This is a genomic window from Pseudomonas sp. 22490 (assembly GCF_052044465.1).
Taxonomy (GTDB): Bacteria; Pseudomonadota; Gammaproteobacteria; order Pseudomonadales; family Pseudomonadaceae; genus Pseudomonas; species Pseudomonas aeruginosa.
In genome coordinates this window covers 167,471-222,319 of record NZ_JBQENS010000003.1, presented here as the reverse complement: position 1 = coordinate 222,319, position 54,849 = coordinate 167,471, and the positions used below count along the sequence as shown (strand labels likewise).

Here is a 54,849-nt window from a genome sequence, read left to right as displayed (position 1 = left end):
CAGGCATACAGTCGCAAAACTGTACGGGTCGGTCGCAGAGACGGCGCGTTCGCGAGGAAAAGAAAACCCGGTCGGTCGCCACCGGCCGGGTGCGGGCGGGAAACAGTCCGCCAAGAGCCGCCTGGGGAGCGGCCATAGGGAAAGTCAGAAACGCAACGCGTCCGCCGCCGCGCTCTCGCCGGTCAACGCTTGCCAGGCGAAGGGGCTTGGCGCCAGGCCGAGATCGCCGAACAGGCGGTAGTCCGGGACGGCGGCGGGCTGGCGGGCGGCCGGGGAAAAATCATCGCGGCCGAGGCGGGTGACCAGAACCCGGGCCTGCACCTGCAACGCCACCAGGCTGAGGCTTTCCCGCGCCGTGCAGCCCACCTCGCCGCACGCCACCGGCGAGTCCTCCAGCAGGAGTTCCTGGCGGCGTGCTTCGGCAACCGCGCGGAGTTCGGCGGCGAAGGACGGCTGGCACAGGCTCAGCAACAACGGCAGGACGAAACGGGCAAAGCGGGGCTGGCGGATCATGCGGATTCCTCGGCTGCGGCGGGATGGCTCCCGGGGGCTGGCGAGGATTGTTCCGCAACTGGCGGTCGAGATGTTTCGAACCCGGTCAGGCGAGTTCGTGGAGCCAGTTCATCACGCCCAGGGCGATCAGTTCGGCGTCACTGTTGAGGCCTATCTTGACCATCGCGTTCTTCTTGTGGGTGCTGATGGTCGACACGCTGCGCATGGTCCGCTGGGCGATCTCGCTGACCGTGTCGCCACGCGCCAGGCGCCGGAGGATGTCCACCTCGGTGGGGCTCAGCGGCTTGCCGGTATGCCGCTGCGGGTGCAGGCCGGGGTCGAGGAAGGTCTGTCCGAGCGCCATGCACTCCAGCGCCGCCTTCAACGTCTCCAGCGGGCTGCGCTTGCTGATGTAGGCCGAGGCGCCGCTGCGCAGGACCGCCTTGGCCAGCAACGGCGCGCTGAACACCGAGTAGACCATCACCTTCATTTGCGGGCAGTGCCGGGTCAGCCATTCCACCAGGTGGATACCGTCGCGGCTGCGCTGGCCAGGCAAGCCCAGCTCGGTGATCAGGATGCTTTCCGGCGGCAGGTCGGCCAAGCGCTCCACCAGGCTGTCGCTATCGCCGACCACCGCCAGCACCTGGCGTCCGCACTCCTCGCTGAGGTAGCGCTGCAGCGCCCACTGCATGACCGGGAAGGAATCGGCGATCACCAGCCCCGGCAGGGTTTCGTTCGAACTCATTGCGCCTCTCTACTCGTTATAACGAAATACAAGGTGCTTATGCTGCACGGATTGCTGCTCGAACTAGTTCGATCCCGATGATAGCCCGCTCTTGCGCAAGTTCTGACAGAGAAATCCGGCGCCACCCAGTTCGCCAGGCGAAAAAAGCCCCGGACCCTTTGGGGTACCGGGGCTCCCTGCGGCGGCGCGGGGCTCAGCGCGGCGCGCTGAGCTGGCCCTTGTCGTTGGAGAAGACGATCTCCACCCGGCGGTTCTGCGCCCGCCCCCGGTTGGAGGCGTTGTCGGTGACCGGGAAGGCTTCGCCGTAGCCGACCACCTGCATGCGCGCGGGATCCACGCCGAGATCGGCGAGCACGTCGGCCACCGCCTGGGCGCGCTCGCGCGACAGGTCGAGGTTGGCCTGCCTGTCGCCGACGCTGTCGGTATAGCCTTCGATGCGGATCACCCGCCGCGGATTGAGCTGGAGGAACTGCACCAGCTTCAGCGCGGTGCGGTTGGCCGCCGGCTTGAGTTCGGCGCGGTTGAAGTCGAACAGCACGTCGCCAAGGGTGAGCACCAGGCCACGCTCGGTTTCCTCGGTGCTGAGACTGGCGATCTCCTCGCTCAGGCGCTGGCCCTGCTCCTGCACGCTGAGCAGCTTGGCTTCGCGCAGGGCCAGTTGCAGGCGCTCGCGCTCCAGTTGCAGGCGGGTCAGGCGCTCCTGGTTGAGGTTGAGCAAGGCGTGCTGGCGAGCGATCTCGCTGTAGCGCTGGCTCAGGTAGGCATACTGGATCACGTCGCTGCTGCTGCCCCAGTAGCTGGACAGGCGTTCGGCGCGGGCCAGCGATTCGCCGGCGCGGATCACATCCTTGGGCGCCGCGCGGAGCACGTCGGAATCTTCCTTGACCTGGTCGAACTCGCTCTGCGCCTTGGCCAGCGACTGTTCGCTGAGCTTGTGGTCGGCGCAGCCAGCCAGCGCGGCGCAGGCCAGCAGGGTGGCGAAGAGAGTCGCTTTGCCCGGCATCAGTCGGTCTCCCCCAGTTGCTTGCGCAGACGTTTCAGGCTCTTGTCCAGCTCGCCGAGCTGGTCCTTGCTCTTCTGCGTCAGCACCTTGGACTCGGCGAGGCGTGCGTCCAGCTCGGCCTGCTCGGCCAACAGGCGCGCCTTCTTGTAGGACTCCGCGGTCATCGCGATCTGCGCCGCGGCGTACTTGTCCTGGGCCAGTTTCAGCTCGGCCACGTCGTCGGTGGCACCCACCGCCTTGGCCTGCTCCAGCGCCTGTTCGGTCAGGCGCATCTGCTCCAGCGGAGCCGGGTCGTTGCTCGCACAACCGCTCAGGGTCAGCGCGGCGAGGCCTGCGGCCATCATCCATCGAATGCTCACAAGTCACTTTCCTGCGTAGTCGAACTGGCGCCGGAAGCCGGCAATTGCTGGGCTTTCCAGCGTTCGAGATTGTCCTGCAAGAGCGTTACGGGAACGCCGGCAGCCGACAATTCTGTCATCTTTTTCGCCAGTTGTCCGCGCAGCCACGGATCGTTGCAGGCGGAGTTGTGCGACAGCGTCAGGTACAGCCCCTCGCTACTCAGCACCGGTTCCAGCGCCTCCAGGTCGTCGGCCATGCCCAGCGCCTCGACCTGGGCCTGCCCGGGCAGCGCCTGGTAGAGGAGGAACTCGCTGCGCTTGAGCATCAGGTCCTGCAAGCCCTGGGTCAGGCTCGGCACCGGCTTCAGGTCGAGGCTGGCCTTGGCGAAGCGGTCGAACTCCTCGCCCAGGCTGCTGCCGGCCAGCACGCTGCCCTTGTGCCCGATCAGGTCGTCGCGGCCGATGAACGGGAACGCGGCGTCCTTGTTCACCCAGACCACCCCGCTGGTCATCAGGAACGGCGGATGCACGTAGTCCATGCTGCCGAGCCGTGCCAGGGTCAGGTAGGCCCCGGCGAGCAGGTCGGCGCGACCGCTGGTCACCTCTTCCTGGGCCTTCTCCCAGGAGCCGCTGTAGAGCACGTCGATGCGCACGCCGAGTTCCTTGCCCAGGCGCTGCAACAGGTCGGCATTGGCTCCGATCAGGCGCTTCGGATCCTGCGGGTCGCGCCACAGGTAGGGTGGGTACTCCGGGTTGCCGGTGGCCACCAGGCGCTCGCAGGAGCCGGCCGCCGCGGCCAGCCCCGGAACGAACAGCGCCGCCAGCAGGATGCCGGCCAGGCGGCGCGGGGAACAGCGAAAGGACATGGATTCAGGCTCCGCGGTACAGGGATGCGCGCAGCAGTCTGCCACATTTCCGCGCGCGCTCCCGCCCCGCTATTCCGATGGGTACCAGCGCGGCGTGTAGACCCAGGCTTCGCCGTCGGCACGCGGGAAGCTGCAGGTGGTGGACGAGCCGATGATCACCAGGGTGCGCATGTCCACCTGCTCCGCACGCAGCTCGCCCAGGGTGGTGCGCAGCAGGCGCTCGCCGGGCCGCCCGATGTCGCGACCGAGCACCACCAGGGTCTGCGGCGAACGATGGCGGGCGACGATCTCCAGCGCCCGTCCCAGTTGCCAGGGCCGCGCCCGCGAGATCGGATTGTAGAAAGCCATCGCCAGGTCGGCGGCGCCGGCCAGGTCGAGGCGCCGCTCGATCACCTCCCAGGGCTTGAGGTTGTCGGACAGCGACAGCAGGCAGAAATCGTGGCCCAGAGGCGCCCCCGCCCTGGCCGCGGTGGCCAGGGCCGCCGAGACGCCAGGGAAGATCCGCAGCTCGACCACGTCCCAGGCCGGCTCGCCAGCGCCATGCAGGGCTTCCAGCACCGCGGCGGCCATGGCGAACACGCCGGGGTCGCCGGACGATACCAGCACCACCGCCCTGCCCGTCGCCGCCAGTTCGAAGGCATGCCGGGCGCGCTGCAATTCCTCGCGGTTGTCGCTGCCATGCAGCACCTGTCCGGCGCGGAAGGGTCCGGCCATGTCGACGTAGGTCTGGTAGCCGAGGATGTCCTCGGCCTCGTCCAGTGCCCGCCGCGCCGCAGGCACCATCAGCTCGGCGCAGCCGGGCCCCAGGCCGATCACCGTGAGTCGGCCGCGACGCTGGCCGATGCGGTCCATCGCCAAGGGCGCGGCGGCCACCGCCAGCCGGTCGCCGACCTGCTCGGCGGCGGGCAAGGCCTGGCGCAGGCGCGCAGCGGGATCGGTCTGCGGCAGGAAGCGCAGCGGTACGCCGAGCGCATCGGCGGCGGCCTGCAGGCGCGGATCGGCCATCCGCGCGCTGTCGGCCAGCAAGCCGCCGAGCGCCGCCGCGGCCAGGCCGGCATCGACCAGCGCCTGGCGCACCGCGTCCGCCGCCGCGTCGGCAGGTTCGAGCGCCGCCAGCACGCAGCGCGGATGGATCAGCAGTTCCTCGGCCCGCGGCGCACGCGCCGAGGGCGTCACGTGAATCGCCAGCGCTGCCTCCGGGTCGCGCGGCAAACGGGCCGCGTCGAGCCAGTCGGCGGCACCCTCGACGCGCACCGGCTGGCCACCGAGCAAATCGGCAACGAAGCGCTTGCCCTGCTCCAGGTCGGCCAGGACATAACCGGCGGGCGGGTTGAGCACGCAGGTGCCGAAGCGCAGCTCGCCGCTGGTGGTGATCGCCGGCGCCACGGCCAGCACCTCGCCGATTTCCCGCGCCAGCCGGTTGACCCCGGCCAGCCCACCGAGCAGCGGCACCACCGCGCTGCCGTCCTCGGCCAGGGCCAGCACCGGCGGCTCCGCTCCCTTGCGTTGCAACAACGGCGCCAGGCTGCGAATGACGATGCCGGCGGCGCACAGGGCGACGATCGGGCGGTCGGCGCAATACAGTTCGCGCAGGGTGTCGCCGAAGTCCGTATAGGAACGGTCGGCCTCGACCCGCCCGGCGAGCCCGTGGACCAGCGCCCCGGGATAGCGCGCCTGGACCCGCCGCGCGGTATCCAGCGCGCCCTGGCCGAGGATGACGATGGCCGGAACCTGCTGGGCGTCACTCACCGCCGGCCCCTCCCTGCCACTTGTCGCCGGGAACGACGATCAGCGAGAAGTACGGCGAGGCCATCGGCTCGACCCGTTCCAACGGCACGATCCGCTGGTTGGCCATGGTCGCCCGCTCGACGTACAGCGCGCGGCGCTCGAGGCCAAGCTCGACCAGCACGCGGCGGACCTTGTCGAAATTGCGGCCGAGCTTCATCACCACCGCCGCGTCGGCATCCGCCAGGCGCCGGCGCAACTCCTCCTCGGGCAGCACTCCGGAGAGCACCGAGAGGCTCTGGTTGCGGTACACCAGCGGCGCACCGAGCACCGCCGCGCCGCCGAGCATCGAGCAGACGCCAGGCACCACTTCGCTTTCGTAGCGCGTCGCCAGGCGGTCGTGCAGGTACATGTAGGAACCGTAGAAGAACGGGTCGCCCTCGCAGATCACCGCCACGTCGCGGCCGGCGTCCAGGTGCGCGGCCAGCTGTTCGGCGGCGGTGTCGTAGAAATCGCTGATGATGGTCTCGTAGCACAGCGGCGGTTCCAGCTTCTCGGTGGTCACCGGGTAGACCAGCGGCAGGCGCACCTGGGCCTGGTCCAGGTGCGCCTCGATGATGCCGAAGGCGTTGCCCTTCTTGCCCTTGGCCACGAAATAGCCGACCACCGGCGCCGCGCGCAGCAGGCGCAGGGCCTTGAGGGTGATCAGTTCGGGATCGCCGGGCCCGACGCCCAGGCCCAGCAGGCGGCCCTTCACGACACTCATCATTCGCGCTCCGTGGCCAGGGCGTTCACCGCCGCGGCGGCCATGGCGCTGCCGCCACGGCGACCGCGGACGATCACGTAGGGCACCCCGCGGCTATCGGCGGCGAGCATCTCCTTGGATTCCGCGGCGCCGACGAAGCCGACCGGGAAGCCCAGGATCAGCGCCGGTTTCGGCGCGCCGGCGTCGAGCATTTCCAGCAGGTAGAACAGCGCGGTCGGCGCGTTGCCGATCACCACCACGCTGCCCTCCAGGTGCTCGCGCCAGTGCTCCAGGGCCACCGCCGAGCGGGTATTGCCGAGTTCCGCGGCGAGCGCCGGCACGTCCGCTTCGTTGAGGGTGCAGATCACCCGGTTGGCGGCGGGCAGCCGCGAGCGGGTCACGCCTTCGGCGACCATCCGCGCGTCGCAGAGGATCGCCGCGCCGGCGGCCAGCGCGGCGCGGCCGGCGGCGCCGGCGCCGGGCGAGAAGCGCAGGTCGTCGACCACGTCGACCATGCCGCAGGCGTGGATCACCCTGACCGCGAGCTTTTCAAGGTCGGCCGGGATGCCGGCGAGGTTCGCTTCGGCGCGGATGGTGGCGAACGACTGGCGATAGATCGCCTGGCCATCGCGGATGTAGTCAATCATGCGGGTTTTCCGGAAGTGGGCTGGGAAGGCAGGGCCGCCAGGTAGTCGGCGGCCGTGGCGAAAGTCAGGCGGCTGGCCAGCAACTGGCCGAATCCGGGGCGGCATGGGTCGTGCCGGTACAGGTCGTAGAACCCGCCGCTGCGCGCCAGCAGGGTGAGCGGCGCGCGGTGGGCGGCGGCGCAGGACCGTTCGCAGCCGCACAGGTGCAGTTGCGGCAGGTCGCTGCGCGGGCCGAGGCGTTCGGCCAGGCGCAAGGCGTCGCCCTTGGTGTCGGCCAGGCCCCTGGCGCAGGCGCTGGAACCGCTGCAGGCGATCAGCCGCGCCAACGGCGCATCGGGCTCGGTCAGCAGGCCGAGTCCGCGCAGGCCGAGCAGCGCCTGGTCGGCCTCGGCGTGCGCCAGGTTCGGCAGGAGCACGCCTTGCCAGGGGGTCAGGCGCAGGCTGCCGTCGCCATGGCGTTCGACCAGCTCGGCCAGGCCTTCCAGGCAAGCGCTGTCGAGCCGGCCGAGCGGCGCCGCCGCGCCGACCATCACCAGGCCCGGCTGGCGTTGCGGCTGGACGCCGAGATGACTCCACGGACGCCCCGGCGAACGCCGCCAGGCCGCCACCCGCTCGTCACGCCGCAGAGGGAAATCCAGGCGCGCCTGCAAGGCCTCCAGCAAGGGTTCTCCGTCCAGCTCCTGCAACAGGTGGCGCATCCGCGTCTGTTGCGGCTGGGCGCGCTCGAGGAACAGGTCGAGCAACGCCAGCACCAGGGACTCGCCCCGCTCCGCCGGCAACGCCGCCAGGGGGCGGTCGCGGGCCGGGCAGCCGGCGAGTCCGAAGACCAGCGTCGCGGTCGGCGCCGCGGGCATCGGTGAGAGCCAGATGTCATGGGGATGTTCGAGCATCGCCAGGTCTTCGCCGCCGTCCAGCTGGATGGCGAACTTGGCCGACAGCGCGTGGTAGCGGCTGTCCGCCTGGAGCCGCAGCAACAGCCGAGCGGCCAGCGGGCGCACGTCCAGCGACAGGTGCGGATCGAGCCCGGCGGCCGGGCTGAGCATCAGGTTGCGCACGTCGTCGGCGCCGGCCAGGGACCCATGCCGGGGACCGAGGCCGGCGTCCAGCAGGCGGCGGACAAGCCGCTCTTCCTCGCCGCGACGGACGCCGCGCAATTGCAGGTTGGAACGGTTGGTCGCCTCGATCACGCCGCTGGCGCAATCCCGCGCCGCGGCCGCCACGGCGCGTGCCTGGGCGGCGTCCAGGCGGCCGGCGTCGAGCTTGATGCGGCAGATGCCGCCGTCCAGCGCCTGGACGATACGCAGCAGGCCGGGACAGGGCGACGGACGTGGTACGGGCAGGGGCGCCGGGGTCTGGTCGTCGTTCAAAAACGCTACTCGAATCGGCGTCGCGGCGACCGCACCGCTGTCCCCCAGGGACAGACCACGGCATCGGTACACCCCGCCCGATGTTGGCACTCGCGACTGGTTTCGGCGGCAGGTCTCCTGGCTCGCAGCCCGGCGTTCCACCCGGGGGAGGAACCTCCGCTTCGCGCCGCCTTCCCGGTAATCCAGTGGCGAATGGCGCGAATACAGGCTGCATACAGTTGCGGGGGCAGCCACGGCTAGGCCCGGGCTTCGAAAAGACCGCGGCTCCGTGTTCCCTCTTCGGCCCTCGTTGGCCCCGCGCTAACGCGAAAGGGCCGGGCACCGACGAACGCGCTATTATGCCGCCCAGCCCGGGGCCGGGAAAACCCATTCCGTCCGGAAGCCGTCGCGGGCCCTTCACAGACGCATTTCAGGAGTATCGGAACCGTGTCATCGGCAGACTCGACGCCGCCCTGGCTGACCCTGGTGGGCATCGGCGAGGACGGTTATCCCGGCCTCGGCAAGCAGGCCCGGCGTGCCCTGCTGCAAGCCAGCCGGATCGTCGGCGCGGCGCGCCAGCTGGAACTGCTGCCGCCGTGCATCGGCGCCGCCCGCGAAACCTGGCCGACGCCGTTCTCCCTGGAACCATTGCTGGCCCGGCGCGGCCAGCCGACCTGCGTGCTGGCCAGCGGCGACCCGATGCTGTTCGGCGTCGGCGCCAGTCTCGCCCGGCAACTGCCGGCGACCGAACTGCGGGTCCTGCCGGCGCCCTCCTCCCTCTCGCTGGCCGCCGCCCGCCTCGGCTGGGCCCTGCAGGAGGTCGCCTGCCTGTCGCTGGTGGCGCGCCCGCTGGCGGCGCTGCAGGCACAGGTCCACGACGGCCGGCGCCTGCTGGTCCTCAGCAACGACGGCGACAGCCCGGCCGCCATCGCCCGCCTGTTGAACGCCCGTGGCTTCGGCGCCAGTCGCCTGAGCGTGCTGGAACACCTCGGCGGGCCGCTCGAGCGCCGTCTCGACGGCCTCGCCGGCGACTGGTCGCTGCCGCGCGCCGCCGATCTCAACCTGGTGGCGGTGGAATGCCGCGCCGGCGCCGGCGCCGTGCGCCTGCCGCTGACCCCGGGCCTGGCCGACGAAGCCTATCGCCACGACGGCCAGTTGACCAAGCGCGACGTCCGCGCCGTGACCCTGGCGCGCCTGGCGCCCTGCCCCGGCGAGCTGCTCTGGGACGTCGGCGCCGGTTGCGGCTCCATCGGCATCGAATGGATGCGCGCGCACCCCAGTTGCCGGGCGATCGCCATCGAAGCCAACGACGAGCGCCAGGAACATATCCGCCACAACCGCGACGCCCTCGGCGTACCGACCCTGCACCTGGTCGCCGGCAGCGCCCCGGAGGCGCTGCTTGAACTGCCCGAGCCGGACGCCATCTTCATCGGCGGCGGAGTCACCGCCGAGGGCGTGCTGGAAACCTGCTGGGAGCGCCTGCGGCCCGGCGGCCGCCTGCTCGCCAACGCGGTCACCCTGCAGAGCGAACGGGTGCTGCTCGACTGGCAGCAACGCCTGGGTGGCGACCTCACCCGCCTCGGCGTCGCCCACGCGCGACCGCTGGGCGGTTTCGACACCTGGCGCCAGGCCTTGCCGATCACCCTGCTGGAATTGCGCAAGCCCGCCGCCAGGAAGCCTCCCCGCGATGCGTGAGGAAACCCCCGAGCAGCCCGCGCCGTTGCGCAGCGGCTACACCACCGGCAGTTGCGCCACCGCCACCAGCCTGGCGGCGGCGCGCCTGCTGCTGGGCGGCACGATCAGCGACGCGGTGCAGATCGTCCTGCCCAAGGGCCAGCAGGTGCTGATGCGCCTGGAATTCTGCCGCGCCTGGGAAAACGGCGCGGAAGCCGGCACCCTCAAGGATGCCGGCGACGATCCCGACGTCACCCATGGCGCCCTGGTGTTCGCCCGGGTGCGCCTGAGCGCCGAGCCTGGCGTGCGCTTCCATGCCGGCCCCGGGGTCGGTACGGTGACCCGCCCGGGGCTGACCCTGGCGGTCGGCGAGCCGGCGATCAATCCGGTGCCGCGACAGATGATCGAACGCCACCTCGCCCAGCTCGCCGCCGAACGGGGCTACGCCGGCGGCTTCGAGGTCGCCATCGGCGTGGAGGGCGGCGCCGAGCTGGCGCTGAAGACCATGAACCCGCGCCTGGGCATCCTCGGCGGGCTGTCGATCCTCGGCACCAGCGGCATCGTCCGGCCGTTCTCCTGCTCGGCCTATATCGCCTCGATCCATCAGGGCATCGATGTCGCTCGCGCCAACGGCGTCCGTCACATCGCCGCCTGTACCGGCAACGCCAGCGAGGACGCCATGCGCCGGCGCTATGCACTGCCGGAGATCGCCCTGATCGAGATGGGCGACTTCGCCGGCGCGGTGCTCAAGCACCTGCGCAGGGCGCCGGTGGAAAAGCTCAGCCTGTGCGGCGGCTTCGGCAAGATCAGCAAGCTCGCCGGCGGCCACCTCGACCTGCACAGCCGCCATTCCAGCATCGACCTGCCGCAATTGGCCGGCTGGGCCGCCGCGCTCGGTGCCAGCACCGCGCTACAGGACAGCATGCGCGCCGCCAACACCAGCCAGCAGGCGCTGGCCCAGGCACACGCCGAAGGCGTGGCCCTGGGCGATGCGGTCTGCGCCCACGCCCTGCGCTTCGCCCGCGGCATCGTGCCCACCGAGGTGGCGCTGGAAGTCTTCGCCATCGACCGCCAGGGCAACCTGGTCGGCCAGGCCTGCGAGGAGCGCCGATGAAGCGCCTGTTGCTGCTCGGCGGGATCGGTGAGGCCCTGGCCCTCGCCCGCCGGCTCGGTCCGGCGCATCTCTACAGCCTCGCCGGGCTGGGCAAGGTGCCCGGCGACCTGGCCTGCCGGGTCCGGGTCGGCGGCTACGGCGGCGCCGAAGGGCTGGCGGCGTTCATCGACGAGCAGGGCTTCGACCTGCTGGTGGACGCCACCCACCCCTACGCCGCACGGATCAGCCGGAACGCCGTGCGCGCCGCGCGACTGGCCGGAGTGCCCTGCTGGGCGCTGCGCCGGCCCGGCTGGCAGGCCGGGCCCGGAGACGACTGGCGCGAGGTAGCCGACTGGCGCGAGCTGATCGCCGCCCTCGCACCCTTCCGCCGTCCGCTGTTCACCCTCGGCCGCGAACCGCTGGAGCATCTCGGCCAGGTCCCGCCGCACCAGCACTGGACCGTGCGCTGCCTGCAAGGCCAGCCGGCTGCGCCGCGCGCCGAGGTGATCGGCGCGCGCGGGCCGTTCAGCCTGGATGGCGAACGGGCGTTGTTCGAGCGCCTCGCCTGCGACGTGCTGGTGAGCAAGAACAGCGGTAGCCAGGCCACCGAGCCGAAGCTCCAGGTGGCGCGGGAAATGGGCCTGCCGGTGCTGGTCCTGGCACGTCCGGCGCTGCCGCCGGCGGACCGCGAGTTCGCCGACGGCGAGGCGCTGCTGGCGGCAATCCGCGATTGGGAAAGCGCCTGAAGCGAACGCCCACCCACTCGCCGCGACCTGTCCCGCCCCGTCTCCGATGCCGCTCACGCCGCGCTGAGATGCTCGTAGAGAATGGTCGCACCGACCAGGATCAGCACCACCCCGCCGACCATCTCCGCGCGCTTGCCGGTCACTGCGCCGAGCGCCCGGCCGAGCATGGTGCCGAGGGTGACCATGGTCATGGTGGCCAGGCCAATGGCACCGGCGGCGAGGAAGATGTTGACATCGACGAAGGCCAGGCCGACGCCCACCGCCAGCGCGTCGATGCTGGTGGCCAGCGCCGTCACCGCGAGAATCCAGAACGAATGCTGGCCGGGCTTTTCCTGTTCCGTCGCATGATCCGCGCGCAGGCCGTTGTGGATCATGTGCAGGCCGAGCAGCACCAGCAGGACGAAGGCGATCCAGTGGTCCCAGTCGGCGACGAACTGGCTGGCGGCCTGGCCAAGCAGCCAGCCGACCAGAGGGGTGATCGCCTCGATCACGCCGAAGATTATCCCGGTGCGCAGCGCCTCCGACAGGCGCGGCCGATCCAGGCTGGAGCCCTTGCCGATGGCCGCGGCGAAGGCATCGGTGGACATGGCGAAGGCGAGGAAGATCAGGGAAACGGGATTCACGCGGATACTCCAGCCGGGCATGAGTCAACGACATGACCCCGCGGCCCGGCTTTGGCGCAGGAATGTCGTTGGTCTCACCAATCCGGTTGGATGCGCTGGCCATGGCAGGTTGCCAAGAATGTTGACCAGCGCGCCGTCAACGGGTGACGGCAGGCTACTCCCCAAGGAAGGCCGGCAGCATAGCAGACCGGCGTGAAGAAAATGTGATGACCCGGGAAGCTGCGCCAGGGCGTGGGGTCCGGCGAAGAAAGACTGCACAAGCGAATTGTTATAGTATAACATTTTATTCAATCCAGATCGTTCAAGGCTTGACTGGAAACGGTGCGGATGTTCCCATCCGGCCCGTTCCAGGTGCCTCCTGCCGCCGCGCAGGAGGTGAAACGGGAAGCCGGTGCGTCACTTCAGTGATCAGTCCGGCGCTGCCCCCGCAACGGTAAGCGAGCGAAATCCTCTTCAGGCCACTGTGCTCCAGCATGGGAAGGCGAGGATTTCACGACCCTCGCAAGCCCGGAGACCGGCCTGCAACGCCCTGTTGGCACACCCGCGGTGGGCGGGAGCGAGCCGGTTGTTCGAGGCGCTGTCGCGCCTGCGATTTCCTGCGCGTTCCGTCCTGCCCGGTCATGAGATGGAACGCCCATGCCCCGCTTCAGCCGTTTGCGCACCGAGCCTTTCGCCCTCGGCCTCTCCACCAGCCTGCTGCTGGTACCGCCCGCCCTCGCCGAAACCGAGGAAGCCGCCCTCGCCCTGCCCAGCCAGTTGGTCAGCGTTCGCCAGGATCCCGCCGAACTCGACCACATCGACCTCGCCACTCCGGTCAGTGCCGGTTCGCGCCTGGGCCTCAGCGCCCTGGACACCCCGGCGAGCACCAGCAGCATCAGCGGCGAGGAAGTTCGCCGACGCAACAACCCCAGCGTCCAGGCCGCCGTTACCCGCAGTCCCGGCATCAGCTTCATCGGCACCCCCGGAGATGGCGGTACCGGCCTCTCGGCGCGCGGCTTCAGCGGCCATGCATCGGTGATGCAACTGTTCGACGGCACGCGCCTGTACACCGGCATGGGCACGGTGAACTTCCCCAGCGATCCGTGGATGGTCGAGCGCATCGACGTGATCCGCGGCCCGGCCTCGGTGCTGTACGGCGAAGGCGCCACCGGCGCGGTGATCAACGTGGTGCCGAAGAAGCCTTTCGCCGGCGAGATCCGCAACCACCTGCGCCTCGGCTACGGCTCCTACGACAACCGCCAGTTGGCCCTGGACAGCGGCGGCTCGCTGACCGACAGCCTCAGCTACCGGCTCAACCTGAACCAGCAGCAGAGCCACGGCTGGATCGACCGTGGCGACTCGCGCAACCTGGGCATCAGCGCGGCGTTGCGCTGGCAGGCCAGCGACGATCTGGCCTTCACCCTCGCCCACGACTATGGCGACCAGGAGCCGATGAACGACTTCGGCACCCCGCTGGTCGGCGGCAAGTACCACAAGCGCCTGCGCGAGAAGAACTACAACGTGCGCAACGACGTGCAGCGCTACAACGACCAGTGGACCCGCCTGACCAGCGACTGGAGCCTTTCCGACAGCGTCACCGCGAGCAACCAGTTGTACTACATCAAGGCCCGCCGCCACTGGCGCAACGCCGAAACCTACGAATGGGACGTCCCGCGCGAAGAGCTGTTGCGCAGGGACTACCTGCGCATCAGCCACGAGCAGGAGCAGATCGGAGACCGCCAGACCTTCGCCTTCCAGCACGCCCTGTTCGGCCTCGACAGCCGCACCCTGGTCGGCGCCGAGTACAACCGCATCCGCTTCCGCCTGAGCAACAACTCGCCCTATACCGATGTCGGCGGCGACTACATCGACCCCTGGCATCCCGCGCCCGGCTACTTCGAAAGCCGCTCGCCCTACCGGCCGCACTCGCGCAGCCAGACCCGCACCTTCGCCCTGTTCGCCGAGAACCGCCTGCAGCTCAACGAGCGCCTGTCGCTGGTGACCGGGGTGCGCCGCGACCAGAACCATATCGACCGCGACGACCTGCGCGCCGGCACCCGCAGCGACCGCAGCCTGCAGGGCGGCAACTGGCGCGCCGGGATGGTCTTCGCGCTGACCCCGGAACTGTCGCTGTACGGCCAGTACTCCACCAGCGAGGACGGTGTGAGCAACCTGATCACCCTCAACGCGGCCCAGCAGCAGATGGACCTGACCCACTCGAAGCAGACCGAGGTCGGCCTCAAGCAGCTGTTCCCGGACGGTCGCGGCGAATGGACCCTGGCCGCCTACCATATCGTCAAGAAGAAGCTGCTCAGCGCCAACCCGCTGCCGCCGCACGACGCGCAGCAGGTCGGCCAGCAGAGTTCGGACGGCCTGGAGGCCAGCCTGGAACTGAACCTGGCCCAGGACTGGCGGCTGTCGGCGAACGCCGCGCTGGTGCGTGCCGAATACGACGACTTCGACGAAACGATCGACGGGCAGACCTACTCGCGCAACGGCAACCGCCCCAGGAACGTGCCACGGCGCACCGCCAACCTCTGGCTGGACAAGTCCTTCGCCGAGACCCTGCGCGTCGGCGCCGGGCTGCGCTACGTCGACCGGCGCTACGCCGACGCCGCCAACCAGGCCAGCCTGCCCGGCTACACGGTGGTCGACGCCAACCTGGGCTGGCGGGTACGGCCGGACCTGACCCTCGGCCTTGAGCTGTACAACCTGTTCGACCGCCAGTACGCCCTGGCTGACAACAACAACGGCCAGCAATGGATCATGGGCCAGCCGCGCTCGTTCAACGTCACCGCCGACTTCAGTTTCTGAAGCCGGCGCCGCGGCAATCGTCTCTGCTGAACCACCGGACCTGCGAGTAGCCATGTCGTCCCTTCACCTCGATGCCCTGCACTGGTCGCCCGACGCCTCCACCGAGTTGCTGCGCGGCGTGCATCTGGAAGTCCCGGCCGGCAGTTTCGTCGGCCTGATCGGCCCCAACGGCAGCGGCAAGACCAGCCTGCTGCGCTGCGCCTTCCGCTATGCGCGACCGCAGCGCGGCCGGGTGGTGCTCGACGGCGACGACCTCTGGCGCCAGCCGCCGCGCTGGGCCGCCCGGCGTATCGCGGTGGTGTTGCAGGAGTTCCCCGAGGACTTCGGCCTTGCCGTCGAGGACGTGGTCGCCATGGGCCGCACGCCGCACAAGGGCCTGTTCGACGGCCACGGCGCGGACGACCGCCAGCGGGTCCGCCAGGCGCTGCTCCAGGTCGGTCTCGAAGGGCGTGCCGCGAGCCCCTTCGCCAGCCTCTCCGGTGGCGAGAAGCAGCGCGCCCTGCTGGCTCGCGCGCTGGTTCAGGAGCCGCGCCTGCTGATCCTCGACGAACCGACCAACCACCTCGACCCGCGCTACCAGCTGGAGCTTCTGCGCCTGCTGCGCAGCCTCGGCCTGAGCACCCTGGCGAGCTTCCATGACCTCAATCTGGCGGCGGCCTTCTGCGACCGCCTCTACGTGCTCGACGGCGGCCGCATCGTCGCCCAGGGCACGCCGACCGAGGTGCTCGACGCCGACCTGCTGTGGCGGGTATTCGGCGTCCGCGCCCTGGTCGACCGCCACCCCCTCGCCGACCACCCGCGCCTGACCTGGATTACCCAAGCATGAAGCACCCGATCCTGCACCACCTGCTGCTCGGCGCCCTGCTCGCCTGCGCCGATGCCGCGCTGGCCGAGCGCTACCCGCTCAGCGTGCGCAGCTGCGAGCGCGAAGTGACGTTCGAGCGCGCGCCGTCGCGCGCAGTCAGCCACGACATCAACCTCACCGAGATGATGGTCGCCCTCGGTCTGCAAACGCGCATGGTCGGCTATACCGGCATCAGCGGCTGGTGGAAGAATGCCGATCCCGGATTGATCGCCGCGCTCAAGCCGCTGCCCGAGCTGGTGGCGCGCTACCCCACGGCGGAAACCCTGCTCGATGTCGACGCCGACTTCTTCTTCGCCGGTTGGGGCTACGGCATGCGCGTCGGCGGCGACCTCACTCCGGCCAGCCTGGAGCCGCTGGGGGTGAAGGTCTACGAGCTGAGCGAATCCTGCGCGCAGATCGGCGAGCCGCGCCGCGCCAGCCTCGACGAGCTGTACCGCGACCTGCGCAACCTGGGGCGGATCTTCGACGTCGAACCGCGCGCCGAGCGCCTGGTCGCCAGCCTCCAGGCACGCATCGAGCGCGCCCGCGCCGGCATCCCGGCGAACGCCGAGGCGCCGCGGGTGTTCCTCTACGACAGCGGCGAGGACCGCCCCTTCACCTCTGGCCGCCTGGGCATGCCGCAGGCGCTGATCGAGGCCGCCGGCGGCCGCAGCGTGACCGACGACGTGGCGGCCAGTTGGACCCAGGTCAACTGGGAAAGCGTGGTCGCCCGCGATCCGCAGGTCATCGTCATCGTCGACTACGGCGAGACCAGCGCCGCGCAGAAGCAGCGCTTCCTCGAAGAGAACCCGGCGCTGCGCAGCCTGACCGCGATCCGCGAGCGACGCTTCATCGTCCTGCCCTATAACCAGGCCACGCCGGGCATCGGCAACGCCGCGGCGATAGAAACCCTGGTCGCCGGCCTCCACCCTCGGGCGCCACGTCCATGACCCTGTTCCGCAGCCCTCGCGCCTATTGCCTGTTGCTGGGCGGCCTGGTCATGTTGCTCGGCCTGTCCTGCGTGGTCGCCCTCGGCTTCGGTCCGGCGCGACTGGACAGCGGCCTGGTCGGCCGCATCGTCCTCCAGCGCCTGTTCGGCGTGGCGGCGGAGCCCGGTGCCTGGAGCGCCGGCCAGGAGCACATCGTCTGGCTGATCCGCGCCCCACGGGTACTGCTCGGCGCCTGCGTCGGCGCCGGCCTGGCGCTGGTGGGAGCGGCCCTGCAGGCGGTCACGCGCAATCCGCTGGCCGATCCGCACCTGCTCGGCGCCACCTCCGGCGCGACCCTCGGCGCGGTGTTGGTGGTGCTCTACATCGGCGAGGTGATCGGCCTGCTGACCCTGCCGCTGGCGGCCTTCCTCGGCGCCCTCGGCAGCATGCTGCTGGTGCTCGGCGTGGCCAGTCGCGGCGGCCGCCTGGGCAGCGACCGGCTGTTGCTGGCGGGGGTCGCGGTGTCGTTCGTGCTCCTGGCGCTGGCCAACCTGCTGCTGTTCCTCGGCGACCACCGCGCCGCCTCCTCTGTGCTGTTCTGGATGCTCGGCGGCCTCGGCCTGGCGCGCTGGTCGTTGATCTGGCTGCCGGCGCTGTGCGTGGCCGGCGGCCTGCTGGTACTGCTCGGGCTGGGCCGTGCGCTGAACGCGCTGATGGCCGGCGAACAGACCGCCGTGACCCTCGGCCTGGACGCCCGTCGCGTACGCCTGTGGGTCTTCGTCTGCTGCTCGCTGCTGACCGGCGTGCTGGTCTCGGTGAGCGGCGCCATCGGCTTCGTCGGTCTCATGCTGCCGCACGCCGCGCGCCTGCTGGTGGGTGCCGAGCACCGCCGACTGCTGCCGGTGTGCGCCCTGCTCGGCGCGCTGTTCCTGGTCTGGATGGATGTCGCCGCGCGCACCCTGATCGCCCCCCAGGACCTGCCCATCGGCATCGCCACCGCGGCCATCGGCGGGCTGTTCTTCATTCTCCTGCTGCGTCGCCGCAGCTGATCAGAACAGATCCAGCGGGATCTTCAGGTAACGCACCCCGTTGCCTTCCACCGGCGGCAGGTTGCCGCCGCGCATGTTGACCTGGATCGCCGGCAGCATCAGGGTCGGCATGCCGAGGGTGGCATCGCGCTGCTGGCGCATGGCGACGAACGCCTCCTCGTCGACGCCTTCGCGGACGTGCACGTTGTGCCGGCGCTGCTCGCCGACGCTGGTTTCGCAGCGGTGCTCGTCGCGGCCGGGAGCCGTGTAGTCGTGGCACATGAACAGGCGGGTCGCGTCGGGTAGCGCGAACAGGCGCTGGATCGAGCGATACAGCTGGCGCGCGTCGCCGCCGGGGAAATCGCAGCGGGCGGTGCCGTAGTCGGGCATGAACAGGGTATCGCCGACGAAGGCGCTGTCGCCGACCAGGTAGGTCATGCACGCCGGGGTATGCCCCGGGGTATGCAGCGCGCGGCATTCCAGGGCGCCGATGCGGAACGACTCGCCGTCCTCGAACAGGTGCTCGAACTGGCGGCCGTCCACCGGGAACGCCTCGCCGAGGTTGAACAGGCCGGAGAATTTCGCCTGCACCTGGGTGATTCGCGCGCCGATGGCCAGGCACCCGCCCAGTTCGCGCTGCAGGAAGATGGCCGCCGACAGGTGGTCGGCGTGCACGTGGGTCTCCAGCAGCCATTCCACCTGCAGGTCGTGCTGGCGAACGTGGGCGATCAGGCGTTCGGCGCTGGCATGGCTGGTGCGCCCGGCGGCCGGGTCGTAGTCGAGCACCGGGTCGACGATGGCGCAGGCGCGGCTGGACGGGTCGCGCACCACGTAGCTGTAGGTGGAGGTGGCCGGGTCGAAGAAGGCAGTGATGTCGGGTTTCAACATGGAGGTTCCTTGCGCGGCGTGCTGACGGCGACCGCGCCATGGCTACGGATCGTCCCACCATAGCCAACCCGGGCCCGGCGTACCAACCCACAGGTTTGTCAGGAAGCTACCGGACCGCCTCAGAGCAGCAGGGCGGCCCAGGCCGATGCCAGCAACAACAGCGCCATGCCCTGGTTGAAGCGTTTCATCAGCGACGGCGAGCGCAGCAGCCGCGCGCTGCCGACGCCGAGCAAGGCCCAACTGGCCAGGCACGGCAGCGAAACCAGGAAGAACAGCAATGCCAGCAGGCCGATCCGCCCGGCCTGTCCGGCGCCTTCCCCGGCGAACAGTGCCAGCGCGGCGAGGGCCATCATCCAGGCCTTGGGATTGACCAGTTGCAACGCCGCGCCGCCGAGCACGCCGAGGCGCCGCGGCGGCTGCGCGCCGTCGATGCCGCCCGCGCTGCGGAACAGGCTCCAGGCCAGGTAGCTGAGCCAGCCGACGCCGAGCCAGGCGAGCCCCTGCTGGAGCAGCGGATGGCGTCGCAGCAACTCGCCCAGGCCGAGCCCGAGCAGCAGGATCAGCGCCGCCACCGCCGCGCAGGCGCCGAGCACGATCGGCCAGGCGGCGGCCAGGCCGTGGCGCTGGCTGTTGCTCAGGACCAGGATGTTGGTCGGTCCGGGGGTGATCGAGGCGACGACGGCGAACAGCAGGAAGGGCACGAGGGATTGCATGGACGGGCTCCTGTGGCGGGGGAGCCTTCATCCTGGCGACGCGCCGGGCCTCAGTCTGGAAGCTGGGTGCACTGCCGGCGGTAGGCCGCCGGGGTCATCCCGTAGGCGCGCCGGAACCAGCGGCCGAGATGGCTCTGGTCGGCGAAACCGAGAGCGCTGGCGAGGTCCGCCGGTTGCCCGCCGACAGCGAGCATCTGCCGCGCCTTGGCCAGGCGCAACTGGACCAGGTAGGCGTAGGGTGGCAAGCCGTAGGCGGCCTTGAATGCACGGTTCAGGCGGAAGCGGTCGGTGCCGCAGGCGCTGGCCAGCTCTTCCAGGCCGATGTCCTGGTAGAAGTGCGCATGCAGGTAGTCGCGGGCTTTCTGCGCCACCAGCGGCAGGCGCGGATCGAATGGCTTCGCCTCGCGCCAGCCGAGGTGCACGCGCAGCCGCTCCAGCACCAGCTCCAGGGCGGTCTGCCGCAGCAGTCGCAGCTCGCGGCCATGCAGGACGCGGAAGGCCTGGGCGATGGCCAGGGTCAGGCGCGGGTCTTCGGTGAGGTTGGCGTGGAAGCCGGGGTCGCGGTCGCTGGGCGCATCGTCGAAGGTCGCCCGCAGTTCGCGCCGCAGCCAGTCCGGCTGCAGGTACAGCATCGAGTAGGTGAAGCCGCCGGCGATCGGCGCGCGACCGTCGTGGATCTCCCCCGGTTCGACCAGGAATACCTGGCCGGCGGTGCTGTCGTGTCGGCGTCGGCGGCAGTTGAATTGCTGCACGCCGATCTCGGTGTAGCCGATCAGGTAGCTGTCGTGCCAGTGCGGATCGTAGGCGTGGCCCTCGAAATGGGCGCGCAGGGTCTCGATCCCGGTCTCGGCGTCGCGGGCCAGGTCGATCCAGTCTCGGCTCCCCATCGTGCGTCAGGTCTTCCCACTCGTTGGTTTCGTCGCCGCGACTATAACGCGCCCGTCCCGGGGTTCTAGAAGATTCGTGCAGGCGGCTGCGCTCCTCCGGAGGCGGGAATTGATCGGCGTTTCTGGACAATCTATCCAGGCCGCCGCGATTACTCCGCAAGGCCGCCCTCCCTAGACTGGGTTCTCCACTCACCGCAGGAGAAACACCCCATGGTCGACCACTCCATCAAAGGCAAGACCGTCCTCATCACCGGCGGCGCCAAGAACCTGGGCGGGCTGATCGCCCGTGATCTCGCCGCCCACGGCGCGAAGGCGATCGCCATCCACTACAACAGCGCCGCGAGCAAGGCCGATGCCGACGCCACCGTCGCCGCGCTGCAGGCAGCCGGAGCCAAGGCGGTAGCGCTGCAGGGCGATCTCACCAGCGCCGCGGCCATGGAAAAGCTGTTCGCCGACGCCATCGCCGCGGTGGGCAAGCCGGACATCGCCATCAACACCGTCGGCAAGGTGCTGAAGAAACCCATCACCGAGATCAGCGAGACCGAATACGACGAGATGAGCGCGGTCAATTCCAAGTCTGCGTTCTTCTTCCTGCGCGAAGCCGGCAAGCACGTCAACGACAACGGCAAGATCTGCACCCTGGTGACCTCCCTGCTTGGCGCCTATACCCCGTACTACGCCGCCTATGCCGGCACCAAGGCGCCGGTGGAGCACTTCACCCGCGCCGCCTCCAAGGAATTCGGCGCGCGCGGCATCTCGGTCACCGCGGTCGGCCCGGGTCCGATGGACACGCCCTTCTTCTATCCCGCCGAGGGCGCCGACGCGGTGGCCTACCACAAGACCGCAGCGGCGCTGTCGCCCTTCTCCAGGACCGGCCTGACCGACATCGAGGACGTGGTGCCGTTCATCCGCCACCTGGTCAGCGAAGGCTGGTGGATCACCGGCCAAACCATCCTCATCAACGGCGGCTACACCACCAAGTGACCCAGCGTCCCGGTCGCCGCCACGGCGACCGGCACCTGTCCGGGAAAGACCCCATGCACGTGACCCTGGTAATCGCCGGCGGGATCATCCTGCTCGGCCTGTTCCTGCTCTTCGGCGAACTCTGGGAGGCCGGGCCGGCGCCCGCTGCCGGCCTGTTCCTGCCGACCTGGCTGGCCGTCGCGCTGGTCAACCTGTGGGTCGGCGTCCAGCACGCCGGCTACGGCTTGCGCGAAGAACTGCCAATCCTGCTGCTGGTCTTCCTGGTCCCGGCGGCCCTGGCCGGCGTAGCGATCTGGCTGGCGCCGCGCTAGGCGGCGGCGCTTCAGACGCGGAAACGCCCGACCAGCCGCGCCAGTTCCGAGGACAGCTCGGACAGCCGGCGGCTGGCCCCGGTGCCCTGCTCCGAATGTTCCGCCGCCTGGGCGGAAAGCTCGCGCACCTCGCTGATGTTGCGGGCGATTTCGTCGATCACCCGGCTCTGCTCCTCGCAGGCCGAGGCGATCTGCGCGGCGAGGTCGTTGATCCGCCCCACCGCGTCGCCGGTGGCGGCCAGCACGCCGTCGACCCCGGCGGCGCGCTCGACGCTGTCGCGCGCCTTGAGACTGCCCGACTGCATGGCCCGCACGGCGTTCTGCACCCCGGCCTGGAGGCGCTCGATGCGCGCCTGGATGTCCTTGGTCGAATCCTGGGTGCGCGCCGCAAGCGCCCGCACCTCGTCGGCCACCACGGCGAAACCGCGACCCTGCTCGCCGGCCCGCGCGGCTTCGATGGCGGCGTTGAGGGCGAGCAGGTTGGTCTGTTCGGCGATGCCCTTGATCACCGTCAGCACCGCGTCGATGCTGGCGGTTTCCTGGGCCAGTTGCTGGATGCTCTCGGAACTGCTCTCCACTTCCTGCGCCAACTGGCGGATCACCTCGATGGTCGCTTCCACCACGTTGGCGCCCTCGCGCGCCTGCCGGCGGGCGTCATCGGCCACCTGCGCGGCGCTCTGGGCATTGCGCGCCACCTCGTGGACGGCGCTGCTCATCTGCGTCGCGGCGGTGCTGACCTGGTCCACCGATGCGTGCTCGCTGTTGATCAGACGATCGTTGGCGGCGGTCATGCCGGCCAGCGAACCGGCGGAATCGGCGACCTCGCCGGTGACCCGGCCGACCTCGCGGATCAGCGGCTGCAACTTGTCGAGGAAGGCGTTGAAGGCGCTGCCGAGGCGGCCGGGTTCGTCGCGCGAAGTGACCTCCAGGCGCACGCGCAGGTCGCCATCGCCGTTGGCGATCTCTTCCAGGCGTTGCAGCAGACGCTGCAACGGACGGGTCACCAGGCCGGGGAACACCAGCACCAGCGACAGGCACACCAGCAGGCCGAACGCCACCAGCGCCACCTGCTGCCAGCGGTGGCGCTCGCCCAGCGCGGAGGACGCCTCGCNCGCGGCCGCCTCTTCCATCTCGTCGAGCTGGTTGATCACCTCGCGCATCGCCCCGAACTGGCGATCGCTGTCACCGTAGCTGAGCTGCGCCGCGGCGCTCGGATCGCTGGCCGCCAGGCTCAGCACCCGCGCCGAGGTCGCGCTCCAGAGGGCATAGCCGCGCTCGAACTCGGCGACCTTGGCCAGTTCCGCCTCGCCCGGCTGCATCGCCGCGTACTGGCGCACCCGATCCAGGGCCTGCTGCAGGTTTTCCGCGTGATCGTCCCTCAGGCCGGCGATCTGCTCGGCGCTCAGGTGGCCCTCGAGCAGGCTGCGCTCGGCGACGAAGGCCTGGTAGAGATCGCGGTCGGCGTTGAGTAGCAGGGCGATGCCGGGGAGAAAACGCTTGCCCAGGCGCTGGTTGGACTCGTTCAGCTGGGCGATGCCATGCACGCCGAGCGCGCCCACCAGCAGCAGAAGCACCGCCAGCAGGAGGATCGGCAGGGCGATTTTCCTGCGGAACGACAGGTTAGCGAACCATTGCAGCATGCCGGCATCCTCGCTCGTGGCTTTCCAGGCTATCGGTCGCAGCACGACCGATCTTGAGCGACCGTACGTCCGTGCCAGTAGGAATCAGACTAGCAGGCGCAGGGTTTCGAACAGGCGCCGGTCATCCTTCTTCGCCGAGCGGGCGTGGCGGCGGATCACCTGCAGCAGGCACTCGACGAAGCATTGCGCCGGATTGCTGAGGGCTCCGCCGCGCCGGGTGATGATGCCCAGCCGTCGTGGCTCGAAGGTTTCCCGCAGCGCCAGCGGCACCACCCGGCCGAGCAACGGCGGGGCGGCGCCTATGATCGCCGGCACCCAGGTGCACATGTCGGCCTGCTCCACCAGGGTCTGCAGGATCGCCACGGAGTGCGCGCGGACGATGCGCCGCTCGTCGATCAAGGCGCCGTGGCGCCAGAACAACTCGCGCATCAGGGCGTCGTGGCCGTCGCCGGTGTAGTTCAACGCCCAGTCCTGTTCCAGCAGCTCGTGGATCGAGCCGCAACCCGCCAGCGGATGCCCCTGGCGGACCAGCACCGCGGTGTCGTAGTCGAGCAGCTTCTCGCAGGCGAACTCCTGGGCCGCCTGGGCGCCGTGCAGCGGGCCGATGGCGAAATCCATGCTGCCGTCGCGAAGCAATGGCTGGGCCACCGCCATCAGGCTTTCGAAAAGCTCCAGGCGCACCTCCGGCATGCGCTCGCGGAACGCCTGCACCGCCTCCGAGAGGAAGGTCAGCGCCACCCAAGGCGTCACCCCGATGCACAGCCGGCCGCTGGCCTGGCCACGCAGGTGGTCGAGTTCGACCTGCGCGTGCTCCAGTTGCTTGAGCACCAGCCGGGCGTGGATCAGCAGCGCCTTGCCGTATTCGGTGAAGGTCAGGCCGCTGGGCGTGCGGACGAACAGCGGCAGATGCTGTTCGGTTTCCAGTTCGCGCAGCGCGCGGGTCACGGCCGCCTGGGAAATCCCCAGGACGCGGGCGGCGGCGCGGATGCCGCCGGCGTCGGCACTGGCGACCAGGGCTTGCAACTGGTGGAGTTTCACGGGCTTACCGAGGTGACAACGAAAGGTTGTCATCATAGCCAAAGCGAGCCTCCCCGCCAGTCCCCCGCTTGCCTACCATCGGCTTCGACAACGCCCCGCCGCCCACCGGTCGGAGCCCTTGAGGAGAACAAGAAGAATGACCGAGCCTGCCGTCCTGCCCGCCATCGCGGCGCTGCGGGAAGAGATGGTTACCTTGCGCCGCCATATCCATGCCCACCCGGAGTTGGGTTTCGAGGAACGGCGAACCGCCGCGCTGGTCGCCGAATGCCTGGAGGCCTGGGGCTACCAGGTCAGCCGTGGAGTGGGTCGCACCGGCGTGGTCGGCACCCTGTGCCGCGGCGAGGGCCCAGCGCTGGGCCTGCGCGCCGACATGGACGCGCTACCGATCCAGGAAGCCACCGGCCTGCCCTACGCCAGCCAGGTGGACGGCGTGATGCACGCCTGCGGCCACGACGGCCACACCGCGATGCTCCTCGCCGCAGCCAGGCACCTGGTCGAGTCGCCGCACTGGCGCGGCACCCTGCAACTGATCTTCCAGCCTGCCGAAGAGGGCCTCGGCGGTGCCCGCGCGATGCTCGACGACGGGCTGCTGGAGCGCTTCCCCTGCGACGCCATCTTCGCCATGCACAACGTCCCGGGATACCCCGTCGGCCACCTCGGCTTCCATCCCGGCCCCTTCATGGCCTCGGCCGATACCGTGGTCATCCGCGTGATCGGCAGTGGCGGCCACGGCGCGGTGCCGCAGCGCACCGTCGACCCGGTGGTGGTCTGCTCCGCCATCGTGCTGGCCTTGCAGAGCATCGTCTCGCGCAACGTCGACCCGCAGGACACCGCGATCGTCAGCGTCGGCGCGATCCATGCCGGGACGGTCTCCAACGTGATCCCGGCCAGCGCCGAAATGATCCTCAGCGTCCGGGCCCTGACCGCGGAAACCCGTGCCCTGCTGGAGCGCCGCATCGGCGAACTGGCCCGCGGCCAGGCCGCCAGCTTCGGCGCGCGGGCGGAGGTCGACTACCGGCATTGCCATCCGGTGCTGGTCAACCATCCCGGGCAGACCGCGTTCGCCCGCGAGGTGGCCCGCGACTGGCTGGGCGAGGAATGCCTGATCGACGGACTGCGGCCGTTCACCGCCAGCGAGGATTTCGCCTTCATCCTCGAACGCTGTCCCGGCAGCTACCTGGTGATCGGCAATGGCCAGGGCGAGAGCGGCTGCCAGTTGCACAACCCCGGCTACGACTTCAACGACGACTGCCTGGCCGTCGGCGCCAGCTACTGGGTGCGACTGGCCGAGCGCTTCCTGGCCTGAGCCAGGGTTTTCAACGGGCGCGCGGCCTGGCGCGCGCGGATCGACAGAGGACAACCACAATGACAAGAACCCTCGGCAGCATCGCCCTCTCCCTCCTCCTCGCCGCACCGGCCGGCGCCGCCGACTGGACCGGCAAGGTCCTGCGCCTGGGCGTCGACCCGACCTACCCGCCGCTCGAATACAAGCAGCCGGACGGCCGCCTGGCAGGCTTCGGCATCGAGATCGGCGAAGCCCTCTGCGCGGAGCTGCGAGCCCGCTGCGAATGGGTCGAAAGCAACTGGGACGGCATCATCCCGGCGCTGCTGTCGCGCAAGATCGACGCCATCGTCTCGTCGATGACCATCACGCCGAAACGCGCACAGCACATCGCCTTCACCGACCGCGTCTCCAACGCGCCGAGCCGCCTGGTGGTACGCCGTGGCTCGGCGCTCCTGCCCGACGCCGAGAGCCTGCGCGGCAAGCGCGTGGGGGTCGGCCAGGGCTCCAACCAGGAGGCCTACGCCAAGGCCGAATGGGCCGCCAAGGGGGTGCGGGTCGTCTCCTACCAGAACCAGGACCAGGTCTACGCCGACCTCGTCATGGGCCGCCTCGACGCCTCGCTGCAAGGCGCGGTGCAGGCCAGCTACGGCTTCCTCGACAAGCCGGTCGGCAAGGATTTCGAACTGGCCGGAGCGGTGCTGGACGACCCTCGCTACTTCGGGGTCGGCGACGGCATCGGCCTGCGCAAGGAGGACGTGGCGCTGCGCGAGGACCTGAACAAGGCGCTGGCGACGATCCGCGCCAACGGAACCTACGCGCGAATCAACGCCCGCTACTTCGACTTCGACCTCTACGGCACGCCCTGAACGGCGTCCGGCCGCTTTTCACCTCGACCGACAACAACAAGCAATGGAGAGTGAAATGTTCCTCGACGGCTTCGGCCCGCAGATACTCGCCGGCACCCTGGTGACCCTGAAGCTGGCGCTGGGCTCCCTGCTCGGCGCCGTGCTCATCGGCCTCCTCGGCGCCAGCGCCAAGCTCGCCGCCAACCGCCCGCTGCGCGCCCTGGCCAGCGGCTATACGACGCTGATCCGCAGCGTCCCCGACCTGGTCATCATGCTGTTGCTGTTCTTCAGCCTGCAGATCCTCCTCAACCGCGTCACCGACGCCCTCGGCATCGGCCAGGTCGACATCGACCCGTTCGCCGCCGGCTGCGTCACCCTGGCGTTCATCTATGGCGCCTACTTCACGGAAACCTTCCGCGGCGCCTTCCAGGCGGTCCCGGCCGGCCAGGTCGAAGCCGCGCAAGCCTACGGCATGGGGCGCTGGCGAGTGTTCCGCCGGGTACTCCTGCCGCAGATGCTGCGCTACGCCCTGCCGGGCATCGGCAACAACTGGCAGGTGCTGGTCAAGTCCACCGCGCTGGTCTCGATCATCGGCCTCGGCGACCTGGTCAAGGCCACCCAGGACGCTGGCAAGGGCACCCTGCAGTTCTTCCACTTCACCCTGGTCTGCGGGCTGATCTACCTGGCCATCACCGCAATCTCCAACGCCGCGCTGCTGTGGCTGGAGCGGCGCAGCTCGCTGGGCGTCAGGAGGCCGCTGCCATGAACGCGGTACTCGACGAATACTGGCAGGCCTACCTGTGGACCGACGGCCTGCAACTGACCGGACTGGCGATGACCCTGTGGCTGCTGATCCTCGCCGTGGCGCTTGGCTTCCTGCTGGCCATCCCGCTGGCGGTGGCGCGGACCTGCGGCAACCCGCTGCTGCGCTACCCGGTCTGGCTCTACACCTACGTGTTCCGCGGCACCCCGCTGTACATCCAGTTGCTGTTCTTCTACACCGGCGTCTACAGCCTGAATGCCATACGCGCCCAGGACTTTCTCAACGCGTTCTTCCGCGACGGCTTCAACTGCACGGTACTGGCCTTCGTCCTCAACACCTGCGCCTACATGACGGAAATCTTCGCCGGCGCGATCAGGAACACGCCCCACGGCGAAGTGGAAGCGGCGCGCGCCTACGGCATGGGCGGCTTCACCCTCTACCGGCGCATCGTCCTGCCCTCGGCGCTGCGCCGGGCACTGCCGTACTTCAGCAACGAAGTGATCCTGATGCTGCATTCCACCTCGGTGGCGTTCACCGCCACCGTACCGGACCTGCTCAAGGTGGCCCGCGACGTCAATTCCGCCACCTATGCGCCGTTCCTGTCCTTCGGCATCGCCGGCGCGCTCTACGCCGGCACCGCCTTCCTGCTGATCTGGCTGTTCCGCCGCGGCGAGCTGCGCTGGCTGGCCTACCTCAGACCGCAAACCCACTGACCTCTCCCGGAGACACGCGCATGTACAGCCTGCAGGTCGAAGACATCCACAAGCGCTACGGCAGCCATGAGGTGCTCAGGGGCGTTTCGCTCAGGGCCGGCAAGGGAGACGTGATCAGCATCATCGGCTCCTCCGGCTCGGGCAAAAGCACCTTCCTGCGCTGCGTCAACTTCCTGGAAAAGCCCTGTGCCGGGCGCATCCGCGTCGGCGACGAGGAACTGCGCACCCGTCCCGGCGCCCTGGGCGAGCTGCGCGCCGCCGATCCCCGGCAGTTGCAGAGGATCCGCAGCCGGCTGGCGATGGTCTTCCAGCATTTCAACCTGTGGAGCCACCTGACGGTGCTGGAGAACGTGGTCGAGTGCCCGGTCAACGTCCTGAGAATGAACCGCGACGACGCCGTGGCCCGCGCGCGCCACTACCTGGCCAAGGTCGGCCTGGCGGAGAAGGTCGAACGGCAGTATCCCTGCGAACTCTCCGGCGGCCAGCAACAGCGCGTGGCGATCGCCCGCGCCCTGGCCATGGAGCCGCAGGTGATGCTGTTCGACGAACCGACCTCGGCGCTCGATCCGGAACTGGTCGGCGAAGTGCTGAAAGTCATGCAGCAGTTGGCCGAGGAAGGTCGCACCATGGTCCTGGTCACCCACGAGATGGCCTTCGCCCGCCAGGTTTCCAGCCATGTGATCTTCCTCCACCAGGGCGTGATCGAAGAGCAAGGGACGCCGGACCAGGTGTTCGGCGCGCCGCGCAGCGAGCGCCTGCGCCAGTTCCTCGCCGGCAACCTGAAATGAGTCCGGGGCTCAGCGCGACGGCGCGAGGAAACGCACGAAGACCAGCTCCGGATCACCTTCGTCGAGGTTGTCGATCACCCCGCTCGGCTGGAATCCCTCGCGCTCCAGCAGGCGCCGCATCGGCAGGTTGGAGCGGTTGCAGGAAGTGAACAGGCGGTCGCCGCGACAGTCGTCCCGCGCCTGCCGCAGCAACGCGCTGGCGATGCCGCGCCGGCGGCAGTCGGGGGCGACCGCCGCATCCTAGACGTTTTCACAGGTCAGGGCACGTCGCCGCGGCGCATGATCTATAGTCGCCCGGATCAGCCCCAGAGGATGCCGGACATGCCCCGTTCGATCGTCATCGTCCACGGCTGGAGCGACGATTCGAAGTCGTTCCGCCGCCTCGCCGAGCAGCTGGAAGCCTGGTTCGGCAGCGCGCCGACGCAGATCCGCCTCGCCGACTGGATCTCCCTGCAGGACGACGTCACCTACGCCGACCTCGCCGCCGCCCTGGATCGCGCCTGGACCGCCCAGGGGCTGTCGCGGGCACCGCGCACGGTTGACGTGGTGGTGCACAGCACCGGCGCCCTGGTGCTGCGCGACTGGCTGACCCGCCACTTCGACCCCGCCAGCGCGCCGGTCAAGCGCTTCCTGATGCTCGCCCCGGCCAACTTCGGCTCGCCGCTGGCGCACAAGGGACGCTCCTTCATCGGTCGCGTACTGAAAGGCTGGAACCGCTTCGTCGGGCAGACCGGCACCCAGGTGCTGAAGGGACTGGAGCTGGGCTCGCCGTACTCCTGGCAACTCGCCGAGCGCGACCTGTTCGGCGCCGAGGCCTGGTACGGCGCCGGCCGCCTGCTCGCCACGGTGCTGGTGGGCAATGCCGGCTACAGCGGCGTCGAAGCCATCGCCAACGAAGCCGGCGGCGACGGCACGGTGCGGATCGCCACGGCGAACCTCAACGCCTGCCGCCTGAGCCTCGAACTGGATGTCCGCCAGCGCGCCAGGCCCGGCTGGCGCCTGGAAGAATCGCGCGGCGAGATCGCCTTCGCCATCGTCGACGGCGAGAACCACGCCAGCGTGGCGCTGAAGGACCGCGGACCGAAGAACCCGCATACCCTGGAGCTGATCCGCGCCGCGCTGGAGGTCGAGGACGCCGATTACCGGAGCAGCGGCGCAAGCTTCCCCTGGCAGCGCCGCATCGATCAGCTCGACCCCGGCATCGAGCGCCGCTCGCCGCGCTACCTGAACCTGGTCAGCCACGTCTGCGACGACCTCGACCAGGAGGTGCGCGACTACTTCATCCAGTTCTTCCGCAAGCTGAACAGCGACCGGCGTTTCGAGCAGCGCTTCTACGAGCAGGTCATCGCCGACGTCCATCCCTACGAGGACAACCCCGCCTACCGCTCGCTGTACCTGTCGATCGAGTCCCTCGACGACCTGCTCGCCGGTTTCGCCGTGGACACCCTGTCGCTCAGCGTGTCGGCCCAGCCGCCGTTCGATCCGCCGCGCCAGCCGGTCGGCTATACCGCGGTGGGCCCCGGCGACAGCGAAGGCCTGGCAATTCCGCTGGCGCAGGTGCCGCGCTTCCTCGCAGCCCACCGCACCCTGCTGCTGCGCATCCGCCTGACGCGCCTGGTGGACAGCGGCGTATTCGTCTTCAGGAACCCCTGAATCGGCGCCCGGCCCCCCGCTGGGCAGCCACCAAGGCCGGGCGCAGGCGATCACGGTTGGCCTTCGGGCCACTCGACCCGCTGCAATGGCGCGCCGCCGCGCCCGAGGCGATGGACGATGCCGCTGCCCCGGCGCAGATCGACCCGCACCAACCGCCCGCCTTCCTCTCCACGGCAGCTGAGAAGCAGGTTGTGGGCATCCAGGCGGAACAGCCGCTCGGGACGCTCGATGGGCAGCTCCAGGGTCCAGAGCAAGCTGCCGTCGGCAGACACCGAGCTGAGCAGCAGCTCGCTACGCTCGGCCAGGCTGCGCCGGTGCAGCACCAGCCAGTTGCCGTCGACTCGCCAGGGACGGCGTGCCAACCTGGAATCGCCGCCCGGCAGCGCCGAGGCATAGCGACGGTACAACGCCTCCTCGCGCGTCTGCTCGTCGCGCCGGCGACGGTACTCGGCATCCGCCGCCGCCTCCAGGTCGGCGACCCGTTCCCGCCAGGCATCGTGCGCGGCAATCCAGCGTCGCCGTTCCTGGCGGTAGGCGTCACGCGCCGCAAGGAACGCACGGGTACTGGGAAAACGCTCCACGCGCTCGTCGAACTCTTCCGGCGGCTGCGGCTCGGGCGGCAGCGACGGATGCTGGCGCTGCCGCTCGGACGGTCGATCGAGCAGCCGCTGCGGCTCTTCGGCAGCGGCTGGATCGGGCAGCAGGCCAGCCTGCAGGAAGGCCGCGTCGAGCAGCGGACGCAGTCGATTCTCCGCCGGCGACCGCCAATCCAGGGTGCCCAGTGACAGGCGCTGGCGTCGCGCCCGTTGGTTCGCTGCCGGCAGCGCCTCGCCACGCTCCAGCGCTCGGGCCTCGTGATCGCTGGCGAGGATCAGCAGGCGTCCGTCGGGCAGGCGCGTCAGGCCCGGCGCCTGCCAGTCGATCCCGGCATTCGCCGGCGGCGGCGGGTCGCCGTGGAAATACCGCGCGGCATCGATTTCCGGAGCTTCGCGCAGGGCCAGGCTGTCGCCGTCGAGGAACCAGACGCGGCCGTCCAGCGCGAGCATCAGCAATCCGCCCCGGCCTTCGTCGTAGCGATAGGCGTCCTTCCCCCAAGGCGCCGACTTCAACGGCAGGCCGCCAGTGCGCCGCTCCAGCTCGTCGAACGCCAGCGCAGGGGCGGCGTCGCGCCGGTCGAGTACGTAGAGTTCGTTGCGCAGGAAGAACAGGTAGCGCGACGACTGGCCCAGCAGTTCGCCGGAACCCCAGTCGTCGCCGCGCTCGTTGTCGGCATCCAGGCGCGCGCTCCAGCGCAGGCTGCCGTCCTCGAGATCGACCACCTGGGCATAGCTGCGGCTGCTGCCGTGCACCACGCCGTTGTCCACTTCGTTGGCGCGATAGTCGTCGAGGGTGAACGCCAGGTAGGAATGGCTCTGTTCCTCGAAGACCAGTTGCGGCCCGCTGAAGCCGGCCTCGTCGTACTGGCCGAGAATGAAATGGATGGCCACCGGCAAACCGACCAGCAGGCCCAGGCCGAGTACCGCCCAGAGGACGGCGAAAAGCGTCGCTCCCTTCTTCATGCAACTCCCATGCGTCCCGCGATCCTGGGACCGTCCCTCAACTGGCGACGGCATGAACGGCGCATTCTAGGGAGCCGCCGGCCTCGCTTCAAAGGCGGCAAGCGGCCATCAGTGGTCCATGCTCATGGGCTTTTCGCCCCCAGCAGGACGCCGAAACCGACCAGCAGGGCGCCGAAGAACTGGTCGATGCGCCGGCGGAAACGCAGGAGCCGGCCGCGCACCGCCGGGCTCGAGAGAAAGCAGGCGACCAGGCCGAACCAGGCCACGTGGGCGAGCGCGATGAAGGCCCCGTAGCCCAGTTGCGCCGGCAACGCGGTATGCGGATCGATCACCTGCATGAACAGGCTGACCACGAACAGGCAGGTCTTCGGATTGAGCGCATTGGTCAGGAAGCCGCTGCGCAACATCGCCCAGGACGAAACCCCGGCGCCGCCCGCCGCCTCCTCCGCCACCGAGTCCTCTCGCGCCAGCAGCATGCGCAGGCCGAGGAACACCAGGTAGGCGGCGCCCGCCAGCTTCAGCGCGGTGAACAGCGCCAGCGACTCGCGCACCAGCACGCCGACGCCGAGGATGCTGTAGCCGACATGTACCGTTACCCCCGCGCCGATGCCCAGCGCGGTGAGCAGGCCGGCGCGGCGGGAATACAGCAGGCTGTTGCGCGAGACCATGGCGAAATCGGCGCCGGGGCTGATCACCGCAAGCACAGTGATGGTCAGGAAAGCTAGCAACTCTGTCATGCCTGGAAGGCTCCAAGGTAGAATGGACGACACAATCTACCGGTCTCCAGCGCCGAGCGAGAACGATGAATACTGACAATCATGGTGAGGAAAACTCACCATTCAGGCGCCGTCGCCTGCCCTCGCTGAACGCCCTGCGCTGCTTCGAGGCCGCCGCCCGCCTGGAGAACTTTTCCCGTGCCGCCGAGGCCCTGTGCCTGACCCACGGTGCCATCAGCCGCGCCGTGCGGACCCTGGAGGAGGAACTCGGTTGTGCGCTCTTCGAACGCCGCGGCCAGCGGGTTTTCCTCAGCGAGGCCGGCAGGCGCCTGCTCGCCGGCACCGGCCCGGCCCTCGACCTGATCGAGCGCACCGGCGAGGCCCTGCGCGCGGAGGCCGGCCCCACCGCGCTGGTGCTGTCCTGCGAACCGACCTTGCTGATGCGCTGGCTGATCCCGCGGATCGCCGGATTCATGCAGGAACAGCCACGACTGTCGATCCAGCTGGTCGCCGGCGGCGGGCCGTTCGCCTTCGGCCGCGGCATCGACCTGGCGATCCGCCGCAACGACTTCCCCTGGCCGCCCGGCAGCCATGCCCACTGGCTGTTCGACGAGCAGGTCGGGCCGGTCTGCCGGGCGAGCGACGTCGAACGGCATTTCCACCTCGATGCAGGCCCGCCCGGGCTTCGCGCCGTCGCACCGCGCCTGCACACGGCGACCCGCCCGCAAGCCTGGAACACCTGGACCCGTCTCGCCGGACAGGCGCCGGCGACGACCGAAGGGCAGCGCTTCGAGCACTTCTACCTGAGCCTGCAGGCGGCCGGCGCCGGACTCGGCGTGGCCATCGGTCCCTGGCAACTGGTGCGCGACGATCTGGCCGCCGGCCTGCTGGCGGCGCCACTGGGATTCCTCGCCGACGGCAGCAGCTATCACCTGCTGACCCCGCGACCGTTGCAGGCCGGAGAGCCTGCCACGCTGCTGCTGGAATGGCTGCGCCGCAGCGCGGCGGCCTGATGCGGCCCGCTCAGGGCCAGGCGCGCAGCGCCCGTTCGACCACCGCCAGCAGGCACTCGCAAGGCACCCGGTCCTTGGCCTGCACGCTGAGGCCGAACAGCACGGTGGCATAGAAGGTCGCCAACTCCTCCACGTCGGTGTCCGCCGCCAGGTCGCCGTCAGCGATGCCGCGCCGCATGCGCTCACGGAACAGGCGGATCGACTCGCCGCGCTCGGCGCTCAACGCGTCCCGCACCGCCTCGCTTTCCGGGGTTCCGGTCAGCGCCGCGAGCACCACCAGGCAACCGCGCGGGAACTCGTCGGAACAGAAGCGCGCGACGGTCTCGCGGAGCAGCTCGGCCACGCCCTCGCGGGCGCTCGGCGCGCCATCGAGGACATCCCGGCGATAGCGGCCGTGCTGGCCGAGATAGTGGGCCAGGGCTTCGCGGAACAGCCCTTCCTTGCTGCCGAAGGCGGCGTACAGGCTGGGCGGCCTGATTTCCATCGCCTCGGTCAGGGCCGCCAGCGAAGCGCCTTCGTAGCCACGCACCCAGAACACGTCCATGGCTCGCTGCAGGGCGGTGTCCCTGTCGAATGCCCGTGGCCTGCCTCGCGTTGCCATCCTGACCTCCATTATTTATATCGATCACTATAAATTTACTTGACGAGCGTTGCCATCGCCATATTATTTAGCGACCGATACAGATATTCAAGCCATCTCCCTGCCGCCTTCGAAAGGAAAAGACCATGTCCAACCTGCTCCTCTCCCCGCTCGCCGTAGGCAACCTGGCCTTGCGCAACCGCATCGTCATGGCGCCGATGACCCGCTCCCGGGCGCAACAGCCGGGCGACGTGCCGACCGCCCTGAACGCTCTCTACTATGCGCAGCGCGCCGGCGCCGGGCTGATCGTCAGCGAGGGCACGCAGATTTCCCGCCTCGGCCAGGGCTACGCCTACACCCCCGGTATCTACAGCGAGGCGCAACTGGCCGGCTGGCGCCAGGTCACCGAGGCGGTGCACGCCGCCGGCGGACTGATCGCCGCGCAGCTCTGGCATGTCGGGCGCATGTCGCATCGCTCGCTGCAGGCCGGCGGCGAGGCGCCGATCGCGCCCTCGCCGATCCAGGCCAAGGCCCAGGTGTTCATCGCCGATGGCCAGGGCGGCGGGTCCATGGCGCCCGCCGACGCGCCGCGGGAAATGACCCTGGAAGACATCCGCCGGGTCCGCGACGAATTCGTCCGCGCCGCACGCAACGCGCTCGACGCCGGCTTCGACCTGGTCGAGCTGCATGGCGCCAATGGCTACCTGATCGACCAGTTCCTCGCCAGCGCCAGCAACCGGCGCAGCGATGCCTATGGCGGTAGCCTGGAGAACCGCGCGCGGTTCCTGCTGGAGATCGTCGACGCGCTGGTCGCCGCGGTCGGTGCCGAGCGCGTCGGCCTGCGCCTGTCGCCCTGGGGCACGATCAACGACATGCACGACGACGAGCCGGAAGCGATGACCCTTTACCTCGCCGAAGCCCTGCAGCGACGCGGCATCGCCTACCTGCACCTGGCCGAGTGGGAATGGAGCGGCGGCCCGACCTACCCGCAAGGCTTCCGCGAGCGCCTGCGCGAACGCTTCCGCGCGCCGCTGATCGTCTGCGGCAACTACGACGCCGAGCGTGCCGAAGCGATACTCCAGGCCGGACTGGCCGACGCGGTGGCGATCGGCCGGCCGTTCATCGCCAACCCCGACCTGGTCGAGCGGATCCGTCTCGGCGCGCCGCTGGCCGAGGCCAACCAGGCGCGGTTCTACGGTGGCGACGCTGCCGGCTACACCGATTACCCGACCCTCGGCCAGTCCGCTACGGCCTGATTCCCTTCCCTCCCATGCATCGTTCCCGGGCGCGGCCACGGCTGCGCTCGCGGAGGAGTCTTGCCGTGCTATTGCCGATCCTCCTGCTGGCCGCCGCCGGCTTCACCATCCTGACCACCGAGTTCGTCATCGTCGGCCTGCTCCCGGCGCTTGCCGCAGACCTCCAGGTCAGCGTCGCCCAGGCCGGCCTGCTGGTCAGCCTGTTCGCCTTCAGCGTCGCCGCCTTCGGTCCGTTCCTCACCGCCGCGCTGGCGGGCGTCGAACGCAAGCGGCTGTTCGTCGCCTGCCTGCTGCTGTTCGCCGCGGCCAATGCGCTGGCCGCCGTGGCCGGCGATATCTGGACGATGGCCGTGGCGCGCTTCGTCCCGGCCCTGGCGCTCCCGGTGTTCTGGGCCATGGCCAGCGAAACCGCCGCGCACCTGGCCGGCCCCTCGCGCGAAGGGCGCGCCGTGGCGCTGGTGTTCTTCGGCATCGTCGCCGCCACCGTGCTTGGCATTCCCATCGGCACGCTGATCGCCGACGCCTGGGGTTGGCGCCTGGCATTCGCCGCACTCGCCGCGCTGGCCCTGGCCAAGGCGCTGCTGCTGGCCGCCTGGCTGCCGCGCATTCCCGGACGACCGGGCGTCTCGCTGCGCAGCCAGGCGAGCGTGTTGCGCCAACCGCTGGTGCTCGGCCACCTGTTGCTGTCGCTGCTGGTCTTCACCGGCATGTTCACCCCCTACACCTACCTGGCCGACATCCTCCAGCGCCTGGCCGGCTTCAGCGGTTCGCTGGTCGGCTGGACGCTGATGGGCTTCGGCGCGGTAGGCCTGCTCGGCAACTGGCTCGGCGGGCGCCTGGTGGATCGCAGCCCGCTGGGCGCAACCCTGCTGTTCGTCCTGCTGATGGCGCTGGGCATGCTCGCCCTGGTGCCGACCCTCGGCAACGCCTGGCTGCTCGCCGCCACCCTGGCGACCTGGGGCGTGGCCCAGGCAGCACTGTTCATCGTCGGCCAGGTGCGGGTGATGAAGTCCGCGCCGCGGGCCCCGGCGTTCGCCGCCTCGCTGAACATCTCCGCCTGCAACGCCGGGATCGGCATCGGCGCCCTCGCCGGCAGCCGGGTGATCGACGGCAGCGGCCTGGCGCCGCTCGGCGAGGTCGGCGCGCTGGTCTGCCTGGCGGCGATGGCCGTGGCCCTGCTGCTGATGCTGGCGCCACGCCAAGCTGCCACCGAGCCGTCCCTCGGCGGCCACATCCCTCACTGAGCCCACCAAGGAAGCACAACCATGATCCTCGATAGACTCTGCCGCGGCCTCCTGGCCGGCATCGCCCTGACCTTCTCCCTGGGCGGCTTCGCCGCCGAGGAATTCCCCGTCCCGAATGGCTTCGAAAGCGCCTACCGGGAAGTCGACGGCGTGAAGCTGCACTACGTGAAAGGCGGCCAGGGGCCGCTGGTGATGCTGGTGCACGGTTTCGGCCAGACCTGGTACGAATGGCACCAACTGATGCCGGAACTGGCCAAGCGCTTCACCGTGATCGCGCCGGACCTGCCCGGCCTCGGCCAGTCCGAGCCGCCGAAGACCGGCTATAGCGGCGAACAGGTCGCCGTCTACCTGCACAAGCTGGCCCGGCAATTCAGCCCGGATCGCCCGTTCGACCTGGTGGCCCACGACATCGGTATCTGGAACACCTACCCGATGGTGGTGAAGAACCAGGCCGACATCGCCCGCCTGGTGTACATGGAAGCGCCGATCCCGGACGCGCGGATCTACCGCTTCCCGGCCTTCACCGCCCAGGGCGAGTCGCTGGTCTGGCACTTCAGTTTCTTCGCCGCCGACGACCGCCTGGCGGAAACCCTAATCGCCGGCAAGGAACGCTTCTTCCTCGAGCACTTCATCAAGTCCCATGCCAGCAACACCGAGGTGTTCAGCGAGCGCCTGCTGGATCTGTACGCCAGGTCGTACGCCAAGCCGCACAGCCTGAACGCCTCGTTCGAGTACTACCGCGCGTTGAACGAGAGCGTGCGGCAGAACGCCGAACTGGCGAAGACCCGCCTGCAGATGCCAACCATGACCCTCGCCGGCGGCGGCCACGGCGGCATGGGCACGTTCCAGCTGGAGCAGATGAAAGCCTATGCGGAGGACGTCGAAGGCCATGTCCTGCCCGGCTGCGGCCACTGGCTGCCGGAAGAGTGCGCCGCGCCGATGAATCGCCTGGTGATCGACTTCCTCAGCCGCGGTCGCTGAGTCGTCCCGGTCCGGGCGATCAGAACTGCTCGCCCGGGCAAAACAGGCAGCGCAGCAGCAGGGTCATGAGCACGACAGCGCCGGAAACCAGCAGGTAAGGCAACGGGGAGAACAGGTCGTCCTGGTCCTTGCCATCGTGCTCACTACTCATGCTCTCACCTCGAGAATCGTCATGGCGGAAAAGACGCAGGATATGCACTTGCCGTCCTTGAAAGTGCACGGCGAAGTGTTCGAAGACTATAGAAACGAAGCGATCGAGTTCAATTACATCTGTGTCAGCTTGCTGTCGGCAAAACGTCAGCGGAAAGACAACGGAATATATTTCCCGATAATGCTTGAGGGTCAGCCGCGCCCCGCCCCAGGCTCTGCCGGCGTGGCGCGAGTGCCGGGGCGAAGGAAAAACCAACTTACAATGATCCCGACCCGGAATTATTCCGCCAAGTAGCTTCCGCTTCGGAAAAAAGCGACTCGCAGCACTGTTTCGGTGCAATAACGTCACATTTGAAAGTTTCGATTAAGTTTTCCGTTATCGATTATCCATAAATACGTTTGATCGCTCTCCGGACGTTTCATAGATTGCACGCCTTCACTCTCTGCGAGGCATTCCCGTGACGCATCCAGCGACCGTCTACAGCCTGTCCACCCGCCTGCTGCACTGGAGCATGGCGTTCTGTTTCATCGGCGCGATCGTGCTGGCCTATTTCGTCATCTGGGTGCTCGGCCACGACCACCCACAGCGCCTGCCGGTACTCAACCTGCACTGGGTGCTGGGCCTGCTGGTCGGCCTGCTGCTGATCCCACGGATCGTCTCGCGGCTGCGCGGGCCGCGCCTGCCAGCGGTCCCCGGCACGCCGCTGGAGCACCGCCTGGCGCACTACGCGCACCTGTCGCTGTATGCCTTGATGCTGGTGATGCCGCTCACCGGCTACGTCGGCACCCGCCTGCCCACCGACTTCGGCCTGTTCGTGGTACCCAGCTTCAAGGACACCGCGCTGTTCGCCTGGATTTCGCAAACCTGGAACCTGAGCTGGGAGGCATTCGAGAAGCCCTTCGACGCCGTTCACCGCGTGGTCGGCCTGTGGCTGAGCACCTCGGTGGTGCTGCTCCATGCGCTCGCCGCCGGCTACCACCAGTGGGTCCGCCGCGACGGCACCCTGGAGCGCATGCTCGGCCGTCGCCAGCGCCGCTGAGCGGGGCCCTTCGTCGGCTCTCGCGGCGGATCGGCGACGATCTGCTATAGAGGTAGGGACACGCAGGGAAAACCTCGCCGCCCCGAGGCTCCTCCGTGGCAACCACAGGCGTCGCGCAGGTAGCCGGGTCGGCCTCCGACAGAGAGGAGCATGCCATGGCCAGCCTGCACTGCCAGCACCGCAGCTACACCATCACCGCCGACGTCGTCGAGCATCCGGGCATTCCCACGCCCTGGGCCGGCGGCTGCCACATCACCGATCCCGAAGGCCACACCAGCAAGCGCATCGCCCTGCCCGTGCGCTTCGCCTTCCTCGCCGACCTGGAAAACGCCCAGCGCGCCTCCATCGCCCACGGCAAATGGCTGGTGGACCAGCGCCTGGACCGCGGCAAGGCGCTGTTCTGAAGCGCACAACGAAAACGGCCCTCGCAAGGAGGGCCGTCGTTCATCGCGGCGCGGCTCAGGCGCTGCCGGCTTCAGCGGTTTCGCTGCGCCGTCGCGGCGGCGCGCCATGGCTGTCGTCGCCGGCCAGCGGCACTTCGTTGCCCTGGGCGTCGTACAGCTTGCCGTCGAGGAAATAGTCGCCTTCGTGCAGGGCGGCGATGTCCTGGTAGCGCAGGGTCCGCTCGCTGGCGGCGACGAACACCGACTGCTGGTCGGAGTTGCCGGCGGTGAAGTGGTTGAACGCCAGGTTGAGCAGGATCGCCATGATCGCCGAGGAACTGATGCCGGAATGGAAGATGGTGGCGAACCAACTGGGGAAGTGATCGTAGAAGGTCGGCGCGGCGATCGGGATCATACCGAAGCCGATCGAGGTGGCGACGATGATCAGGTTCATGTTGTTGCGGTAGTCCACCTTCGACAGGGTGCGGATGCCGCTGGCGGCGACCGTGCCGAACAACACGATGCCGGCGCCGCCGAGCACGGCGGTGGGCACTGCGGCGATCACCCGGCCCATCACCGGCAGCAGGCCGAGGATCACCAGGAACAACCCACCGGTGGCGACCACGTAGCGGCTCTTGATCCCGGTCACCGCCACCAGGCCGACGTTCTGGGCGAAGGCGCTCTGGGTGAAGGAGCCGAAGATCGGCGCCAGCATGCTGGAGAACATGTCCGCGCGCAGGCCGTTGCCCAGGCGCCGCGAGTCGACCTTGGTGTCGATGATCTCGCCTACCGCGAGGATGTCCGCCGAGGTTTCCACCAGGGTCACCATGATCACGATGCACATCGAGATGATCGCGGCGACCTGGAAGGTCGGCATGCCGAAGTGGAACGGCGTGGGAAACGCCACCAGCGGGCCTTCGGTGACCTTGGAGAAGTCGGCCATGCCGAGGAACACCGCGATGACGGTGCCGATGACCATCGCCAGGAGGATCGACAGGCGCGAGATCGAGGCGCTGCCGAGCTTGCTCAGCAGCAGCACGATGACCAGGGTGATCGCCGCCAGGCCGATGTTGGCCATGCTGCCGAAGTCCGGCGCGTGGCTGTTGCCGCCCATCGCCCAGCGCGCGGCGACCGGCATCAGGGTCAGGCCGATGGTGGTGATGACGATGCCGGTCACCAGCGGCGGGAAGAATTTGGTGATGCGCGAGAAGATCGGCGTGATCAGCAACCCGATCAGCGAGGCCGCCATCACCGCGCCGAGCACTGCGGGAATGCCGCCGCTGCCACCGCTGCCAATGATCGCCACCATGGTCGCCACGCCAGCGAAGGACACCCCCTGGACCAACGGCAACTGACAGCCGAAGAACGGCACGCCGAGGGTTTGCAACAGGGTCGCCAGGCCGCCGGCGAACAGCGAAGCGGCAATCAGCAGGCCGATGTCGCCGGGCGCGAGGCCGGCGGCCTGGCCGAGGATCAGGGGGACCGCGACGATACCGCCATACATGGTCAGCACATGTTGCAGGCCGTAGGCCATGTTGGCGCCGACACCGAGGTTCTCGTCTTCAGGCCGTGGAACGGGTGGGGTTCCGGAGGACGTCGTTTTCATGGTGCGCTGTTCTCGCTTTTATTGTTGTGCGCACACTGTAGACAATTCGATCCGAAAATATCCAGACAAATGTATACAAAATTTCCGACAAATCTGTGACAGCGCTGGTGCCAGCCACTTCCGCTCGCGCGCTTATCCGCGCGCCAGACGGTTTCCTTCCTGCTGCACCATCCTCCCAGCCCCGACCAACGGCCATGGGCCCGCGCCGAAGGGCATTAACGATAGAAAGCCGCCCTCCATCCCGCCAGCGAGCTATCAGCAATTCTTCCACAAAAAGTTGATGAAATTCACATTTCAGGAATTACGCCAGGACAGCCCGGAAAGCGCTCCTAGTCTGGCAGTCAGGCCGTGCCCGAGGCGGCATTTCGGGCAATAGCGCCATGCCATCAACGGCTTATCGATCATCGCCTCACAAGGAACGGAGTCTCATGAGCAACAAGAACAATCTCAGATACGCACTCGGCGCCCTCGCCCTCTCGGTTTCCGCCGCATCCCTGGCGGCACCTTCGGAAGCGCAACAGTTCACCGAGTTCTGGACGCCCGGCAAACCCAACCCGTCGATCTGCAAATCGCCGTTGCTGGTCAGCACCCCGCTTGGCCTGCCGCGCTGCCTGCAAGCCAGCAACGTGGTCAAGCGCCTGCAGAAGCTGGAGGACATCGCCAGTCTCAACGACGGCAACCGCGCCGCCGCCACGCCGGGCTACCAGGCCTCCGTCGACTACGTGAAGCAGACCCTGCAGAAAGCCGGCTACAAGGTCAGCGTGCAGCCCTTCCCGTTCACCGCCTACTACCCGAAAGGCCCGGGTAGCCTGAGCGCCACCGTGCCGCAGCCGGTCACCTACGAATGGGAGAAGGACTTCACCTACCTGTCGCAGACCGAGGCAGGCGACGTCACCGCCAAGGTGGTCCCGGTGGACCTGTCCCTCGGCGCCGGCAACACCTCCACCAGCGGTTGCGAGGCGGAAGACTTCGCCAACTTCCCGGCCGGCTCGATCGCGCTGATCCAGCGCGGCACCTGCAACTTCGAGCAGAAGGCCGAGAACGCCGCGGCCGCCGGCGCCGCCGGGGTGATCATCTTCAACCAGGGCAACACCGACGACCGCAAGGGCCTGGAGAACGTCACCGTGGGCGAGTCCTACGAGGGCGGCATCCCGGTGATCTTCGCCACCTACGACAACGGCGTGGCCTGGTCGCAGACCCCGGACCTGCAGTTGCACCTGGTGGTCGACGTGGTACGCAAGAAGACCGAGACCTACAACGTGGTCGCCGAGACCCGTCGCGGCAACCCGAACAACGTGGTGATGGTCGGCGCGCACCTCGACTCGGTGTTCGAAGGCCCCGGTATCAACGACAACGGTTCGGGCAGCGCCGCCCAACTGGAGATGGCCGTGCTGCTGGCCAAGGCGCTGCCGGTCAACAAGGTGCGCTTCGCCTGGTGGGGCGCCGAGGAAGCCGGCCTGGTGGGCTCGACCCACTACGTGCAGAACCTCGCCCCGGAAGAGAAGAAGAAGATCAAGGCCTACCTGAACTTCGACATGATCGGCTCGCCGAACTTCGGCAACTTCATCTATGACGGCGACGGTTCCGACTTCGGCCTCCAGGGTCCGCCCGGCTCGGCCGCCATCGAGCGCCTGTTCGAAGCCTACTTCCGCCTGCGCGGCCAGCAATCGGAAGGCACCGAGATCGACTTCCGCTCCGACTACGCCGAGTTCTTCAACAGCGGCATCGCCTTCGGCGGCCTGTTCACCGGCGCCGAGGGCCTGAAGACCGAAGAGCAGGCGCAGAAGTACGGCGGCACCGCCGGCAAGGCCTACGACGAGTGCTACCACAGCAAGTGCGACGGCATCGCCAACATCAACCAGGACGCCCTGGAGATCCACAGCGACGCCATGGCCTTCGTGACCAGTTGGCTGTCGCTGTCGACCAAGGTGGTCGACGACGAGATCGCCGCCGCCGGCCAGAAAGTACAATCGCGGTCGCTGCAGATGCAGAAGAGCGCCAGCCAGATCGAACGCTGGGGTCACGACTTCATCAAGTAACCGCGACTACCCTGCGCCGGGCCGCCGGCGCAGGTTCCCCATCCAGGCCCGGCTCATCCACCGGGCCTTTTTTCATCGGCGCGCGATCACTCCACCGCTTCCAGCAGGGTCGCCACGCCCTGGCCGCCGGCGATGCACTGGGTGGCGATGGCATAGCGCCCGCCGGTGCGCCGCAGCAACGCAGCGGCCTTGCCGGTGATCCGCGCGCCGGTGGCGCCCAGCGGATGACCGATGGCCAGGGCGCCGCCATCCAGGTTGATCCTGTCCATGTCCAGCCCCAGTTCGCGGATGCAGGCGATGGATTGGCTGGCGAAGGCCTCGTTGATCTCCACCAGGTCGATGTCGGCGATGCCCAGCCCGGCCCGTTGCAGAACCTTGCGCGTCGCCTGCACCGGCCCCATGCCCATGATCTCCGGCGCACAACCGGCCACCGCCACCGCCTTGATCCGCGCCAGGATCGCCAGCCCGTGGCGGCGCGCGAAGTCCTCGCTACAGACCAGCAGCGCGGCGCTGCCATCGGTGAGCGGCGACGAGGTGGCGGCGGTGACGCTGCCGCCGAACGCCGGCTTCAACTGGGCCAGGCTCTCCAGGTTGGTGCCCGGGCGGATGCAGCCATCCTCGGCGACCCGGCCGGCGGGGGTGTCGATGGCGACGATCTCCTCGCGCAGCAAGCCGGCCTCGCGCGCGGCGACTGCCTTGGCGTGGGAGCGTACGGCCATCTCTTCCTGCTCGACGCGGCTGACGGCGTAGCGCTCGGCGACATTCTCGGCGGTCTGCCCCATGCTCATGTATACCGCCGGATAGTCCTGCAGCAACGCGGGATTGGGCGACAGGTTGAAGCCGCCCATCGGCACCCGGGTCATCGACTCTACCCCGGCGGCGATGAAGGCTTCTCCGGCGCCCAGCAGGACTTGCCCGGCGGCGTAGTGGACGGCGCTCATGGACGAACCGCAGAAACGGTTGAGGGTCGCACCGCCGAGGCTCTGCGGGAAGCCGGCACGGAAACTGGCGATGCGCGCGATGTTCATGCCCTGTTCCGCCTCCGGATAGGCGCAGCCCATGACCACGTCCTCCAGCAGCGCAGGGTCGAGATCGAGTTTCTCCACCAGCCCCTTGAGCACCGCGGCGGCCAGGTCATCCGGGCGGATATCGACCAGCGCGCCTTTCCTGGCGAAGTGGAACGGCGAACGGGCGTAACCGGCGATAACGACTGAAATCGGCGACATGAGGATATCTCCGTGAGATGGATTGGCTGGATCGCAGGAAGATATTACGCGCATAATATTTATTGAATTACAGTCGAAATACAATTTGACCGAAAAAGCCGCAGGACTCGCCGAAACGCCCTCAGACTTCGTTCAATTCACTGATATGCCGATACTCGGCCCCCAGTTCCCGGGCCAGGCGCTCGGCCTTGCCCAGGCGCAACGGGCCGCTTTCGAGGTCGACCAGCAGGCTCGGGCAGGCAGCCTCCGGCAGCGCCGGCCAGTCGCGCAGACGGCCGTCGGTGAGCACCAGCAGACGCTGATGCTCGGCGGGTTTCTGCCGCTGTCGGCGCGCCAGCCAGCCAGCGGCCTGGTGCAGGGCGTCGAGCAGCGGCGTACCGCCGCCGGCGCCCAGCTGGCGCAGCCAGTCCTGCAACTCCCGCGAGGCCTTCTGCCCCTGCCAGAGCCATTGCGCCTGCTGCCCGGTGGCATGCAGCACGGCCAGGCGGATGCGCTGCCGATAAGCCTCCTCGAACAGCGTCGCCAACACTCCCTTGGCCTGGGCCAGGGCGCCGTACCGGCGGGTGCTGGCGGAGGCATCGACGATCACCAGCCAGAGTTCGCCCGGGCGCCGGCTGCGCGGCTGGCGAAGCAGGTCGCGACGCTGTCGGGGACGTCCACGCAGCAGGGTCGGCAACCATTGGATGGCGCCCTCCGCACCCTGGCTCAGGGCGCCGCCAAGTCCGCCGCGCAGGGCTCCGGGTCTGCTCCTGGCATCCGCACCCATGACCGAGCGCGGGCGGATGCTCAGGGCTTTTTTGGCCAGCGCGGCAGCTCGCGGGCGGTCCCCATGGCCACCGGCCGAGCCGGCAATTCGCCCCACTGCCCTTCGCCGTCGCCGGTGCGCTCCGGGAGCGCGACAGGGGCCGCCGCGGGCGGTGGCGGTGGATTGGCCGCCGATGATGGCGGGTTCGACTGGCGACGGCGATGCAGCAGGGCGAAATGTTCCACCGCATCGATGTCCTCCGCCTCGATCCGCTCGCCGCCGCGCCAGGCCGCATGGGCGCGCGCCGCGCGCAGCCAGACCAGGTCGGCGCGCAGGCCATCGACAGCCGCCTCGAAGCAGCGTCGAGCGATGCTGTCCAGCGCCGCATCGTCCAGGGGAATCCGCGCCAGCCGCCGGCGCGCCTCGGCGCAACGGCGGCGCAGGGTGTCCTGCTGGCCTTCCCAGCGTTCGACGAAGGCCTGCGGGTCGGCATCGAAGGCCAGCCGGCGACGGATGATCTCTGCCCGCTCGGCCGGCGGCGGCTGGGTGTCGAGACGCACGTTGAGGCCGAAACGGTCGAGCAGTTGCGGGCGCAGTTCGCCCTCTTCCGGGTTCATCGTGCCGATCAGCACGAAACGCGCCGGATGCCGGTGGGAAATGCCATCGCGCTCGACCAGGTTGACGCCGCTGGCGGCGACGTCGAGCAACAAGTCCACCAGGTGGTCCGGCAGCAGGTTCACTTCGTCGACGTAGAGCACGCCGCCGTCGGCCTTGGCCAGCACGCCCGGGGAAAACCGCGCGCGACCTTCGCCGAGGGCGGCGTCCAAGTCGAGGCTGCCGACGATGCGCTCCTCGCTGGCGCCCAGCGGCAGGGTAACGAACTCGCCCGCCGGCAGCAGTTCGGCGACGCCCCGCGCCAGGGTCGACTTGGCCATTCCGCGCGGCCCCTCGATCAGTACCCCGCCGATCGCCGGATCGACCGCGGCCAGGCACAGCGCCAGCTTCAGTTCGTCGGCGGCGACCACGGCGGACAGGGGGTAATGCACGGTAGCGCTCATGGGGATTCCTGCGGCGGACGGACGGAAATACGGACCGCCAAGTCTATCAGGCCGGCGGCGCCGGTATCGAACCGTGAAACAGTCGTTGAACCGGCCGCCTCGCTTGCAGTAAGCTCGGGACTCGTTCACGGGAGAAACCCATGCCGCACACCCGCCATCCGCACCTGCATTCCAGTGCCTCGCGCCCTGGCTTGTCGTTGCGCGCGCGTGCGCCGCAGGCACCCCGTGCCGCGTATTTCTTCGGGTATTGGTTTAGCCACTCCGGCGCCTGATACCCCAACGGCGCCCACGGTATACGGGACGCCTACCCTGCACACGCAAACCCCCGGTCGGCTCCCCGACCGGGGGTTTTGTTTTTCCGGCCCGTTTTTCCGGCCCACAAGGCCACAACCACAGACCAACGCACAGGACATCGATCATGACCGCATACCGCTACCGCACTGGCTACCCGCTCAACACCTGGCGATTTAGCGACGGCCGCCAGCCGCTCGCCAACCCACGACATTGCCGAACACCTCGATAGGGCACGACGCGCGCGGGACGCCCGCCGCCAGCCCAGGAAGCCAGACCATGAACTCATCCGTATCCGCACTGACCACCCTTTCGCCGAACGTCCAGGCCGTCGCCCTGCCCAGCGCCACCGCCCGTACCGCCCTGGAACGCCTGCCCAGCCCGCTCGAACTCAAGGCCCGCCAGCCGTTGCCGCTGGAGCTGGCCAGCCAGGTCGCCGCCAGCCGCGACGCCATCCGCGCCATCCTCGACGGCGACGACCCGCGCCTGCTGGTGGTAGTCGGTCCCTGTTCGATCCACGATCCCCGCTCCGCCCTCGAATACGCCGAACGCCTCGCGGCGCTGAGCGACGAACTCGACGGCCAGTTGCTCCTGGTGATGCGCGCCTACGTGGAAAAGCCACGCACAACGGTGGGCTGGAAGGGCCTCGCCTACGACCCGCACCTGGATGGCAGCGACGACATGGCCGCCGGCCTGGCGCTGTCCCGGCAACTGATGCTGGACATGCTGCGCCTCGGCCTGCCGCTGGCCACCGAACTCCTGCAACCGCTGGCCGCCGGCTACTTCGACGACCTGCTGAGCTGGGCGGCGATCGGCGCGCGCACCAGCGAATCGCAGATCCACCGCGAGCTGGTCAGCGGCCTCGGCCTGCCGGTGGGCTTCAAGAACGGCACCGACGGCGGCGTCGGCATCGCCTGCGACGCGATCCGTTCGGCGGCCCACGGCCACCGCCATTTCGGCCTCGACCCGCACGGTCACCCGGCGCTGATCGAGACCCGCGGCAATCCGGACACCCATGTGGTGCTGCGCGGCGGCCGCCACGGTTCGAACTACGGCCCCGAGCAGGTGCAGGCCGTGCGCCAGGCCCTGGAAAGCCAGGGCATCGCCACGCGGATGATGGTCGATTGCAGTCACGCCAACAGCGGCAAGAACCCGCTGAACCAGCCCGGCGTCCTCGCCAGCGTGCTGGACCAGCGCCTGGCCGGCGCCAGCGACCTGGTCGGGGTAATGCTGGAAAGCCACCTGTTCGACGGTTGCCAGGCGCTTGGCGGCGAACTGCGCTACGGCGTCTCGATCACCGACGGCTGCCTCGGCTGGGAAGGCACCGAGCGGATTCTCCGCGACGCCGCCCGGCGGCTCGCCGAGCGGCGCTGAAAGCGGTGGGAGCGGCCATGCCGCTCCGCTATTCCTCTTCGACGTCCAGCAGCAGGTTCTCCAGGGCCTCGCGATAGGCCCCCGGCTCCTGCCAGAGCCCGCGCCGCTGCGCCTCCACCAGGCGCTCGGCCATGTCGCGCAAGGCTTGCGGATTGTGCTGGCGGACGAACTCGCGGGTCTCCGCGTCGAGCAGGTAGGCGTCGGCCAGCAGCGCGTACTGGTGGTCGTCGATCAGCTCGCTGGTGGCATCGAAGGCGCACAGGTAGTCCACCGTCGCCGCCAGTTCGAAGGCGCCCTTGTAGCCGTGGCGCTTCATCCCGGCGATCCACTTCGGATTCACCGCCCGCGCCCGCACCACCCGGTTGAGTTCTTCCTTGAGCGTGCGGATGCGCGGGTTGTCCGGCTGGCTGTGGTCGCCGTGGTAACTGGCCACCGGCGCGCCGCGCAGGGTTTCCACCGCCGCCAGCATGCCGCCCTGGAACTGGTAGTAGTCGTTGGAATCGAGCAGGTCGTGCTCGCGGTTGTCCTGGTTGTGCAGCACCGCCTGCAGGCGTTCCAGGCGCTGGGCGAAGCGTTCCCGCGCCGGCGTGCCGTCGTCGGCGGCACCGTAGGCGTAGCCGCCCCAGTTCAGGTAGACCTCGGCAAGGTCGGCGCGGGTCTCCCACAGCCGCTCTTCGATTGCGCCCTGCACGCCGGCGCCGTAGGCACCCGGCTTGGCGCCGAAGATCCGCCAGCCGGCCTGCCGGCGCGCCTCCGCCGGCGCCGTGCCCTGCGCCTCGAGGCGCTGGCGCTCCAGGCGTACGCGAGCGGCCAGCGGGTTCAGCTCCTCCGCCTCGTCCAGCTCGGCGACCGCCTGCACCGCCGCATCGAACAGGCGGATCAGGTTGGCGAAGGCGTCGCGGAAGAACCCGGAGACCCGCAGCGTCACGTCGACCCGCGGGCGGTCCAGCAGGGAGACCGGGAGGATCTCGAAATCGGCGACGCGCTGGCTGCCGGCCTGCCAGACCGGTCGCACGCCGAGCAGGGCCAGGGCCTGGGCGATGTCGTCGCCGCCGGTGCGCATGGTCGCCGTGCCCCACACCGAGAGGCCGAGCTGGCGCAGGTGATCGCCATGTTCCTGCAGGTGACGCTCGAGCAGCAGGTTGGCCGACTGGAAGCCGATGCGCCAGGCGGTCGGGGTCGGCAGGTTGCGCACGTCCACCGAGAAGAAGTTGCGTCCGGTGGGCAGCACGTCGAGTCGCCCGCGACTCGGCGCGCCGCTCGGACCGGCCGGTACGAAGCGCCCTTCGAGGGCTGCCAGCAGCCCGTCGATCTCGGCCCCGCCACAGGCGTCCAGGGTCGGTGCCACCTGTTCGCACAAGCCGCGCAACACCTCGCCGCTGGCACGCCAGGTGGCAGGCGGCGATTCGCCGCCCAGGCAGCGTTCTATCCAGTGCAACGCCAGCAATTCCAGGCGTTCGCGGGTATCCCCGAGAGTACGCCAGGGCTCCCCGCCCCGCTCTTCCAGGCAGGCAGGCCGCGCGCCCTGCCAGGCCTCGCCCATGTCGCAGGCCAGCGGATCGAAGCCCAGGCCAAGGTCGTCCGCCAGGCTCTTCAGCAACCCGGCGTTGGCGCCCTTGCCATCGCCGCGCGGAACCCGCAGCAGCGCCAGCAGGGTATCCAGGCGCAATCGCCCGCTCGGCGACTCGCCGAACACATGCAGGCCGTCGCGGATCTGCGACTCCTTCAGGTCGCAGAGATAGGCGTCCAGCTGCGGCAGCCAGCTGTCCGGATCGTCGCTGAGCTGCAAGCCGATCTCGCGGTCGAGACGGTTGTCGCGCAGGAGGACGAGAATCTCGCCGCGCAACTGTTCGGCGCGGCGCGGGTCGAGCAGCGAGGCATCGTAGAACTCGTCGGCCAGGCGCTCCAGGTCGCGCAGCGGGCCGTAGCTCTCGGCGCGGGTCAGCGGCGGCATCAGGTGGTCGATGATCACCGCCTGGGTGCGGCGCTTGGCCTGGGCGCCCTCCCCCGGATCGTTGACGATGAACGGATAGATGTTCGGCAGCGGACCGAGCAACGCGTCCGGCCAGCATTCGGCGGACAGGCCGACTCCCTTGCCCGGCAGCCATTCCAGGTTACCGTGCTTGCCGACGTGCAGCAGGGCATCGGCGCGGTAGGCGTGGCGCAGCCAGAAGTAGAACGCCAGGTAGCCGTGCGGCGGCACCAGGTCGGGATCGTGGTAGACCGCCGCCGGATCGAGCTGATAGCCGCGCGCCGGCTGGATGCCGACGAAGGTCAGGCCATAGCGCAGGCCGGCGACCATCATCCGTCCGTCGCGGAACATCGGGTCCTGTTGCGGCTCGCCCCAGCGCGCCAGCACCGCCTGGCGATTGCGCTCCGGCAGGCGTGCGAAGCAGGCCAGGTAGTCGTCCAGCGCCAGGCTCTGGGCGCAGGGCCGTAGGTCGAGATGCTCCAGGTCGTTGCTGACGCCGCCGAGCAACTGGCGGATCAGCTCGGTTCCGCTGGCGGGCAGTCCGTCGACCGGATAGCCCTGCTGGCGCAGGGCACGAAGGATGTTCAGCGCCGCCGCCGGGGTGTCCAGGCCGACGCCATTGCCGATCCGGCCATCGCGGGTCGGGTAGTTGGCCAGCACCAGCGCCACCCGTTTTTCCGCGTTTGGCTTGCGCGCCAGCTCGGCCCAGCGCCGCGCCAGTTCGGCGACGAAATCCATGCGCTCGTCGTCGGCGAGATAGCAGACCACGTCGCTCTCGCTGCGTTCGCTGCGCCAGGCCAGGCCCTTGAAACTGATCGGCCGGGTGACGATGCGCCCGTCCAGCTCCGGCAGCGCCACGTGCATGGCCAGGTCGCGCGGCCCCAGGCCTTGCGGGTTGTCCAGCCAGAGCGGGCGGTTGTCCAGCGAGCAGATCGCCTGCAATACCGGCACGTCGCGACGGAACGGACGCAACTCGGGCGCCTCCGGATTGGACTGGGCGAAACCGGTGGTATTGACGATCAGCGCGGCGTCGCTGCGCTCCAGCCAGTCTTCCACCTGCGCCAGGCAGGCGCTTTCCTTGAGGCTGGCCAGCGCGATCGGCAACGGGTTGAGCCCCTGCGCCGCGAGGCGTTCGCAGAAGCGTGCGATGAAGGCGGTGTTGGCTGCCTGCAGGTGGGTGCGATAGAACAGCAACGCGACCACCGGACGCCCGGCCTGCCAGTCGGCACGCCAGTGTTCCAGGGTCACCTCGGCATGCCGTGGATGGAACAGTGCCACCCGCGGCAGCGCCTGCGGTTCGCGCCAGGCGTAGTCGCGGCCGAGGCACTGGCTGGCCAGGCAGCGGTAGAACTGCCCGGCGTTCTCCAGGCCGCCCTGGCGCAAGTATTGCCAGAAGCGCTCGGCCTGCTCCGCCGGCAGGTTGCCGAGGGCGCTCAGCTCCGGGTCGGGGCGGTCGTCGCCGGGCACCGGGATCAGCAGCGCGCCGCGCTCGGCCAGCGCCACCAGTTGCTCCACGCCGTAGCGCCAGTAGCCGATGCCGCCGTGCAGCGAAAGCAGGATCACCCGCGCGTGCCGCAGCACTTCCTCGACGTAGAGGTCCACCGAGGCGTGGTTCTGCAACTGCATGGGGTTGGCCAGGCGCAGGCTCGGGTAGTCGTCCGGCAGCGCACGGGCGGCCTCGGCCAGCAATGCGAGGTGCGAATCGCCGCTGCAGAGGATCACCAGCTCGGCGGGAGTCTGGGCCAGGTGGGCGATGCCGTCGTCGGGAACGAAGCCGCCGGGTTGGGTGCGCAACAGGTGCATGGACGTTCTACCGGTAGGACGCAAGAAGCTGGGGCCGGCGAATCGCCATCGCCGGCCCCGGCCGGGGATCACGGATCAGGCAAGCGCTGTGCGCAGCTGGTTGGCAATGGCGGCCTGGTCCAGCTCCTGGCCGATCACCACCAGCCGGGTGCTGCGGACTTCGTCGGCCAGCCACTTGCGGTCGAAATGCCTGTCGAAGCGCTTGCCGACGCCCTGTACCAACAGGCGCATGGGCTTGCCCGGAATGGCGGCGAAACCCTTGATGCGAAGTATGTCGTGACGCTCCACCAGCTCGCCGAGGGCCTCGAGCAGCGCAGCTTCCTCCACCTCGGGGAGATCGACGTGGAAGGAGTCGAACTCGTCGTGGTCGTGGTCCTCGTGGCCTTCGTGGTCGTGGTGGGTCGGCCGGCCGTCGATGTGCAGCTCGGCCTCGGCGTTGAGTCCCAGCAAGACCGGCAGCGGCAGCTCGCCCCGGCTCGCCTCGACGATCTTCACCGCCGCCGGCAGCTCCCCGGCGATCTCCGCGCGGACCCGCGCCAGGGCCTCGGCGTCGAGCTGGTCGGCCTTGTTCAGGATCACCAGGTCGGCACTGGCCAACTGGTCCTCGAACAGTTCGTGCAGCGGCGATTCATGGTCGAGGTTGGGGTCCTGGCGGCGTTGCTGGTCCACCTGCTCGGGATGGGCGGCGAAGGTACCGGCCGCCACCGCCGGACTGTCGACCACGGTGATCACCGCGTCGACCGTGCAGGCGTTGCGGATTTCCGGCCACTGGAAAGCCTGCACCAGCGGCTTGGGCAGGGCCAGGCCGCTGGTCTCGATGAGGATCTGGTCAAGGTCGCCGCGGCGCGCCACCAGCTCGCGCATCACCGGGAAGAACTCTTCCTGCACGGTGCAGCACAGGCAACCGTTGGCCAGCTCGAAAACGCGGCCCTGCGCCTCTTCTTCGCTGCAGCCGATGGAACATTGCTTGAGGATCTCGCCGTCGATGCCGAGTTCGCCGAACTCGTTGACGATCACCGCGATGCGCCGGCCTTCGGCGTTGTCCAGCATGTGCCGGAGCAAGGTGGTCTTGCCGGCGCCGAGGAAGCCGGTGACGATGGTGACGGGGAGTTTCGCCAGGGTTTTCATGGGCAGCCCTTGTTCAGCTCGGCGGGCATGCGGACGAGTGGCGCGGACGCAGGGGCCGCGCAACGGATTCGCCACCGGATCACCCCGCCCGGTTGTATGGAAGTCTTGTCCCCGGGCATCGCGCCACGGGATCGACGAGGCAGGTCTCCTGGCTCACGGTCTGGCGTCTCCGCCGGTTCCCCGCCTTCCCGCGTCACGCAGTGGCATTGGGGAACGATCGCCGTTCACAGTTGCGGGGGCAGCCGCGGCATCGACCGCGTTCCCTCTTAGCCCCGCCGTCGCCGGCGAGGAACCTCGAACCGGCAAGGCTACGCAGTGCGCGGGCCAGGGTCAATCGGGCCGGTTGACGCCCGGCGGTCCTTCATGCTGTCCTAGGCGGGTTGTCCCAGGTGTCTCGTGCCGGCGCGCACGAGGTGAAACGGGAAGCCGGTGACGCTCTCCGAGCCAGTCCGGCGCTGCCCCCGCAACGGTAAGCGCATCGCGCGCGAGCCCGGAGACCGGCCTGGAACCTTTCGTTTGATTCACCCGCGGTGGGCGGGCGCAAGCGTGAAGCGGGCCGTCCGGTCCCGTTCCTCGTGCGTACTCCTCTGCCACGCCCATGCCAATCCAGAGGGAACGCACCATGTCCAGCAGCACCCTGGCGCACGCCAGCTCCACCACCTCCCTGTCGAAGCGACTGAGCCTGGCCATCGGCGCCGGCCTGCTCGGCGCGCTGCTGGTCTATTTCGCCGGTTTCTCGCACATCGACGCGGTACACAACGCCGCCCACGATACCCGGCACAGCTCCGGCTTCCCCTGCCACTGAGTCGCGAGGGAACCAGAATGATCAAGCGCATCGCCCAGACCGCCGGCTTCGCCGGCCTGCTCGCCGCCCTGCTGCTGACCCTGCTGCAGATTCTCTGGGTCACCCCGCTGATCCTCGAGGCGGAGACCTACGAGAAGAGCGAGCCGGTCGCGGCCCAGCCCCACGAACACGCCCCCGGCGTCGCCGCCCATGTCCACGACGAGGAGGCCTGGGAGCCGGAGGACGGCTGGCAGCGTACCCTCTCCACCACCGGCGGCAACCTGGTGGTGGCGGTCGGCTTCGCCCTGATGCTCGCCGGCCTCTTCACCCTGCGCGCGCCGGGCCAGACCTGGCAGGGCCTGCTCTGGGGCCTGGCCGGCTACGCGGTGTTCTGCCTGGCGCCGTCGCTGGGCCTGCCGCCGGAGCTGCCGGGTACCGCCGCGGCCGACCTGGTGCAACGCCAGTACTGGTGGATCGCCACCGCCGCCGCCACCGCGGTGGGCCTGGCCCTGCTGGTGTTCGGCGGCAACTGGCCGCTGAAGCTGGTCGGCGCCGTCCTGCTGGCGCTGCCGCACCTGTTCGGCGCGCCGCAGCCCGAGGTCCATGCCAGCCTGGCGCCGGAAGCCCTGGCCCAGCGTTTCGTGGTCGCCTCGCTGGTCAGCAATGCGCTGTTCTGGGCCGCCCTCGGCCTGGCCGCTGCCTGGCTGTTCCGGCGCAACCGGGGCGGCGTCGACGCCTGACCGCCTGCCACCCGCGACCCTTGCCGGTCGCGGGTCCATAGTGCCTCTCCTTCCATTTCCTCCGGTGCGCGCATGCCCCTGCCCATCCCCAGCCTGCTGATCGCCGGCATCGGCTGCCGCCGAGGCTGTAGCGCCGAGCATCTGCGCGCGCTGCTGGAGCGAACGCTGGGCGAACACGGGCGCAGCCTGGCCGAGCTGGACGCCCTCGCCAGCATCGACGGCAAACGCGACGAACCCGGCCTGCGGCAACTGGCCGCGCTGCTCGAACGCCCCGTGCATTTCCTCGCACCCGCCGTCCTGCACGACTACGAGCCGCGCCTGCTCAGCCCCTCCGCCGTCGCGCTGCGCGAAACCGGCTGCTCCAGCGTCGCCGAGGCCGCCGCCCTGGCCCTGGCCGAACGCCTGGGTGGCGGTCGCGCCGATCTGCTCGGGGCGAAACGCAGCGACGATCGGGCGAGCATCGCCCTGGCACGTCTTCTCACCGAACGAGAACTCCCATGACCGTCTATTTCATCGGCGCCGGTCCCGGCGACCCTGACCTGATCACCGTCAAGGGGCAGCGCCTGATCCGCCAGTGCCCGGTGATCCTCTACGCCGGCTCGCTGGTTCCGCAAGCGCTGCTCGAGGGGCACCAGGCCGGCCAGGTGGTGAACACCGCCGAGCTGGACCTCGAACAGATCGTCGAGCTACTCGCGCAAGCCCATCGCCGCGGCCTCGACGTAGCCCGCGTGCATTCCGGCGATCCCTCCCTGTACGGCGCCATCGGCGAGCAGATCCGCCACCTGCGCGAACTCGGCATCCCCTATGAGATCGTCCCCGGGGTCACCGCCACCGCCGCCTGCGCCGCCCTGCTCGGCTGCGAGCTGACCCTGCCCGAAGTGTCCCAGACGCTGATCCTGACCCGCTACGCCGCACGCACGAAGATGCCGGAAGGCGAGAGCCTGGGCGACCTGGCGCGCCACCGGGCGACCCTGGCGATCCACCTGGGCGTCGCCCACCTGGCGAAGATCGTCGAG

52 protein-coding genes, 1 pseudogene and 5 riboswitches (1 of these 58 running past the window's edge) are annotated in these 54,849 nt (G+C 69.3%); of the genes and pseudogenes, 27 read left to right on the top strand and 26 right to left on the bottom strand.

Features of this window, described 5'->3' with window-relative positions; genetic code table 11:
• Positions 1–144: 144 nt before the first annotated feature.
• From ACTJJX_RS05085 to cobG, 9 genes are all read right to left on the bottom strand, one after another.
• Positions 145–513, bottom strand: coding sequence for a hypothetical protein (locus ACTJJX_RS05085; protein ID WP_003114734.1), 369 nt, complete (start codon positions 511–513; stop codon positions 145–147).
• Between the two features lie 85 nt (positions 514–598).
• The gene (locus tag ACTJJX_RS05080) at positions 599–1,237 is read right to left on the bottom strand and encodes a response regulator transcription factor (protein WP_003091005.1); all 639 of its coding nucleotides are present in this window, start codon (positions 1,235–1,237) and stop codon (positions 599–601) included.
• A 193-nt stretch (positions 1,238–1,430) separates the two neighbouring features.
• Positions 1,431–2,240, bottom strand: coding sequence for an OmpA family protein (locus ACTJJX_RS05075; protein WP_003091007.1), 810 nt, complete (start codon positions 2,238–2,240; stop codon positions 1,431–1,433).
• A complete protein-coding gene (locus ACTJJX_RS05070; RefSeq protein ID WP_003091008.1) occupies positions 2,240–2,599 on the bottom strand; it encodes a DUF4398 domain-containing protein in 360 nt (119 codons plus the stop codon). The genes ACTJJX_RS05075 and ACTJJX_RS05070 overlap by 1 nt, the downstream gene beginning before the upstream one ends.
• Positions 2,596–3,444: a substrate-binding periplasmic protein gene (locus ACTJJX_RS05065; protein ID WP_003111857.1), complete on the bottom strand. Its 849-nt coding sequence runs from the start codon at positions 3,442–3,444 to the stop codon at positions 2,596–2,598. Before ACTJJX_RS05065 ends, ACTJJX_RS05070 begins: the two co-directional genes overlap by 4 nt.
• 69 nt (positions 3,445–3,513) lie before the next feature.
• On the bottom strand, positions 3,514–5,193 hold the full coding sequence (cobJ, locus tag ACTJJX_RS05060) for a precorrin-3B C(17)-methyltransferase (RefSeq protein ID WP_016852682.1): 1,680 nt from the start codon (positions 5,191–5,193) through the stop codon (positions 3,514–3,516).
• The gene (locus ACTJJX_RS05055; protein WP_003091011.1) at positions 5,186–5,938 is read right to left on the bottom strand and encodes a precorrin-2 C(20)-methyltransferase; all 753 of its coding nucleotides are present in this window, start codon (positions 5,936–5,938) and stop codon (positions 5,186–5,188) included. The genes cobJ and ACTJJX_RS05055 overlap by 8 nt, the downstream gene beginning before the upstream one ends.
• Entirely contained in the window at positions 5,935–6,561 is a 627-nt protein-coding gene (locus ACTJJX_RS05050; RefSeq protein ID WP_016852681.1) for a precorrin-8X methylmutase, read from the bottom strand. The genes ACTJJX_RS05055 and ACTJJX_RS05050 overlap by 4 nt, the downstream gene beginning before the upstream one ends.
• Entirely contained in the window at positions 6,558–7,928 is a 1,371-nt protein-coding gene (gene cobG / locus ACTJJX_RS05045) for a precorrin-3B synthase (protein WP_016852680.1), read from the bottom strand. Before cobG ends, ACTJJX_RS05050 begins: the two co-directional genes overlap by 4 nt.
• Positions 7,929–8,018: 90 nt before the next feature.
• Positions 8,019–8,269: riboswitch (cobalamin riboswitch) on the bottom strand.
• 85 nt (positions 8,270–8,354) lie between these two features.
• Between cobG and cbiE the strand changes: the two genes are divergently transcribed.
• From cbiE to ACTJJX_RS05030, 3 genes are read left to right on the top strand one after another with little or no spacing between them, the layout of a single operon-like run.
• Positions 8,355–9,602: a precorrin-6y C5,15-methyltransferase (decarboxylating) subunit CbiE gene (cbiE, locus tag ACTJJX_RS05040; protein ID WP_003114023.1), complete on the top strand. Its 1,248-nt coding sequence runs from the start codon at positions 8,355–8,357 to the stop codon at positions 9,600–9,602.
• A complete protein-coding gene (locus tag ACTJJX_RS05035; RefSeq protein WP_003114022.1) occupies positions 9,595–10,695 on the top strand; it encodes a cobalt-precorrin-5B (C(1))-methyltransferase in 1,101 nt (366 codons plus the stop codon). Before cbiE ends, ACTJJX_RS05035 begins: the two co-directional genes overlap by 8 nt.
• Positions 10,692–11,420 (top strand): cobalt-precorrin-6A reductase, encoded by a 729-nt coding sequence (locus tag ACTJJX_RS05030; RefSeq protein ID WP_015502695.1) that lies wholly within the window; start codon positions 10,692–10,694, stop codon positions 11,418–11,420. The genes ACTJJX_RS05035 and ACTJJX_RS05030 overlap by 4 nt, the downstream gene beginning before the upstream one ends.
• Positions 11,421–11,473: 53 nt before the next feature.
• Here the strand turns inward: ACTJJX_RS05030 and mntP are convergent, their stop codons facing one another.
• The gene (gene mntP / locus ACTJJX_RS05025) at positions 11,474–12,043 is read right to left on the bottom strand and encodes a manganese efflux pump MntP (RefSeq protein WP_003091017.1); all 570 of its coding nucleotides are present in this window, start codon (positions 12,041–12,043) and stop codon (positions 11,474–11,476) included.
• Between the two features lie 6 nt (positions 12,044–12,049).
• A riboswitch (yybP-ykoY riboswitch) is annotated at positions 12,050–12,218 on the bottom strand.
• Between the two features lie 157 nt (positions 12,219–12,375).
• Positions 12,376–12,580, top strand: a riboswitch (cobalamin riboswitch).
• Between the two features lie 99 nt (positions 12,581–12,679).
• Between mntP and ACTJJX_RS05020 the strand changes: the two genes are divergently transcribed.
• The 4 genes from ACTJJX_RS05020 to ACTJJX_RS05005 are packed head-to-tail and all read left to right on the top strand — an operon-like array spanning position 12,680 to position 17,658.
• Positions 12,680–14,836: a TonB-dependent receptor gene (locus ACTJJX_RS05020; RefSeq protein WP_003452422.1), complete on the top strand. Its 2,157-nt coding sequence runs from the start codon at positions 12,680–12,682 to the stop codon at positions 14,834–14,836.
• 52 nt (positions 14,837–14,888) lie between these two features.
• Positions 14,889–15,662, top strand: a complete 774-nt coding sequence (locus tag ACTJJX_RS05015; protein ID WP_003101422.1) for an ABC transporter ATP-binding protein — start codon at positions 14,889–14,891, stop codon at positions 15,660–15,662.
• Positions 15,659–16,630: an ABC transporter substrate-binding protein gene (locus tag ACTJJX_RS05010; protein ID WP_003101423.1), complete on the top strand. Its 972-nt coding sequence runs from the start codon at positions 15,659–15,661 to the stop codon at positions 16,628–16,630. The genes ACTJJX_RS05015 and ACTJJX_RS05010 overlap by 4 nt, the downstream gene beginning before the upstream one ends.
• Complete coding sequence (locus ACTJJX_RS05005; protein WP_016852679.1) at positions 16,627–17,658, top strand: FecCD family ABC transporter permease; 1,032 nt, start codon at positions 16,627–16,629, stop codon at positions 17,656–17,658. Before ACTJJX_RS05010 ends, ACTJJX_RS05005 begins: the two co-directional genes overlap by 4 nt.
• Here the strand turns inward: ACTJJX_RS05005 and ACTJJX_RS05000 are convergent, their stop codons facing one another.
• From ACTJJX_RS05000 to ACTJJX_RS04990, 3 genes are all read right to left on the bottom strand, one after another.
• Positions 17,659–18,525: an MBL fold metallo-hydrolase gene (locus tag ACTJJX_RS05000; protein ID WP_003101427.1), complete on the bottom strand. Its 867-nt coding sequence runs from the start codon at positions 18,523–18,525 to the stop codon at positions 17,659–17,661.
• A 119-nt stretch (positions 18,526–18,644) separates the two neighbouring features.
• Entirely contained in the window at positions 18,645–19,238 is a 594-nt protein-coding gene (locus ACTJJX_RS04995; RefSeq protein ID WP_016852678.1) for a LysE family translocator, read from the bottom strand.
• Between the two features lie 50 nt (positions 19,239–19,288).
• Complete coding sequence (locus tag ACTJJX_RS04990; protein ID WP_016852677.1) at positions 19,289–20,125, bottom strand: AraC family transcriptional regulator; 837 nt, start codon at positions 20,123–20,125, stop codon at positions 19,289–19,291.
• A 210-nt stretch (positions 20,126–20,335) separates the two neighbouring features.
• Between ACTJJX_RS04990 and ACTJJX_RS04985 the strand changes: the two genes are divergently transcribed.
• Together ACTJJX_RS04985 and ACTJJX_RS04980 are read left to right on the top strand one after the other, a co-directional pair.
• Positions 20,336–21,109 carry an SDR family oxidoreductase gene (locus tag ACTJJX_RS04985; RefSeq protein ID WP_016852676.1) on the top strand — a complete coding sequence of 258 codons (774 nt, stop codon included), beginning with the start codon at positions 20,336–20,338 and terminating at the stop codon, positions 21,107–21,109.
• 53 nt (positions 21,110–21,162) lie between these two features.
• Positions 21,163–21,420, top strand: a complete 258-nt coding sequence (locus ACTJJX_RS04980; protein WP_003091028.1) for a hypothetical protein — start codon at positions 21,163–21,165, stop codon at positions 21,418–21,420.
• 11 nt (positions 21,421–21,431) lie between these two features.
• Here the strand turns inward: ACTJJX_RS04980 and ACTJJX_RS04975 are convergent, their stop codons facing one another.
• Positions 21,432–23,060 (bottom strand): methyl-accepting chemotaxis protein, encoded by a 1,629-nt coding sequence (locus tag ACTJJX_RS04975; protein WP_440781895.1) that lies wholly within the window; start codon positions 23,058–23,060, stop codon positions 21,432–21,434.
• An 84-nt stretch (positions 23,061–23,144) separates the two neighbouring features.
• Positions 23,145–24,134, bottom strand: a complete 990-nt coding sequence (locus ACTJJX_RS04970) for a LysR family transcriptional regulator (RefSeq protein ID WP_003119833.1) — start codon at positions 24,132–24,134, stop codon at positions 23,145–23,147.
• Between the two features lie 100 nt (positions 24,135–24,234).
• Between ACTJJX_RS04970 and ACTJJX_RS04965 the strand changes: the two genes are divergently transcribed.
• The 5 genes from ACTJJX_RS04965 to ACTJJX_RS04945 are packed head-to-tail and all read left to right on the top strand — an operon-like array spanning position 24,235 to position 28,492.
• Positions 24,235–25,404, top strand: coding sequence for a M20 aminoacylase family protein (locus ACTJJX_RS04965; protein WP_003114014.1), 1,170 nt, complete (start codon positions 24,235–24,237; stop codon positions 25,402–25,404).
• Positions 25,405–25,463: 59 nt separating this feature from the next.
• The gene (locus tag ACTJJX_RS04960; protein WP_003114013.1) at positions 25,464–26,249 is read left to right on the top strand and encodes an ABC transporter substrate-binding protein; all 786 of its coding nucleotides are present in this window, start codon (positions 25,464–25,466) and stop codon (positions 26,247–26,249) included.
• 55 nt (positions 26,250–26,304) lie between these two features.
• Entirely contained in the window at positions 26,305–26,994 is a 690-nt protein-coding gene (locus tag ACTJJX_RS04955; protein ID WP_003091034.1) for an ABC transporter permease, read from the top strand.
• Entirely contained in the window at positions 26,991–27,704 is a 714-nt protein-coding gene (locus tag ACTJJX_RS04950; protein WP_003091035.1) for an ABC transporter permease, read from the top strand. Before ACTJJX_RS04955 ends, ACTJJX_RS04950 begins: the two co-directional genes overlap by 4 nt.
• A gap of 20 nt (positions 27,705–27,724) precedes the next feature.
• Positions 27,725–28,492: an ABC transporter ATP-binding protein gene (locus tag ACTJJX_RS04945; RefSeq protein ID WP_003091036.1), complete on the top strand. Its 768-nt coding sequence runs from the start codon at positions 27,725–27,727 to the stop codon at positions 28,490–28,492.
• 9 nt (positions 28,493–28,501) lie between these two features.
• Here the strand turns inward: ACTJJX_RS04945 and ACTJJX_RS04940 are convergent.
• Positions 28,502–28,714 (bottom strand): annotated as a pseudogene (locus ACTJJX_RS04940) (GNAT family N-acetyltransferase); the annotation flags it as partial.
• A 99-nt stretch (positions 28,715–28,813) separates the two neighbouring features.
• Here ACTJJX_RS04940 and ACTJJX_RS04935 point away from each other — a divergent pair.
• Positions 28,814–30,145: an esterase/lipase family protein gene (locus ACTJJX_RS04935; protein WP_003101445.1), complete on the top strand. Its 1,332-nt coding sequence runs from the start codon at positions 28,814–28,816 to the stop codon at positions 30,143–30,145.
• Between the two features lie 50 nt (positions 30,146–30,195).
• Here the strand turns inward: ACTJJX_RS04935 and ACTJJX_RS04930 are convergent, their stop codons facing one another.
• On the bottom strand, positions 30,196–31,704 hold the full coding sequence (locus ACTJJX_RS04930; RefSeq protein WP_016852675.1) for a PA2928 family protein: 1,509 nt from the start codon (positions 31,702–31,704) through the stop codon (positions 30,196–30,198).
• A 122-nt stretch (positions 31,705–31,826) separates the two neighbouring features.
• Positions 31,827–32,441 carry a LysE family transporter gene (locus tag ACTJJX_RS04925; RefSeq protein ID WP_003114008.1) on the bottom strand — a complete coding sequence of 205 codons (615 nt, stop codon included), beginning with the start codon at positions 32,439–32,441 and terminating at the stop codon, positions 31,827–31,829.
• 65 nt (positions 32,442–32,506) lie between these two features.
• Here ACTJJX_RS04925 and ACTJJX_RS04920 point away from each other — a divergent pair, with 65 nt between their 5' ends.
• Positions 32,507–33,433 (top strand): LysR family transcriptional regulator, encoded by a 927-nt coding sequence (locus tag ACTJJX_RS04920; protein WP_003091041.1) that lies wholly within the window; start codon positions 32,507–32,509, stop codon positions 33,431–33,433.
• A 10-nt stretch (positions 33,434–33,443) separates the two neighbouring features.
• On the opposite strand, the gene ACTJJX_RS04915 is transcribed toward ACTJJX_RS04920, so the two are convergent.
• A complete protein-coding gene (locus ACTJJX_RS04915) occupies positions 33,444–34,034 on the bottom strand; it encodes a TetR/AcrR family transcriptional regulator (RefSeq protein WP_016852674.1) in 591 nt (196 codons plus the stop codon).
• A 125-nt stretch (positions 34,035–34,159) separates the two neighbouring features.
• On the opposite strand from ACTJJX_RS04915, the gene ACTJJX_RS04910 reads away from it, so the two are divergent.
• The 3 genes from ACTJJX_RS04910 (at position 34,160) to cif (ending at position 37,494) form a co-directional block, all read left to right on the top strand.
• Positions 34,160–35,269 (top strand): alkene reductase, encoded by a 1,110-nt coding sequence (locus ACTJJX_RS04910; RefSeq protein ID WP_016852673.1) that lies wholly within the window; start codon positions 34,160–34,162, stop codon positions 35,267–35,269.
• Between the two features lie 65 nt (positions 35,270–35,334).
• Positions 35,335–36,513, top strand: coding sequence for an MFS transporter (locus ACTJJX_RS04905; RefSeq protein ID WP_003091044.1), 1,179 nt, complete (start codon positions 35,335–35,337; stop codon positions 36,511–36,513).
• A 21-nt stretch (positions 36,514–36,534) separates the two neighbouring features.
• Entirely contained in the window at positions 36,535–37,494 is a 960-nt protein-coding gene (gene cif, locus ACTJJX_RS04900; RefSeq protein ID WP_003110290.1) for a CFTR inhibitory factor Cif, read from the top strand.
• A gap of 19 nt (positions 37,495–37,513) precedes the next feature.
• On the opposite strand, the gene ACTJJX_RS04895 is transcribed toward cif, so the two are convergent.
• Positions 37,514–37,645 carry a hypothetical protein gene (locus ACTJJX_RS04895; protein ID WP_003091046.1) on the bottom strand — a complete coding sequence of 44 codons (132 nt, stop codon included), beginning with the start codon at positions 37,643–37,645 and terminating at the stop codon, positions 37,514–37,516.
• A gap of 457 nt (positions 37,646–38,102) precedes the next feature.
• Here ACTJJX_RS04895 and ACTJJX_RS04890 point away from each other — a divergent pair, with 457 nt between their 5' ends.
• Together ACTJJX_RS04890 and ACTJJX_RS04885 are read left to right on the top strand one after the other, a co-directional pair.
• Complete coding sequence (locus ACTJJX_RS04890) at positions 38,103–38,684, top strand: cytochrome b (RefSeq protein WP_003110288.1); 582 nt, start codon at positions 38,103–38,105, stop codon at positions 38,682–38,684.
• Between the two features lie 155 nt (positions 38,685–38,839).
• A complete protein-coding gene (locus ACTJJX_RS04885) occupies positions 38,840–39,088 on the top strand; it encodes a hypothetical protein (RefSeq protein WP_003091048.1) in 249 nt (82 codons plus the stop codon).
• A 55-nt stretch (positions 39,089–39,143) separates the two neighbouring features.
• Here ACTJJX_RS04885 and ACTJJX_RS04880 read toward each other — a convergent pair whose 3' ends face one another.
• A complete protein-coding gene (locus tag ACTJJX_RS04880) occupies positions 39,144–40,673 on the bottom strand; it encodes a nucleobase:cation symporter-2 family protein (RefSeq protein WP_003162544.1) in 1,530 nt (509 codons plus the stop codon).
• A 428-nt stretch (positions 40,674–41,101) separates the two neighbouring features.
• On the opposite strand from ACTJJX_RS04880, the gene paaP reads away from it, so the two are divergent.
• A complete protein-coding gene (gene paaP / locus ACTJJX_RS04875; protein ID WP_003119821.1) occupies positions 41,102–42,712 on the top strand; it encodes an aminopeptidase PaaP in 1,611 nt (536 codons plus the stop codon).
• Positions 42,713–42,798: 86 nt separating this feature from the next.
• Here paaP and ACTJJX_RS04870 read toward each other — a convergent pair whose 3' ends face one another.
• The 3 genes from ACTJJX_RS04870 to ACTJJX_RS04860 form a co-directional block, all read right to left on the bottom strand.
• On the bottom strand, positions 42,799–43,938 hold the full coding sequence (locus tag ACTJJX_RS04870; protein WP_003101465.1) for a thiolase family protein: 1,140 nt from the start codon (positions 43,936–43,938) through the stop codon (positions 42,799–42,801).
• Between the two features lie 121 nt (positions 43,939–44,059).
• Positions 44,060–44,704: a vWA domain-containing protein gene (locus tag ACTJJX_RS04865; protein ID WP_003119819.1), complete on the bottom strand. Its 645-nt coding sequence runs from the start codon at positions 44,702–44,704 to the stop codon at positions 44,060–44,062.
• Between the two features lie 20 nt (positions 44,705–44,724).
• Complete coding sequence (locus tag ACTJJX_RS04860) at positions 44,725–45,741, bottom strand: ATP-binding protein (protein WP_003143684.1); 1,017 nt, start codon at positions 45,739–45,741, stop codon at positions 44,725–44,727.
• Between the two features lie 570 nt (positions 45,742–46,311).
• On the opposite strand from ACTJJX_RS04860, the gene ACTJJX_RS04855 reads away from it, so the two are divergent.
• Positions 46,312–47,406 carry a 3-deoxy-7-phosphoheptulonate synthase gene (locus tag ACTJJX_RS04855; RefSeq protein WP_003114000.1) on the top strand — a complete coding sequence of 365 codons (1,095 nt, stop codon included), beginning with the start codon at positions 46,312–46,314 and terminating at the stop codon, positions 47,404–47,406.
• A gap of 28 nt (positions 47,407–47,434) precedes the next feature.
• On the opposite strand, the gene cobN is transcribed toward ACTJJX_RS04855, so the two are convergent.
• Complete coding sequence (gene cobN, locus ACTJJX_RS04850) at positions 47,435–51,181, bottom strand: cobaltochelatase subunit CobN (protein WP_003122492.1); 3,747 nt, start codon at positions 51,179–51,181, stop codon at positions 47,435–47,437.
• Positions 51,182–51,256: 75 nt separating this feature from the next.
• Positions 51,257–52,309, bottom strand: coding sequence for a cobalamin biosynthesis protein CobW (gene cobW / locus ACTJJX_RS04845; RefSeq protein WP_003102922.1), 1,053 nt, complete (start codon positions 52,307–52,309; stop codon positions 51,257–51,259).
• Between the two features lie 121 nt (positions 52,310–52,430).
• Positions 52,431–52,621: riboswitch (cobalamin riboswitch) on the bottom strand.
• 58 nt (positions 52,622–52,679) lie between these two features.
• Positions 52,680–52,829: riboswitch (cobalamin riboswitch) on the top strand.
• A gap of 102 nt (positions 52,830–52,931) precedes the next feature.
• On the opposite strand from cobW, the gene ACTJJX_RS04840 reads away from it, so the two are divergent.
• The 4 genes from ACTJJX_RS04840 to cobM all read left to right on the top strand — a co-directional run.
• Positions 52,932–53,114, top strand: coding sequence for a CbtB domain-containing protein (locus ACTJJX_RS04840; protein WP_003091059.1), 183 nt, complete (start codon positions 52,932–52,934; stop codon positions 53,112–53,114).
• A gap of 17 nt (positions 53,115–53,131) precedes the next feature.
• Entirely contained in the window at positions 53,132–53,833 is a 702-nt protein-coding gene (locus ACTJJX_RS04835; protein WP_003091061.1) for a CbtA family protein, read from the top strand.
• A gap of 72 nt (positions 53,834–53,905) precedes the next feature.
• Positions 53,906–54,334, top strand: coding sequence for a cobalamin biosynthesis protein (locus ACTJJX_RS04830; protein WP_003102924.1), 429 nt, complete (start codon positions 53,906–53,908; stop codon positions 54,332–54,334).
• Positions 54,331–54,849 carry the 5' portion of a precorrin-4 C(11)-methyltransferase gene (gene cobM, locus ACTJJX_RS04825; RefSeq protein WP_003102926.1) on the top strand. The gene runs 234 nt beyond the window's last position, so 519 of the gene's 753 nt are visible here — the first part of the coding sequence; the start codon lies at positions 54,331–54,333; the stop codon falls past the right edge of the window. The genes ACTJJX_RS04830 and cobM overlap by 4 nt, the downstream gene beginning before the upstream one ends.

Coding starts and splice junctions, on each gene's coding strand:
- ACTJJX_RS05085 (WP_003114734.1), bottom strand. CDS start 513: ATGATCCGCCAGCCCCGCTTTGCCCGTTTCGTCCTGCCGTTGTTGCTG.
- ACTJJX_RS05080 (WP_003091005.1), bottom strand. CDS start 1,237: ATGAGTTCGAACGAAACCCTGCCGGGGCTGGTGATCGCCGATTCCTTC.
- ACTJJX_RS05075 (WP_003091007.1), bottom strand. CDS start 2,240: ATGCCGGGCAAAGCGACTCTCTTCGCCACCCTGCTGGCCTGCGCCGCG.
- ACTJJX_RS05065 (WP_003111857.1), bottom strand. CDS start 3,444: ATGTCCTTTCGCTGTTCCCCGCGCCGCCTGGCCGGCATCCTGCTGGCG.
- ACTJJX_RS05055 (WP_003091011.1), bottom strand. CDS start 5,938: ATGATGAGTGTCGTGAAGGGCCGCCTGCTGGGCCTGGGCGTCGGGCCC.
- ACTJJX_RS05050 (WP_016852681.1), bottom strand. CDS start 6,561: ATGATTGACTACATCCGCGATGGCCAGGCGATCTATCGCCAGTCGTTC.
- ACTJJX_RS05035 (WP_003114022.1), top strand. CDS start 9,595: ATGCGTGAGGAAACCCCCGAGCAGCCCGCGCCGTTGCGCAGCGGCTAC.
- ACTJJX_RS05030 (WP_015502695.1), top strand. CDS start 10,692: ATGAAGCGCCTGTTGCTGCTCGGCGGGATCGGTGAGGCCCTGGCCCTC.
- ACTJJX_RS05020 (WP_003452422.1), top strand. CDS start 12,680: ATGCCCCGCTTCAGCCGTTTGCGCACCGAGCCTTTCGCCCTCGGCCTC.
- ACTJJX_RS05015 (WP_003101422.1), top strand. CDS start 14,889: ATGTCGTCCCTTCACCTCGATGCCCTGCACTGGTCGCCCGACGCCTCC.
- ACTJJX_RS05010 (WP_003101423.1), top strand. CDS start 15,659: ATGAAGCACCCGATCCTGCACCACCTGCTGCTCGGCGCCCTGCTCGCC.
- ACTJJX_RS05005 (WP_016852679.1), top strand. CDS start 16,627: ATGACCCTGTTCCGCAGCCCTCGCGCCTATTGCCTGTTGCTGGGCGGC.
- ACTJJX_RS05000 (WP_003101427.1), bottom strand. CDS start 18,525: ATGTTGAAACCCGACATCACTGCCTTCTTCGACCCGGCCACCTCCACC.
- ACTJJX_RS04995 (WP_016852678.1), bottom strand. CDS start 19,238: ATGCAATCCCTCGTGCCCTTCCTGCTGTTCGCCGTCGTCGCCTCGATC.
- ACTJJX_RS04990 (WP_016852677.1), bottom strand. CDS start 20,125: ATGGGGAGCCGAGACTGGATCGACCTGGCCCGCGACGCCGAGACCGGG.
- ACTJJX_RS04985 (WP_016852676.1), top strand. CDS start 20,336: ATGGTCGACCACTCCATCAAAGGCAAGACCGTCCTCATCACCGGCGGC.
- ACTJJX_RS04980 (WP_003091028.1), top strand. CDS start 21,163: ATGCACGTGACCCTGGTAATCGCCGGCGGGATCATCCTGCTCGGCCTG.
- ACTJJX_RS04970 (WP_003119833.1), bottom strand. CDS start 24,134: ATGATGACAACCTTTCGTTGTCACCTCGGTAAGCCCGTGAAACTCCAC.
- ACTJJX_RS04965 (WP_003114014.1), top strand. CDS start 24,235: ATGACCGAGCCTGCCGTCCTGCCCGCCATCGCGGCGCTGCGGGAAGAG.
- ACTJJX_RS04960 (WP_003114013.1), top strand. CDS start 25,464: ATGACAAGAACCCTCGGCAGCATCGCCCTCTCCCTCCTCCTCGCCGCA.
- ACTJJX_RS04955 (WP_003091034.1), top strand. CDS start 26,305: ATGTTCCTCGACGGCTTCGGCCCGCAGATACTCGCCGGCACCCTGGTG.
- ACTJJX_RS04950 (WP_003091035.1), top strand. CDS start 26,991: ATGAACGCGGTACTCGACGAATACTGGCAGGCCTACCTGTGGACCGAC.
- ACTJJX_RS04945 (WP_003091036.1), top strand. CDS start 27,725: ATGTACAGCCTGCAGGTCGAAGACATCCACAAGCGCTACGGCAGCCAT.
- ACTJJX_RS04935 (WP_003101445.1), top strand. CDS start 28,814: ATGCCCCGTTCGATCGTCATCGTCCACGGCTGGAGCGACGATTCGAAG.
- ACTJJX_RS04930 (WP_016852675.1), bottom strand. CDS start 31,704: ATGAAGAAGGGAGCGACGCTTTTCGCCGTCCTCTGGGCGGTACTCGGC.
- ACTJJX_RS04925 (WP_003114008.1), bottom strand. CDS start 32,441: ATGACAGAGTTGCTAGCTTTCCTGACCATCACTGTGCTTGCGGTGATC.
- ACTJJX_RS04920 (WP_003091041.1), top strand. CDS start 32,507: ATGAATACTGACAATCATGGTGAGGAAAACTCACCATTCAGGCGCCGT.
- ACTJJX_RS04915 (WP_016852674.1), bottom strand. CDS start 34,034: ATGGCAACGCGAGGCAGGCCACGGGCATTCGACAGGGACACCGCCCTG.
- ACTJJX_RS04910 (WP_016852673.1), top strand. CDS start 34,160: ATGTCCAACCTGCTCCTCTCCCCGCTCGCCGTAGGCAACCTGGCCTTG.
- cif (WP_003110290.1), top strand. CDS start 36,535: ATGATCCTCGATAGACTCTGCCGCGGCCTCCTGGCCGGCATCGCCCTG.
- ACTJJX_RS04895 (WP_003091046.1), bottom strand. CDS start 37,645: ATGAGTAGTGAGCACGATGGCAAGGACCAGGACGACCTGTTCTCCCCG.
- ACTJJX_RS04885 (WP_003091048.1), top strand. CDS start 38,840: ATGGCCAGCCTGCACTGCCAGCACCGCAGCTACACCATCACCGCCGAC.
- ACTJJX_RS04880 (WP_003162544.1), bottom strand. CDS start 40,673: ATGAAAACGACGTCCTCCGGAACCCCACCCGTTCCACGGCCTGAAGAC.
- paaP (WP_003119821.1), top strand. CDS start 41,102: ATGAGCAACAAGAACAATCTCAGATACGCACTCGGCGCCCTCGCCCTC.
- ACTJJX_RS04870 (WP_003101465.1), bottom strand. CDS start 43,938: ATGTCGCCGATTTCAGTCGTTATCGCCGGTTACGCCCGTTCGCCGTTC.
- ACTJJX_RS04865 (WP_003119819.1), bottom strand. CDS start 44,704: ATGGGTGCGGATGCCAGGAGCAGACCCGGAGCCCTGCGCGGCGGACTT.
- ACTJJX_RS04860 (WP_003143684.1), bottom strand. CDS start 45,741: ATGAGCGCTACCGTGCATTACCCCCTGTCCGCCGTGGTCGCCGCCGAC.
- ACTJJX_RS04855 (WP_003114000.1), top strand. CDS start 46,312: ATGAACTCATCCGTATCCGCACTGACCACCCTTTCGCCGAACGTCCAG.
- cobN (WP_003122492.1), bottom strand. CDS start 51,181: ATGCACCTGTTGCGCACCCAACCCGGCGGCTTCGTTCCCGACGACGGC.
- cobW (WP_003102922.1), bottom strand. CDS start 52,309: ATGAAAACCCTGGCGAAACTCCCCGTCACCATCGTCACCGGCTTCCTC.
- ACTJJX_RS04840 (WP_003091059.1), top strand. CDS start 52,932: ATGTCCAGCAGCACCCTGGCGCACGCCAGCTCCACCACCTCCCTGTCG.
- ACTJJX_RS04835 (WP_003091061.1), top strand. CDS start 53,132: ATGATCAAGCGCATCGCCCAGACCGCCGGCTTCGCCGGCCTGCTCGCC.
- ACTJJX_RS04830 (WP_003102924.1), top strand. CDS start 53,906: ATGCCCCTGCCCATCCCCAGCCTGCTGATCGCCGGCATCGGCTGCCGC.